Source organism: Luteimicrobium sp. NPDC057192 (genome assembly GCF_042670205.1).
In the GTDB taxonomy this organism is placed as follows: Bacteria; Actinomycetota; Actinomycetes; order Actinomycetales; family Cellulomonadaceae; genus Luteimicrobium.
In genome coordinates, this window is the sequence record NZ_JBHUWD010000006.1 from 1 (window position 1) to 56,312 (window position 56,312).

The window sequence follows — 56,312 nt, forward strand, 5'->3', positions numbered from 1 at the left end:
AGGTAGCACGGACTCCGCGCTACCTCGGGCGAGAAGCGCTACCTCGCGAGCGTCCGTGGTTGCTCGGGCTCGGGAGCGGGCGCCGCGGCGTCGCGCGTTGCTGCCGCACGGCGGCGCAGGAGTCCCGTCGTGATCGCGACGCCCAGGAGGAGGAGCGCGCCCCCGACGACCTGGCCTCCGTTCGGGACCTCGCCGAGCACGAGCCACGCGGTCGCGACCCCGACGACGGGGACGAGCATCGTGAACGGCACGACCGCCGACGCGGCGTAGCGCGCGAGGAGCGAGTTCCACACGCCGTAGCCGAGGAGCGTCGACAGGTACACGGTGTACGCGGTCGAGAGGGCCGCCGCGAGGGTGGGGTGCGCGAGCGCGTGCCCGACCGCGTCGGGGCCGTCGAGGACGAGCGAGAGCGCGAAGAGCGGGACGGGCACGACGACGGCCGACCACACGGTGAGCGAGAGGCCCGACGTCGGGCGGCTCAGGCCGGCGGCAGCGCTCGCCGCACCGATCCGCCGGGAGACGACGTTCCCCGCGGCCCAAGAAGCGGCGGCGGCGAGAGTGAGGGCGAAGGCCGCGAGCGGCGTCCGCGCCCCGACCGCGAGCCCGACGACGACGAGACCCACCGCGCCGACGAGCACACCGACGAGCTGGCTCCGGGTCGGGGTCTCGCGGAGCGCGAGCGACGCGAACAGGACGGTCAGCACGACCTGCGCCTGCAGCACGAGCGACGCGAGCCCCGCGGGCATCCCCGCCGCGAGCGCCGTGTAGAGGAACGCGAACTGCCCGAGGCTCATGCAGGCGCCGACGGCCGCGACGTCACGCCACCGCGCGGCCGGTCGCGGCACGAAGAAGACGGCGGGTACGACGACGAGCGCGAACCGGACGGCGGCGAACAGCGTGGGCGGGACGTCGCCCAGGCCCTCGTCGATCACGACGAAGTTGACGCCCCAGATGACGGCGACGAGCACGGCGAGGGCGGCGGCGCGGGGCGGCAGGGCGGTGGCGCGGACGGGAGCGAGGGGCACGTCACGAGTGTGCGGGCACACGACCATGAAGGTCCATCTCATGTTCGTGCTTGAATTCATGCAGCCGCGCTGAACGATGGAGGTGGCGGATGATCGACCTCGCGGGGATCGAGGCGCTCGTGGCTGTCGAGCGGACGGGCACGGTCGGTGCGGCCGCCGCCGACCTCGGCTACACGCCGTCGGCGGTGTCGCAGCAGGTCAAGCGGCTCGAGCGCACCCTCGGGGTGCCGCTGCTCGAGCGCGTGGGGCGGGGCGTCACGCTCACCGCGCACGGTCGCCGGCTCGTGGAGGACGGCGGCGAGCTGCTGCGGTCCGTCGAGCGGGTCGCGTCCCGCGTCCGGTCCGCGGGCTCCTCGCCCACGCCCACCGGCCAGGTCCGGGTCGTCGCCTTCTCGACGGCGGTGCGCGGCCTGCTCGCACCGCTCCTCCCCGCCCTCGCGGGGGAGGCGCCCGGCCTCGACGTCGTCGTCACCGAGTACGACCCCTGGGACGCCGTCGCCCAGGTCGCGGCCGGGAGCGCGGACCTCGGCGTGGTGCACGCCTGGCGGGGGATCGGGCTGCAGGTGCCGCACCACGTGCGGTACGAGGAGATCGGCGAGGACGTCGCGGACCTCCTCGTCCCCGCGGGCCACCGCCTCGCAGCGCGGGCGAGCGTCGGACCCGGCGACCTGCTCGACGAGCCGTGGGCTTCGACCTTCGAGGACTCGATCTGCTACGCCTGGTTCGTCCGGATGTTCGGCGACCAGCCGCGCCAGCCCCGGATCCGCTACTGGGCGTCGGAGTTCGCGTCGCACGTCGCGCTCGTCGAGGCGGGGGCGGCCGTGTCGCTCCTGCCCCGGCTCGGGCGGGGCGTCCTGCCGGACGGCGTCGTCGCCGTGCCCGTGGTCGACCCGGTGCCGCTGCGGACGGTCGGCCTCGTGTGGCGGGCGTCGATGGCGGAGGCGCCTCCCGTCGCGTTCCTGGGCGACCGGCTCCGGGCCGCCGTCCGCGCGGTCGGCTGACGGAGCCGCGACCTCAATCGTCGGCGAGGTGGGCGATGAGCTTGCGCGTCACCCGGTCGAGGTCGCCGCGGTCCTCGGCGCTGAGCGCCGCCACGACGTCCTGCTGCCCGGCGGTGTGCGTCGTGACGGCCTCGTCGACCAGGCGCTTGCCCTCCGGGGTGAGCTCGACGTCGAGGCTGCGCCGGTCGTGCGCGCTCGGCACGCGGACGATCAGGCCGCGCTTCTCGAGCCGGTCGAGGCGGCCGGTCATCGTGCCGGTCGTCATGAGGAGCGCGCGGGCGAGGCTGGTGGGGGAGAGCCGGTAGGGCTCTCCGGACCGCCGCAGGGCGAACATGACGTCGCCGTCGCCGCGGTTGACGCCGTAGTCGCCGGCGAGCCGGTCCGTCCGGGCGTTCACGAGCTCGGCGGCACGGACGAGCCGTGCGAGCAGCGCCATCGCGTCGCGGTCGATGTCGGGCCGTTGCTCTGCCCACTGCTGGACGAGTGCGTCGATCCGGTCGTTGTCATCCACGCCGCCAGTTTAGCTTGCGCGCGAGTTACTTGTGTTCTACCTTCGTTACAAGCAACTCGCGTGCAAGTAACTTGAGGAGGAGCAATGTCGACCACGCTGACGCTCAACGGGTCCGAGTCCCTGGTGGTCCGGGAGAGCACCCCGGACCGCTTCGAGGTCGAGGCCACGTACGGACCTTCGGGCTCGCGACCGCCGAAGCACGTGCACCCGCACCACGACGAGGAGTTCACGGTCCTCGCGGGCACGATCCGGGTCGGCTTCGCGGACCACGAGCAGAGCTTCACCGCCGGGGAGTCGTTCGTCGTCCCGCGGGGCACCCCGCACCACATGTGGAACGCCGGTGACGAGCCGGCCGTGCTGCGCTGGCTCAGCACCCCGGCGGGCCGTGTCGAGGAGTTCTTCACCGCGATGGACCGGCTGCAGCGCGCGGGTCGAACCGGCCTGGTGCCGCTCGCCGGCGTGCTGCACCGGTACCGCGACGTCATGCGGCCCACCTCGGTGCTGATCCGCGCCGCGGTCCGGCTCCTCGGCCCGCTCGGCGCCCGGCGCTGACCCGCCCGTCCCTCGAACCCCCCGCCGCAGGAGACCGCCATGTCCCGCAAGCGCCTCGCCACCACGCTCACCGTCCTGCTCGCCGTTGGCATCGGCTACGTCGGCGTCAGCTACCTGTTCTTCCCCGCCGCCACCGCGCCGCAGTTCGGGATGGCCGTGTGGCCCGAGGGGGACGCGGCGCAGTTCCTCGCCACGAAGGGTGCCCGCGACCTCGCGTCGGGGCTCGTCCCGCTCGCACTCCTGCTCACGGGGCAGCGCCGCGCCCTCGGTTGGGTGCTGACGCTGTGGACCGTGGTCCCGCTGGCCGACGCCGTCCTCATCCTGTCGACCGGCGGGTCCGTCGCCACCGCGCTGGGCGTGCACGGCCTGACGGCGGCCGCGCTGCTGGTCACGGGGGTGCTGCTCCTGACCGAGAAGCCGGCGCCGACCGTGGAGCCCCCGCTCGCCCGATCGCCGGTCGTCTCCGGCCGACGCTGAACCTGCCTGGGTCAGGGGTTGCAGCTCGCCGCGAGCGTCGCGAGCAGCCCGACGTCGGGGCGCCACGGCTCGAGGTTCCAGGTCGGCTTGTCGGGGACGCCGAGCGCATGGCAGAGCAGCTGGTCGTGCATCCCGGGCTTGTTCGCGTCGGGTTGCTCGACGACGAGCGCCGACCAGGTCGCCTCGGCCCCCGCGTGCGACGACGCCCGCGCCCAGGCGTTGGCGTCGACCGCGATCGACTTCCCGCCCTCGTTGACGCCCCAGGTCGCGCTGCGCGGGGTGCCCGTACCGACCCACAGCCGCACGGTGCCGCCCGACGCCGCCACGACGACCGTCCCCTGATCACCGCGCGCCGTGCCGCCGGCCGCCCGCGAGAGGCCGCCGAGCGTCGCACCGCCCGAGGTGACGAGCCCGAACGTCCCGTCGAGCTCGTCGCGCAAGGTCGCACCGGCGGGGTCGGTGGCGCGCACGACGACGTTGCCTCCCCGGGCGAGGTGCCGCACCGTCACCCGGGTCGAGCCCGACGCCGCCGGGCGGGCCGTCACGGTCGCACCCGCAGGGGCCTCGACGACGAGCGACCCGCGTCCGGCCGGTCCGCCGAGCGTCACCTCCGTCGTCGCGGGCCGTGGCGTCGGGGACGCGTCGGGGGCGGCGGTCGGGGTGTCGCCGCGGTGGGCGTCGGCGCTCGCGGAAGGCGACCCGGACGGGGGTGCCGTGCCCGCGGAGGTGGGGGACGTCGTCGGTCCTGTGCACCCGGCGAGCGCGAGCACCGCGCCGACGGCGGCCGCGGCGGGGAGGCGCCTCATGGCACCGGCAGCAGTCCGGCCATCCGGCGCGCGGTGTCGACCGAGGACACCCGGTCGAGCGCGTCGACCTCGGCCTGCGTGAACCAGCCGGCGTCGTCGCTCGACCCGTCGGCCTCGGGTGTCAGCGTGCCGCCCACGACGGCGGCCCGGTACAGGATCCGCAGCGCCTGCATCGCGCCGCCCGACGGGTCGACCAGGCGCTCGGGCGGGAACACCGCGGTGTCGATGCCCAGCAGCTCGCCCACCTCGACGTCGTAGCCCGTCTCCTCGCGCACCTCGCGGACGACGGTCTCCGTCGGGTGCTCGCCGAACTCCAGGCCGCCGCCGGGCAGCGTCCAGCCCGACCGGCCGCGTTCGTTCCAGTGGGAGAGGAGCTGCCGCCCGTCGGGATCGAGGACGACGGCGTAGGCGGCGACTCGGATGCGCATGGCGACCATCGTGTCAGCCGGGCCGCGCGGTGTCAGCAGTCGCAGTGCCCTTGCGCGAGCCCCGCGTCTCACATACTCTGAATCAAGTATATGGAGGTGAGTAATGGTCCGACGGCCGGTGTCGAACCCCTTGGCGCTCGCGGTGCTCGCGTGCCTGTGGGAGAAGCCCATGTACCCGTACGAGATCACGACCACGCTGCGCCAGCGCGGCAAGGACGACTCGATCCGCCTCAACTTCGGGTCGCTCTACTCGGTCATCAAGTCGCTCCAGAAGCACGGGCTGATCGTCGAGCAGCGCGCCGAGCGCGAGGGCAACCGCCCCGAGCGCACGGTCTACGAGATCACCGACGACGGCCGCACCGAGGCCCACGACTGGCTCCGCGAGATCCTCGCCGTCCCCGAGCGCGAGTACCCGACCCTCGAGGCGGGGCTGTCGCTCGTCGCCCTGCTCGAGCCCGCGGAGGCCACCGACCTGCTGCGGGCGCGCGTGGCCTCGCTCGACACGACCATCGCCTCGCGCCGGACCGTCCTGGGGCGGACGCGGGAGGCGGGGCTGCCGGAGATCTTCGCGGTCGAGGCCGACTACCACCTCGCGCTCCTCGAGGCCGAGCGGGACTGGGTCGAGCGGCTCGTCGAGCGGCTCGACGCCGGGACCGTCGGGGGCCAGGACATGTGGGCGCGCATGCACGCGCTGCTCGCCGCCGGGAAGCCGGTCGACGAGATCGAGGGCGAGCTGGTCGACGAGATCGGCGCCGCGAACCTCGCCGCGCTCGACGAGCTCGCCACCGGCCACGCGCCCCCACCCCAACCACCGGCACCGCGCTGATCCTCGCGATCCAGCCGCCGCCGGAAACAGCGGTGGCCCGGGTGCGCCAACACCCGGACCACCATCGCCCGAGTCGTCCACGAGGGACCGTCCGACCATCACGTCAAGACCTTCGAGCTGTCAGCCATGCTATCGGGGCTGCGGCTTCCGCCCTCGCCGGCGACTCCTCTCAGAAGGAGTCACGATGTCATCCGGAACGTCACCCGGAACCTCGACCCGCGCGGTCGACCTGCGCAAGACCTACCCCGGACGCCGCGGCGCGCCCGCCGTCACGGCCCTCGACGGGCTGTCCTTCGACGTCCCCGACGGCAGCGTCTTCGGGCTGCTCGGCCCCAACGGCGCCGGGAAGTCCACGACCGTCAAGATCCTCACGACGCTCAGCCGCGCCGACTCCGGCACCGCGACCGTCGCCGGGCTCGACGTCGCGCGCGAGCCCGACGCCGTCCGCCGCGCCGTCGGCTACGTCGCCCAGAAGCCCGTCACCGACCCCATGGACACGGGCCGCGAGAACCTCGTCCTCGCGGGCCGGCTCCAGGGCCTCGGGCGCCGCGACGCGCGCTCCCGCGCCGACGAGCTCCTCGAGCGGTTCGGGCTCACCGACGCCGCGAACCGGCTGGTCAAGACCTACTCGGGCGGGATGGCGCGCAAGCTCGACGTCGCGCTCGGCATCGTCCACCGGCCGCAGGTGCTGTTCCTCGACGAGCCCACGACCGGGCTCGACCCCGAGGCGCGCGCCGAGATGTGGGCCGAGATCGAGCGCATGACGGGCCACGAGCGGATGACCGTCCTCCTCACGACCCACTACCTCGACGAGGCCGACCGGCTGGCCGCGCGCGTCGCGATCGTGGACCGGGGGAGCGTCGTCGTCGAGGGCACGCCGTCCGAGCTCAAGGACGGGCTGCACGGCGACACGGTGGTCGTGGAGCTCGGCACGTCCGCCGCCGCGAGCGTCGCCGGCGACGGCGCCCCTCTGCTCGGGTCGCCCCGCGCGCGCCTCACCCAGGTCGTGGGCGAGGCCGGGCTGCGGGACGTCGTCGTCGACGGCGCCCAGGTGCGCGGGCGGGCCGAGGTCGGCTCGTCGGCACTGCCGGGCGTCCTCGCGGCGCTCGAGGGCGCCGGGATCCCCGTCGCGTCGGCGACCGTCGCCCGGCCCAGCCTCGACGACGTGTACCTCCGCTACACCGGGCGCACCTACGGCGCCGCGGACCGCTCCGGCTCCGTCGTGGCCGAGGAGGTGGCGGCATGAGCGCCGTCGGCCAGACCCGGGCGCCGTCCTTCCTCACGCACACCGGGCTGCTCGCCGCCCGGGCGCTGCGCGGCGGCCTGCGCATCCCGGTGTTCGTCGTCATGCAGCTCGTCCAGCCGATGATCTGGCTGCTGCTGTTCGGGGCGCTCTTCACGTCCGTCGTGGACATCCCCGGGTTCGGGGGCGGCTTCCAGGGCAGCTACCTCGAGTTCATCACCCCGGGCGTCGTCATGATGACGGCCATGTTCGGGGCCGCGTGGGCCGGCACGAGCTTCGTGCAGGACATGGACCGCGGCGTCATGGACCGTTTCCTCGCGTCACCCACCAGCCGCGGCGCGCTCGTCGCGTCGACCATGGTCTACCAGTCGGTCACCGCGGTCGTGCAGGGCGTCGTCGTCGTGCTCGTCGCGGTGGCGAGCGGGGCGCGGTTCGACGGCGGCGTGGGCGGGATGCTCGTCGTGGCTCTCGCCGTCGTGCTGCTCACGGCGCTGTTCTCGGCGCTGTCCAACGCGTTCGCGCTGCTCACGGGGAAGCAGGAGGCGCTGATCGGGATCTCGCAGCTCATCACGCTGCCGCTGATGTTCCTGTCGTCCGCGGTCATGGACCCCCACCTGTCGCCGCAGTGGGTGCAGACCGCAGCGCGGTACAACCCGTTCGACTGGGCCGTCGTCGCCGGGCGGGAGGCGCTCTCCGCCACGCCCGACCGGGGACTCGTGTGGAGCCGGCTCGGGTGGCTCGCGCTGGCCGCCGTCGTCGTGTGGTGGCTCGCGACACGGGCGTTCCGCGCGCTGCAGCGCGCGGCCTGACGCCGTCCCACCCGCCGAGCACGGGACCGGGTCCCGTGCTCGGCGGGTCGCGTCACCAGGTCCCGGGGACCTGCTTCACCGTGACGTTGAGGCGGTTGTAGAGGTTCGTCGTCGCGACCCACAGGATGATCGCGGCGAGCTGCTCCTCGGACCAGTGCTTCTCGGCCTCGGCCCAGATCGCGTCGTCGACGGCCTCGGGACGGTCGGAGAGACGCGTCATCGCCTCGGCGAGCTCGAGCGCCGCGCGCTGGGCGTCGGAGAACACCGTCGCCTCGCGCCACCCCGGCAGGACGGCGAGCTTCTCGAACCCCATGCCCGCCTTCTCGGCCGTGCGACGGCCGAAGTCGAGGCACCAGGCGCAGCCGTTGATCTGGCTGACGCGGAAGTGGAGAAGCTCGAGGGTCTCGTCGTCGACGCCCTTGCCGCGGGGGATCTGACCCAGCGTCGGCAGGACGCTCTGCGCGTCGGCGAAGTACGAGGCGGGGTTCTTCATGCGAGCGGTCATGGGGTGCTCCTCGGTTCGGACCCGGCTGTCACGTCGGGTCGGGCGTGTTCGTCACCCCTTCGACGCACCCCGGCGAAAGGATGTGACGATGACTTCACGCAGAACCGACGACGACTGGCTCGCCCAGCAGTTCGAGGCCCAGCGGACCCGGCTGCGGGCGGTCGCGACCCGCATGCTCGGTGACGGCGCCGAGGCCGAGGACGCCGTCCAGGAGGCGTGGTTCCGGCTCCAGCGCACGGGCGGCGACGCCATCGACAACCTCTCCGGGTGGCTCACGACCGTCGTCTCGCGCGTGTGCCTCGACCATCTCCGCTCCCGCACCGCGCGCCACGAGGACGCGTGGGCGCCCGTCGAGGAGGTCGCGGCCGAGCACCGGGACGAGTCCGCCGCCGAGCCCGAGGGCGCGGCGCTCGAGGCCGACGCGGTCGGCGCGGCGCTCCAGGTCGTCCTCGACACGCTCACCCCCGCGGAGCGGCTGGCGTTCGTCCTGCACGACCTGTTCGGCGTGCCGTTCGACCAGATCGGGCCCATCGTCGAGCGGACGCCCGAGGCGACCCGACAGCTCGCGTCGCGTGCCCGCCGGCGCGTCCGGGGGACGGTGTTCGCGTCCGACGAGGCCGCCGTCGGGCCGGACGGCGCCGAGCATGTCGAGCCGCCCGTGCTCTCGGCCGACCGGGCCCGCCAGCGCGAGGTCGTGGAGGCGTTCCTCGCGGCGTCGCGCGAGGGCCGGTTCGAGGACCTCCTGCAGGTGCTCGACCCCGACGTCGTCCTGCGCGCCGACCCGGCGGCCGTCGAGTCGACGGCGCGCGTGGTGGCGCAGGGGCTGCCCGCGCCCGTGCTCGCCCCCGAGGAGCACGGGGCGTTCGCGGTGGCGACGGCGTTCGTCGGGCGGGCGCTCGCGGCGCGGGTCGCGCTCGTCGACGGCGCGGTGGGCGCCGCGTTCGTGCTCGGCGGGCAGGTGCGGTCGGCGTACGCGATGCGGGTGCGGGACGGACGCGTGGTCGCCGTCGACGTGTACGGGGACCCCGAGACGCTGGCCAGGACGGACGTGGTGCTGCTCGAGACGGCCTGACCCGGGCGCCCGGCGGCCGAGGCCCGGCTCAGGGCGCCGTGACGTAGTCGCCGTGCCGGAGGTCCTCGAGCAGCGTCGGGTGGTGCGGCGCCCACCCGAGCGTCCGCCGGGTGAGCTCGCTCGACGCCGGGACGTCGGCGCCGTAGACGGTCGCCATGAAGGGGTTGCCGAAGTGGTCGCCGGCGTCCTCGGGGTCCACCGGCTCGGCCGGGACGCCGAGCTTCTCGCCGATCGTCTCGGCGATGCTCCGGAACGGGACGTCCGTCTCGGCGACGCCGTGCCAGGTGCTGCCGGCGGGCGCCTCCTCGAGGGCGAGGCGGTAGAGGGCGGCGGCGTCGAGCCGGTGCACGGCCGGCCAGCGGTTCGTCCCGTCCCCGACGTACGCCGAGACGCCGGTCCGTCGGGCGGTCGCGATCAGCATCGGGACGAAGCCGTGGTCGTGGGGGCCGTGGACCGTCGGAGCGAGGCGGACGACGACGGCTCGCACGCCTCGCGGGGCGAGGTCGAGGCACGCCCGCTCGCCGGCGTGCCGCAGGCCGGCGACGGCGTCGGGCCGTCCGGGGTCGGTCTCGACGCCGACCCGGCCGGCGGGCAGCACGAGGGTGCCGGAGGTCACGACGAGGGGCCGGTCGGTGCCGACGAGGGGCTCGCCGAGGGCCTCGATCGCGGCGACGTCGCGTCGGGTCATGGCCTGCGGGTCGCTGAAGTCGCCGCCGAAGGCGAGGTGGACGACCCCGTCGGACCGGGCGGCGCCCGCGGCCAGCGCGTCGAGGTCGTCGAGCGACCCGGGCCACGGTGTCGCGCCCAGCGCTGACAGCCGGGCTGCGGCCGCGTCAGAGCGCGCGAGCCCCGTGACGCGGTGGCCGGCGCCGACGAGCTCGGAGACGATCGCGGGGCCGGTCTGCCCGGTCCCGCCGGTGACGAAGACGTGCATGCGTGCTCCTCGGTGCGGATCGGATCGACGTAGTGTCACTCAGTGACACTACACGTCATGTCACTGAGTGACGCCAACGGGTCGCGGCGAGTACGCTGCCGGGATGCCCCGAAGCGGCGCCGAAGCGCGTGACAGGCTCGAGCGCGCGGCGCTCGAGCTCTACGACGAACGGGGCTACGACCAGACCACCGCCGCCGACATCGCCGCTCGCGCCGGCGTCACGGCGCGCACGTTCTTCCGGCACTTCGCGGACAAGCGCGAGGTCCTCTTCCACGTCGAGGCCGGACTGCAGGAGGAGATGGCGCGAGCCCTCGCGGCCGTTCCGGACGACGTCCCGCCGCTCGCCGCGATGCTCCAGGCCTTCCGCTCGATGGCCCCCGGCATGGAGGCGAACCGGCGGCTCGCCGAGGCCCGGCACCGGGTGATCGCGGCCACCCCCGCGCTGCGCGAGCGCGAGCTCGCCAAGGCCGCCGCGATGGCGGCCACGGTCGCTGCAGGGCTCCGCGCACGCGGGCTGTCCGAGTGGCACGCGACCCTGTTCGCCCAGGTCGGCACCGCCGCGCTCGGGCACGCCGTGCACGCCTGGACGGCCGACCCGTCGGCCGACTACGACGACCTCGTCGTCCGCACGTTCGCCGCGCTGCGCGAGCTCGCGGACCCCGAGCCGGACGGGCGCCCCGCGTCAGTCGCGGGACCAGGCCAGCGACGCCGCAGCGATCACCACGAAGACCATCGCCGCGACCACGAGACCTGACACCGCCACGAGCACGCCGGTCGCCGCGAACAGCACGACCTTGGCGGCGATGCGCGGTGTGCGGGCCAGGCGGCGGGACGCGCGCGGCGCGAGCCACCGGCCCCACGGCAGGGCCGCCGCGAGGACGAGCACGACGGCGAGCAGCACGGACACGGCCGCGCCGCCGCCGAGCCGGGCGCCCGCCACCGCGAGGAGCGTGAGCATCGCGAGCTCGACCGCGAAGGCCAGCACGCCGGCGCCGGTGACCCGCACGGCGGTGTCGGGAGCGGGCGACGGCGGAGCGGCGGGCTCGGGCATGCGGCGAGCGTAACGAGCGCGTCCGGTCCGCTGCGGCGCCGCGCCGGTCGCGATACGTTCGCGACGACGGACCGGACCCGCCGGGGCGTCGGAGCGGAGGGTGCCGGTGGACCAGGAGGCGTGGACGCTCGTCCTGTTCGCGCTGTGCGCGGCGCTCGCACCGTTGCTCGCGCGCGGGGTCCGGCGGTTCGCGCCCGTCCCCGTCGTGGTGTTCGAGATCCTGCTCGGGTTGCTCGTCGGGCCCGCGCTGCTCGGTTGGGCGACACCGAGCGCCTTCACGGACCGGCTCTCGGACTTCGGGCTCGCGATGCTCTTCTTCCTCGCCGGGCACGAGATCGACGTCGCCGGGATCCGGGGACGGCCGCTGCGCCGCGCGGTCGGGGGCTGGGGCGTGTCGCTCGTGGTCGGCGTCGGGCTCGGCGTCCTCCTCGCGTCGACCGCAGCGGCCGGGGTGTTCGTCGGGATCGCGCTCACGTCGACCGCGCTCGGCACGATCCTCCCCGTCATCAGCGACGCCGGGGAACTCGGGACCCCCTTCGGGCGGGCCGTGAGCGCCGTCGGAGCCGTCGGCGAGTTCGGTCCGCTCATCGCGATCTCGATCTTCCTCAGCGGGCGGCAGCCGGGGACCGCGACCGTGGTGCTGCTGCTCTTCGTCGTCCTGGCGGCGGGTGCCCTCGTCCTCGCGGTCCGGACGCCGCACGGTCGCGTGCACCGCGCGATCGAGGCGACGCTGCACACGAGCGGGCAGTTCGCGGTCCGGCTCGTCATGCTCGTGGTGGCCGTCCTGGTGGCGATCAGCATCTGGCTCGGGCTCGACATGCTGCTGGGCGCGTTCGTCGCCGGGCTCGTCCTCAAGGCCCTCATGCGGGACGCCGCGGACCCGCTCGTCGAGCAGGTCGACGCGAAGATCGAGGCCGTGGGCTACGGCTTCCTCGTGCCCATCTTCTTCGTGTCGACGGGGGTCACGTTCGACCTCGACGCGCTCGTCAGCTCCGGCTTCGCGCTCGCGGGGCTGCCCGTGTTCCTCGCGCTGTTCCTGGTCGTCCGCGGCATCCCGGGGGCGTTCGCGGCCCCGGCGGAGGCGACGCGGCGCGACCGCGTCTCCCTCGCGTTCTTCTCCGGCACCGCGCTGCCGATCATCGTCGCCGTCACGAACATCGGGCGGGACGCCGGCGACCTGTCGAGCGCGACCGCGACCTCGCTCGTCGGCGCGGGGCTGCTGTCGGTTCTCGTGTTCCCGCTCGTCGCGCTCGCGCTCCGCGGCACGCGGCGCGACGTCGAGGAGGGCGCCGACGAGACCACGGAGGTCCCGGAGGAGGCCTGACCGGGCGATCGTTCCACCGAACCGACGCGGATCGTCGCCCGGACGGTGTCGAGACGACGATCTGGGTCGGTTCGGCGCCTCACGCGAGGATCACGTGCAGCCGCCGGGGGCCGTGGACGCCCTCGACCCGCTCGAGCTCGATGTCGCTCGTCGCGCTGGGCCCGCTGATCCACGTCTGCGGGCGCTCGGGGTGCTCGGCGAGGAGCCGGACCGCCTCGGGGACGAGCTGCACGACCTGGTCCGTGCGGACGACGCAGACGTGCAGGTCGGGCACGAGCGAGACCGCGCGCCGGCCCTGGTCGGGTGCGCCGTCGAGCACGATCGTCCCGGTCTCCGCGATCGCGACGCGGCACGCGGTGACGACGCCGAGCGACCCGTCGAGGTCGGCGGGCGACAGCGGGGCGTCGCGGGAGTCCGTGCGGACGGCGACCCCCTCGGGCAGGGCGGCGAGCCAGGCCGGGGCGAGACCGTCGGGCACGACGAGCGCTGCGCCGTCGGGCGCGTCCGCCCGGGCCGTGGTCACGATCTCCGCGACGACGCGCGCGATCGCGGCCGCCCGCGCGTCACCGTCGCCGCTGCCGGCGTCACCGTCGGTGGACGGAGCGTTACCGTCGGCGGACGGAGCGTCACCGTCGGCGGACGGAGCGTCACCGTCGGCGGACGGAGCGTCACCGTCGGCGGACGGAGCGTCACCGTCGGCGGACGGAGCGTCACCGCCGGTGGACGGAACGTCACCGTCGGCGCGGTGGACGGTCGCCTGGTAGTCGACGAGCCGGTCCTCGAGGAGCGCGACGACCTCGGCACCGCCGGCCACCAGCCCGCCCGACGCGCGGTACGCCCGCGGCACGGCGACGTCGCCCGCGGGGGCGCCGTCGCCGGACGCGGGGGCGACGCCGGGCTCGGGGCGCCCGTCGCGCTCGGGGAGCCCCGCGGGCGTGCCGGACCGTTCGCCGGGTGGCGGTACCTCCCCGGTGGGCGGTGCCGCGAGCGCGGCCCGGACCCGGGCGAGGACCTCGTCGCGCGCGCTCATCGGTTCTCCTTCCACCAGCGCCGGAACGGCTGCTTCGGTGGGGCGGGGAGGTCGCGGGCGCCGGTCCACAGCGAGCCGGGGAACGGCAGGGACCGGATCTGCCCGTCGCGCGCGGCGACGCGCCCTGCCCCGGACGCGCGCTCGGCGGCCCCCATCCGGCGCCCGTCGGACATCACCCAGGACGCGGCCCGCATCGCGGCGCCCCAGCCGGTGGGCCGGTGGCGGGCGTGGTCCTCGTCGACGTCGCGGGCGCGCAGGTGCACGAGGAGGGTCGGGATGTCGATCTTCACGGGGCACACCTCGTAGCACGCGCCGCAGAGCGTCGACGCGTAGGGGAGGGTCGCGTTGGGGTCGTCGTGCGACTGCACGCCCGTGAGCTGCGGGGTGAGGATCGCGCCGATCGGGCCGGGGTAGACGGACTGGTAGGCGTGCCCGCCGACCCGCTCGTACACCGGGCAGACGTTGAGGCACGCGGAGCAGCGGATGCAGCGCAGGGCGTCGCGGCCGACGTCGTCGGCGAGGGCGCGGGTGCGCCCGTTGTCGAGGAGGACGAGGTGGAACTCCTGAGGTCCGTCGCCGGGCGTGACGCCCGTCCACAGCGACGTGTAGGGGTTCATCCGCTCGCCGGTCGAGGACCGGGGGAGGAGCTGCAGGAAGACCTCGAGGTCCTCGAAGGACGGCACGAGCTTCTCGATCCCCATGACCGTGACGAGGGTCTGCGGGAGCGTGAGGCACATGCGCCCGTTGCCCTCCGACTCGACGACGGCGAGCGTCCCCGTGTCCGCGACGGCGAAGTTCGCGCCGCTCACGGCGACCCGCGCGGACAGGAACTTGCGGCGCAGGTGGAGGCGCGCGGCCTCGGCGAGCGCGGCCGGGTCGTCGGTGAGGTGCGCGGGCGCGTCGCCCATGCGCTCGAGGAAGATCTCCCGGATCTCGGCCCGGTTGCGGTGAATCGCGGGAACGAGGATGTGGGAGGGCTGGTCGTCGGCGAGCTGCACGATCAGCTCGGCCAGGTCGGTCTCGAACGCCGCGATCCCCTGGGACGCGAGGTGCTCGTCGAGCCCGATCTCCTGCGTCGCCATGGACTTGACCTTGACGACCTCGTCGGCGCCGGTGGCCTTCACGAGGTCGGTGACGATCGCGTTCGCCTCCGCCGCGTCCCGCGCCCAGTGCACGACGCCCCCGCGCGCCGTCACGTTCTCCTCGAGCCGCTCGAGGAGCTCGGGCAGGTGCGCGAGCATGGTCGCCTTGAGGGCGGCGCCCGCGTCGCGCAGCTCCTCCCAGTCGGGCACCTCGCCGACGACGCGCGCCCGCTTGGCCCGGATCGTCGACGTCGCGTGGCCGAGGTTGCGCCGGAGCTGGGCGTCGTCGAGCGCCGCGCGGGCCGCCGTCGGGAACGGGTCGCCCCAGCGCAGCGGCTCGCGCGGGTGCGGGACGCCGAGGAAGACGGGGTTCGTGGACGCGGGGCCCGTCGCGGTGCTCATGCGGCGCTCCCCTCGGCCGCGTGCGCGCCCGGGCCGCCGACCTCGACGGGCTCGTCGAGCGTGGAGGCGAGGATCTCCGCGAGGTGCATGATCCGGACGCCCGCGCGCAGCCGCGAGAGGCCACCGCCGATGTGCATGAGGCACGAGTAGTCGCCCGCCGTGAGCACCTCCGCCTCGGTCTCCTTCACCGCGGTCACCTTGTCCGCGAGCATCGCCGTCGACGTCGGGGCGTTCTTCAGTGCGAACGTCCCGCCGAACCCGCAGCAGCTCTCGGCGTCCCGAAGCTCGACGAGGTCGATGCCGTCGACCGCGCGCAGGAGGCGCAGCGGCTTGTCGCCCACGTGGATCATGCGCAGCGAGTGGCACGTGGGGTGGTAGGTGACCCGGTGCGGGAAGTGCGCGCCGACGTCGGTCACGCCGAGCACGTCGACGAGCAGCTCGGAGAGCTCGTACGTGTGCCGCGAGACGGCGTCGGCGCGGCGGGCGAGGTCCTCGTCCCCGGCCCGGCGGCACACCATCGCCTGCTGGTGCCGGACGGCGCCCGTGCACGACCCCGAGGGCAGCACGACGGCGTCGAACTCGCCGTCCAGCACGGGCTCGAACGCGCGGACGTGGTTGCGCACGACCGGGTACGCGGCGTCGAGGTAGCCGGTGTTGACGTGCATCTGCCCGCAGCACGCCTGACCCGGCGGGAACACCACCTCGTGGCCGAGGCGCTCGAGCAGGCGGACCGTGGCCTGCGGCGCCTGGGGGAAGAGGGCGTCACCGATACAGGTGGCGGCGAGGGCGATGCGCATGGTCGGGCTCCTCGGGGGCGAGTCGCGCGGTTCGTCCCCAGTCTGGCGCCCCCGGCGGGCGTCGTCCCGTCAGGACGCGACCGGGAAGGCCGCGACGCGCCGTCGGACGGCCTCGACGCCCGGGACGGGGGCGCGGCCGAGGAGCTCCCCGAGCGTCGACGTGGGTTCGCTCGACCACGGGCCGCGGAGGTCCCGGTAGAGGTCGAGGAGCTGCCGGGCGGCGGCCGGAGGGAACCCGGCTCCGGCGGCGACCTCGCGGTAGGCGTCCTCGGGGACGGTGCGCAGCGGGGTCCCGGCGAGCTCGGCCAGGTCGTCCCAGGTGACGACGTCGGGCCCGGTGAGCTCGTGGACCGCGCCGTCGTGCCCGTCCGACGTGAGGACGACGGCGGCCGCCTCCGCGAGGTCGGTGAGCGCGGCGGGCGTGGCGCGGGCGCCGTCCGCGGGGGCGACGAGCTCGCCGGCCCGGCGGGCCCAGACGACGTCGCGCGCGAGGGCGTCGGCGAGGCCGGTGGACGCGCGCAGGATCGTCCAGTCGGGCCCGGCGGCGCGCAGCCGGGCCTCGAGCCCGACGTAGTCCTGGACGAGCGGCACGGTCGCGCGGTCGAGGTCGGCCCAGGTGGTGAGCACGACGCGATCGACCCCGGCGCGGGCGGCGGCGTCGATCGCGGCGGCGACGCGGGGCGCGCGGCGGCTCGTGTCGGCGCCGAAGAAGGTCGCGTTGACGAGCAGCGTGGAGACGCCCACGAGCGAGCGCTCGAGGGTCGCGGGGTCGTCGAAGTCGCCGGGACGCACGGCGACGCCGTCGGGCAGGGACGCGAGGGACGGGTCGCGGACGGTCGCGACGACGGGCTCGTCGGTGCGGGCGGTGAGCGCGGTGACGACGGCGCGGCCGAGCTCGCCGTTGCCGCCGGTGACGGCGATGGTCATGGGTTCCTCCTGCCATACTGATGCGGGGCGGGTGCCCCGCTTACGAAGATACGGGGCGCGCGCCCCGGTTAGCAAGAGGAGTCGCCATGCCCGGACCTGCCGGCCGTGCACCGCGCGCGGACGCCGTCCGCAACCGCGCGAAGATCCTCGCCGCGGCGGACGAGGCGTTCGCCGCGGCCGGTACCGACGTCCCGCTCGACGACGTCGCCGCCCGTGCGGGTGTCGGCGCGGGCACGGTGCACCGCCACTTCCCGACCAAGGAGGCGCTCGTCTCCGCCGTCGTCGCCGGGAGGCTGGGGCGGCTCGCCGACGCGGCGGACGCGCTCGTCGCCGGACTCGGCGCCGACGCCTCGCCCGGAGCGCCGGGCGAGGCGTTCTCCGGGTTCCTCGTCGAGCTCATCGAGCACGCCCGCCACAACGTCGCGCTCAGCGAGGCGCTCGGCGGGACCCTCGGCGTCGAGGGGGACGAGCAGGCCCGCCGGCTCAGCGCGGCGCTCGCCGACCTGCTCGCGGCGGCCCAGCGCGACGGCGCCGTGCGGGCCGACCTGACGGTCGCCGAGCTGCACGCGGTCGTGGGCGGGGCGCTCGCGATGGAGCGCCACCTGCCCGCCGGGCGCACGGGGCTCGGGCTGGAGGTCGTCGTCCGCGGGCTGCGGCCGTCGCCGTGACGCAGCGAGGCGGGGTGGTGGCCGCAGCCACCACCCCGCCCTCGTGTTCTCCCGGTCGGGACCGTCAGTCGTTGCGCGCGGTCTCCGGGCCGGTGACGCGGCGCAGCAGCGGGAACGTCGACGCGATCACCCCGAGCCCGACGACCAGCCCGATCCCCACCGACGCCCAGTAGGCGCCGCCGACCGCCGTCAGGTCGTAGTCGAGCTGCGCGGCCAGGAAGAGCTGCGCCGTCCCGAAACCCGCCGCGACCGCGACCACGGCCCCCGCGAGCAGCGGGACCGCCGTCTCGAGCGTGATCACCCGCCGCAGCATGCCGAGCGGGACGCCGGTCAGCCGCAGGAGGCTGAACGGGCGCTTGCGTTCGTTCACCGACCCGGCCGCGCTGACGGCGAGGCTGCACCCGCCGACGACGAGGCTGATGGCGACGATCACCTCGGCGAGCCGCTGGTACTGGGCCAGCTCGCTCGTCGAGCTCGACTGCTCCTCGTGCACCGTGTAGGGCGTCATCCCGCCGGGGTACACGGCCTCGACGATCGTGCGCGACCGCTCGATCGCCGCCGTCGAGCCGTCGGTCTGGACGCCCACGCCGAGCGTGTCGAGCCCGCCGAGGGACGCCGGGTCGACGTCGGCCGTCGGCCAGACCACCCCGGTCCGGTCGTCGGTCGGGTCGAATGCGACGAGCGCGACGTCGGCCCCTGGGGAGCACGTGCCCCAGGTGGGGAGAGTGGCGAGCTCGTCGCAGGAGACGTAGCCCGGGTGGCCCCACAGGCCGTCGGGGATGCCGAGGTCCTCGGGCTGGGCGTCCGGTCCGGTGTGGACGACGGCGACGCCCGACACGCCCGGCACCGCGCTCAGGTCGGAGACGAGCGAGCCCGGCACGGTGACGGTCGAGCCTGCCTCGCGCCGGCCCTCGAGGTTCTTGACGAGCACGTTCCCGGCCTGTGTCGAGACGGCCGCCGGGCCGCGCTCGGCGACGAAGCTGGTGATCGTCCCGGTCGCCACCGTCCCGACGAACAGCGCGAGGATCAGGCCGCTGACGCTGCGGAACGCGGCGCGCGGGTCGTCGCCGAGACGCCGCCCCGCGAGCAGGACGGTCGGCCTGCCGGTCCGGACGGCGAGCAGGCGGGATCCGGCGCGCGTGAGCCATGGACCGGCCACCACGAGCCCGACCATGACGACCGCGATGCCGCCGAGGTAGCTCGTGAGCTGGGCTCCGGTCGTGCTCGGCGGCCCGGCGACCGCGAGCCAGGCCAGCCACAGGAGCCCCGCCGCGAACGGGACGAGGCGCCACGGGCTCGGGTCCTTCGGTGCGGTCCGACGGCTGACCCCGAGCGGTGAGACCACGACGCGGCGCATCGCGAACCGGGACGCGACCGCGGCGGCGACCGGCACGAGGACGAGCACGAGGACGACGTCGAGGGGGCTCAGCCTGTAGTCGGCGGCCTGGAACCTCGATCCGGTGAGCGGGATCTGCAGGACGAGCGGGCGCAGTGCCAGGAACACCCCGAAGCCCACGACCGTGCCCGCCGCCGCGGCCACGACCGACTCCATCGCGGCCACGGTCCGGACCTGGCGGGGCGTGGCCCCGACGAGTCGCATGGCCGCGAGCCGCTGCTCGCGCCGGGCCGCGGAGAGCCGGGTGGCCGCGCCGATGAACACGAGGATCGGGATCACGAGGGCCACCCCGACGACGCCGAAGACCAGCGCGACGGCGTTCTTGTTCATCCCGAGCCCGACGGCGCAGGTCTCGCCGGCGCACGCGTCCGGGGACACCGTCGCGATGCTCGTGACCTGGACCGCGTGCCCGGACTGGGACAGCTCCGCGGGCGTCCGGCCGACGATGATCACGAGCGTGGCGGGGGAGGGAAGGGCCTCGTCGCCGATGGTCCCGGCGTTCGTCGGCGAGCCGTAGCGCGCGGCGAGCTCGTCGTCGGGCGTCTCGGCGAGCAGCTTCTGCATCGCGGGTGACGCCACGTACTGCCCGGGCCCGGGGAGGGCGTCGACTCCCGGCGGGAGCGGCGAGTCCGGACCGGTCGTGGCGACGTCGACGCGGCCGATCGTCTTGCCCTCGAACGTGTCCGCGGAGAGCTGCCACCACAGCGGGTCCACCGCCGCCTTGCCGTCGTCGGGAGCTCCCGCCGGGTCGGCGGGGGCGGGCGGGGGTGCGGGCACGTCGCCGTCTGCGCCGCCCGGGTCCTGCCCGGCGGCGACCGTCGTCGGGTCGAAGCCCGTCTCGAGCCAGGCGTACCGCTGGTTCTGCGCGGTCACGGCGGTGAGGCCCGCGACCATGGTGAGCAGGAGCCCGACCCCCAGCGCGATGGCCGCGGCGATCACCCCGAGCCGGACGATCGCCTCACGCCCGCCCGCGACGGAGAGCCGGAGGCCGAGGCGGATCACGGCCGACCCGCCGTGACCGCGGCGACGGGGGCGGGCGACGTGACCTTGCCGTCGCGGACGAGGACCAGCCGGTCCGCGTACGCGGCGACGCGCGCCTCGTGCGTCACGAGGACGACGGTCGTGCCCTGCTCGCGCGCCGCCGCCTGCAGCAGGTCCATGACGCGCTCGCCCGTGAGCGAGTCGAGCGCGCCCGTGGGCTCGTCGGCGAAGAGGACCGGGGGCCGGGCGACGAGCCCGCGTGCGAGCGCGACGCGCTGCGCCTGCCCGCCGGACAGCTCGCCGGACCGCCTCTTCTCGAGGCCGTCGAGCTCGAGCCGGGCGAACCAGGAGCGGGCGGCCTCGAGCGCCTGCGCCCGTCCGACGCCGGACAGCAGCAGCGGGAGCGCGACGTTCTCCTCGGCGGTGAGCTCGGGGACGAGCTGGCCGAACTGGAAGACGAAGCCGAACCGGTCGCGGCGCAGCGCGGAGCGGCCGGTCTCGCCGAGCGTGTCGACCCTCGTGCGGCCGTGCGCCCGGTCGTCGCCGCCCCCGTCGAACCAGACCTCGCCCGCGTCGGGCACGAGGATGCCGGCGAGGCAGTGGAGCAGCGTCGTCTTGCCGGAGCCGCTCGGGCCCATGACGGCGACGAGCTCGCCGCGCGCGACCTCGAGGTCGGCGCCGCGCAGGGCGGGGGTGGGGCCGAACGAGAGCTCGAGGCCACGGGCCTCGAGGACGGGGCCGGGCCCGGCCGGCTGTTGGTCGGTGGTCGTCATGAGTGGATCTCCCGGGTGAGCTGGTCGAGGCGGGCGACGGTGACGTCGATCCAGCGCAGGTCGGCCTCGAGGTGGAAGAGGGCGTTGTCGGCGAGGAGCGTGTCGAGAAGTGCAGCAGAGCCGCCGGTGCTCTTGATCGCGGTGAGCTCGCGCATGCGCTGCAGGTGGGCGACCTTCTGGGTGTCGAGGTAGTCGTGGGCGTCGCGCCCGAGGAGGATCGCGAGCACCACCTTGCTGAACAGCACGGACTGGAGGTGGGGCTCCGGCGCGACGGGCTCCTGGAGCCACGTCTCGACGTCGGACGCACCCTCCTCGGTGATGACGTAGCGCTTGCGCTCCGGGCCCGCGCCGGCCTCGGTCTCGCTGACCACGACCTTCCCGTCCCGGGTGAGCCGCGCCAGCGTGGAGTACACCTGCCCGAACGGCAGGGGCTTGTCGTGGCCGAACCACGTGTCGTAGGCGCGCTTGAGGTCGTAGCCGTGGGACGGCTCACGCTCGAGGAGGCCGAGAAGGGTCAGCGGGACGCTCATGCGAGCGACTATACACGCGAGGTATACCCCGAGTGAATAGTGCGTCTGACCGGCAGCGACACCACGAATCGAGCGGGGTCGTGCGCATCGAGGCGGACGTCGCCCCCGGCGAGCCGCGCGACCCTCCGCGCGAGCGGGAGCCCGAGCCCGGCGCCCGGGCTGTCCGGCCCACGCCGGCCCGGCTCGAAGATCTCGTCCGCGAGCTCCGGGTCGACGCCGGGGCCGTCGTCCTCGACGACGACCTCGACGACGTCCCCGGCCACCCGAGCCGCCACCCGCACGCGCGAGCGCGCGTAGCGGAGCGCGTTCGCGACGACGGGCGCGACGGCCTGCGAGGCGACCTCGAGGGGGACCGCGACGAACACCCCGGGGGCCGGGTCGACGGTGACCGCGACGTGCTCGGGCGGGGCGGCGACCGCCACCGCCGCGCCGACGACGTCGTCCACGGGCGTGGAGGCGTCGACGACCCGCTCGCCGCGGCTCACCGCGAGGAGGGTGGTGACCACCCCCGTGAGCGTGTCGACCGACGCCATGATCGCGTCGAGCCGCTCCGTGGACGTGCCCCGCGCCGCCGCGTCCATGGCGGCGAGCTCCGCCTCGGCGCGGATCACCGTGAGGGGGGTGCGGATCTCGTGCGCGAGCTCGGCGGTGAGCCGCTGCTCGGCGCGGATCGCCTGGGCCGCGCGGTCGAGGAGCCCGTCGAGGACGCTCCCGAGCTCGGTGATCTCGTCGTGCGGGGGGCCGAGCCCGAAGCGCCGGTCGAGGTCGGCGGCGCTCCATGCCGCGGCGTCGCGTGCCATCCCGGTCACGGGTCCGAGCGCCCGCCGCGTCGACCACGCCGTCAGGACCGTCACGGCGGCGACCACGACGACGCCCACGAGCGCCGTCAGGAGCGCTGCGAGGTGCTTGGTCGACTCGTACCCGCCGATCGGCAGCGCGACCACGAGGACGTCGTCGGTGCCGCTCACGTCCTCGGCCTGGAGGAGCCAGTCGTGCCACTCGGCGGGCTCGGCGCCCGGGTCGCGCGCGACCTCGGCAGCCTCCTCGTCGAGCTCGCCGCCCGACGGGCCCTCCACGGCCGTGCCGTCGGGCGCGAACACCCAGACGGTCGCGTCGCGCGCGGCGCTCGTGTCGAGCGTGACGTCCGACCCGTCGACCACGAGCCCCGCGGACACCGTCGCGGTGCGGTCCGCGAGCGCCGAGCGCGCGTCGGCGGCGACGACGCGGTCGAGCACGAGCCACACCACGCCCGTGAGCACGACGGCCCCGAGCAGCGTGACCGCGGCCGTCGCCGCTGCGATCCGCGTGCGGAGGCTGCGGGCGCCGGGCGCGGCGGCGAGCTTCATCGCAGCACGTAGCCCACGCCGCGGACGGTCTCGAGCGCGACGGGGGCCCCGACGGCCTCGAGCTTGGTCCGGACTCTCCGGACGAACGAGTCGAGCGTGTTCTCCGCGACCTGGGCGCCCATGGGCCAGCCGGCGGCCACGAGCTCGTGCCGGCGGACCACCTCGCCCCGCCGGCCCGCGAGCGCCGCGAGGACCCGGTACTCGGTGGGCGTGAGCTGGGCGGACGCGCCGCCCCACCGGACGGCGAACGCGGCCGGGTCGAGGCTGAGCCCGCTGGGTGGGACGGGCGGCCTGCCGCGGTGGGCGAGCGCGGCCACCCGGACCTGGAGCTCGGCGACGGCGAACGGCTTGGTCAGGTAGTCGTCGCCGCCCGCGCCGAAGCCCGAGACGAGGTCGGTGAGCGCGTCGCGGGCCGTGAGGAACAGGACGGGCGCCTGCTGCCCGGCGCCGCGCAGGGCCTGGCAGACGTCGCGGCCGTCGCCGTCGGGCAGGCCGATGTCGAGCACGAGCACCTCGACGCCCGACCCGGGGCCGAACGCGCGCACGGCCTCGGTGCCCCGGTAGGCGAGGCGGACCTCGTGCCCGGCGTGCTCGAGCGCGTCGCGCACGACGCCCCGGATCCTCGGGTCGTCCTCGCAGACGCCGATCACGGCCACGCGGCCATCGTAGGGTCGGCGCGTCGGGGCCGGCCCGCGGGGACGCCGCGCGCCGCCGGCGTGGTCAGGTGGGCGTCAGGTCGGCGCCTCTACGGTCGCCCGGTGCGAGGCTCCCTCTCCCTGCGTGCGTTCGTCCTCCCGGCCGTCGTGCTCGTCCCGTTCGTCGTGCTGCTCGTGGCGGTGCTCGCCGTGGGCGGCGACCCGCTCGGCGTGGACACGTGGTGGGCGGGCGTCGTGGCGGGATGGCACGCCCCGGGCGTGACGCCGGGTGCGCGGCTCGTGAGCGACCTCGGGGGCGGCGTCGTCGGCGGGGTCGAGATCCCGGCCGCGCTCGCCGCGCTGGTGTGGTGGCTGCGGTCGCGGCTGGCGGCGCTCGTCTTCGTCGCGGGCGGCGTGCTGTCGCTCGTGGCCACGCAGGTCACCAAGCACCTCGTCGACCGGCCGCGGCCCCCGACGGCGGGCATGCCGGGCTCGTTCGACTCGTTCCCGTCCGGGCACGTCGCGAACGCCGCGACCCTCGCCCTGCTGCTCGTCCTCCTGCTGGGCGTCCGGTGGCTGCGGCCGCTCGCCGTCGCCTGGCCTGCGGTGATGGTGCTCAGCCGCACGGTCGTGGGCGTGCACTGGTTGAGCGACACGCTCGCGGCGGCGTCGCTCGGCGCGGCGGTCGCGCTCGCGACCGTCGTCCTCGCGAGACGATTCGTGCCGCAGGCGTTGCCGGCGCGGCCGCCGTGGCCGCGGCCCGGCCGGACGGACGAGTCAGGTTCGTGGCAGGTCGCGCGTGCGAGCGTGCGTCCGTGACGTCCCCGCGCCCCACCGGACCCCGCGCCGGATCCCGCCCCGTCCCCCTCTCCACCCCCCGAGAGGCCGCCGTCACAGCGGGGGCGGGATCCGGTGGCGGACACCGGGCGGTCGCGCCGGTGCGCCCGGCCCTGGCGTCGGCGCTCGTCCGCGTCCCGCAGGTCACGGCCGGCTTCTGGGTCCTCAAGGCGCTCTCGACCGCGCTCGGGGAGTCGACGTCCGACTGGTCCGTCCAGACCCTCGGCCCCGTGCCCGCCGTCCTCGCGGGGCTGGTCCTGTTCGTCGTGGCGCTCACCGTGCAGCTGCGCGCCCGCCGCTACGTGCCGGCGCGGTACTGGTTCGCGGTCGTCGCGGTCGGCGTGTTCGGGACCATGTGCGCGGACGTCGTCCACGTCGGGTTCGGCGTGCCGTACCCGGTGTCGTCGGCGGCGTACCTGGCGCTGCTGGCCGTCGTGCTCGTCGCCTGGAAGCGGGTCGAGGGCACGCTCGACGTGCACGAGATCAGGACGACGCGGCGTGAGCTCTTCTACTGGGCGACCGTCGTCGCGACGTTCGCGGCGGGCACGGCGGTCGGCGACCTGGTCGCCACCACGACCGCCCTCGGGTACGCCGGGGCGGTCCTGCTGTTCGCGGTGCTCCTCACGGTCCCGGCGTTCGGGTACCGGGTGTGGGGCTGGAACGCGGTCGGCGCGTTCTGGACGGCCTACGTGCTGACCCGCCCGCTCGGGGCGTCCGCCGCCGACCTGTTCGGCAAGCCGACGGCTGACGGCGGGCTCGGCGTCGGGCAGGGCGTGGTCACGGCCGTGCTGGCTGCCGCGATCGTCGCAGGGGTCGGACTGCACGCGCTCGCGCTCTCGCGAGCGCCGTCGCCGGCGGAAACCACGGCGTAACTCCGCCGAGACACGCGCTGCCTAGCCTTCCCACGACCGGCGCGCCCGTCCCCGGACCTCCTCCGGGGCGGGCTCCGCGCGCCGGCGGTGAGGAGGAACGGATGCGTCTCCACAGCAGGCACGCCGCCTGGGCGGCACCGGCGGTCGTGCTCGGTCTGACCGGGGCGGCACTGGCCGCGGCGCCGGCGTCCGCGGCCCCGGAGGGCCGTCCGGGCACGGCGAGCGCGGGGACCTACCTCGCGCCGTACTACACCGAGGCCGACCTCACGGGCGACGACCGCGTCACCGACGCCGACGTCGCCCTGCTCGAGAAGGCGCTCGGCACCCGGAAGGGCGCGGCGGGCTGGTCGGCGGTCGCTGCCGCGGACCTCGACGGGGACGGCGCCATCACCGTGGCGGACGTCGCCGCCCTCGCGCAGCGCGAGCTCTACGACGACGGCACGTTCGACCTGGTCGAGGCGAGCGCCGTCGACATCCAGGCGGCCCTCGCCGCTGGCGTCGTGACGTCCGTGCAGCTCACGAAGGACTACCTGGACCGGATCGCGGCCTACGACCACACGCCCGCGGGCGGCACCGACCACGGCCTCAACTCGATCCTCACGACGGCCCCGGACGCCCTGGCCCAGGCTGCCGCGAGCGACGCGCGCCGCGCCGCCGGGACGTCGCGCGGCATGCTCGACGGCATCCCCGTCGTCCTCAAGGACAACTACGACACCGTCGACATGCCGACGACCGCGGGCTGCGAGTGCCTGCGCGCCAACCAGACCGCGGACGACGCGTTCATGGTCACGGGCCTGCGCGACGCGGGCGCCGTGGTGCTCGGGAAGGCGAGCCTCGACGAGTTCGCGACGGGCTTCAGCTCCGAGTACTCGCTCGGCACGCGCAAGGCGGACGGCACGATGGGCGCCGCGATCAAGGTCTACAGCCCGTACAACCTGACGAAGACCGCGGGTGGCTCGAGCGGCGGCACAGGCGCGTCGATCGCCGCGAACCTGGCCACGATCGGCTTCGGCACCGACACCGGCGGCTCGATCCGGGACCCCTCCAGCTACAACCAGCTCGTCGGCGTCCGGCCGACCGTCGGCCTCACGAGCCGCGACGGCATCGTCCCGCTCGCGCTCACGCAGGACACGGGCGGCCCGCTCGCCCGCTCCGTCTCGGACGCCGCGATCGCGCTCGACGCGGTCGTCGGGGCCGACGCGAACGACGCCGCCACCGCGGCGCAGGCCGGCAAGGTCCCCGCGTCATACACGTCGTACCTCGACCCGAACGCGCTGAAGGGTGCGCGGTTCGGCTACCTGCCGTCGACCGTTGGCACCAACGCGACCGTGAAGCGCCTGTTCGACCGGGCCGTCGCGGACCTCGAGGCGCAGGGTGCGACCGTCGTCGACCTGTCCGCGGACCCGGCCACGCCCACGGCGGCCGCCGACGTCGCGACCATCGGCGGCATCTCCAGCGGCAGCACCAACGAGTTCAAGGCCAACCTCGACGTCTACCTCACGCAGCACGCCGGCGCCGGGGTGCCCTACAAGACGCTCGCCGACCTCGTCGCCGACAACCTCGTCGACCCGTACTACTCGGCCCAGTACAAGAGCCGCAACAACGTCACCGACGCCCAGTACCAGGCGTGGACGACGCAGCACACCGCGGACATCCGGAAGAGCAACCAGACCCTCACCGCGGACCTCGACGCGGCGCACGTCGACGCCCTCGTCTACCCGACGACCGGCCAGTACACGACCCAGGGCACCAACCTGCGGCTCAGCCCCAACACGGGCATGCCGGCGGTCACCCTGCCGATGGGGCAGTCCGACGCGGCGCTCGACGGGACCGCCGCGGTCGCGGGCGCGGGGGTCAACCTCGAGCTCCTCGGCCGGAAGTTCGACGAGGGCCCGCTCCTCGGCCTCGCGTACGCGTACGAGCAGGCGACCCACCACCGGACGACGCCCGCGACGTACGGGGCGCTCGCGGGCGACGTCGTGACGGGCCCCGGCACGGACGGCGACGCCCCCGGGGACGCGAGCGTCGCGCTCACCACGAGCGCGTCGTCGAAGGTCCGGACGGGGGAGACCTTCACGGTCACCGTCTCCCAGGACGCCGCCGACCTGTACGCCTACCGGGCATCGGTCGCCTACGACGACAAGGACCTGCGCCTCGTGAAGGTCGAGTCCGGCACGACCGGCACCGACGACGTCGCGCGGGCGGCCGGATCGGTCACGGTCACGCACACCAAGCGCGGCTCGTCGCCGTCCGCCGAGGGCGCCACGGACCTCGTCACGCTGACGTTCCAGGCGGTCCACGCGGGCCGCGCGTCGATCGCGCTGACCGGTCTGACGACGGTCACGAGCGAGGCCGTCGCGGCGCCCGTCCGGGTCGCCGGCCAGGAGCTGTCCCTGTCGACGGCGGGATCGCCCGTGCGCGACTGACCGAGCGCCACGCGGCCGAGCGAGGCCGCGGCAGAGCGGACACGGCGACCCGCCCGGGCTCCCCGGGCGGGTCGCCGCTGTCGGCGGGGTCCCGTAGCGTCCCGAAGATGAGCGACGACGCCTGGACCATCGACGACCACCTGCGCGGCAAGCCCGCCGCGTCCCTCGCCCTCTTCGACGCGTTCGTGGAGCTCGTGGCGGCCTGCGGGCCGTACACGGTCTCGGTCAGCAAGAGCTCGATCACCTTCAAGGGCACCCGCCGTGGCTTCGCGGGCGCCAAGCCCGACGCCCGCGGGCTCAAGGGCTACCTCGACCTCCAGCGCCCGGTCGAGGACCCGCGCATCAGCTCCGTGTCCCCGTACGAGTCGCGGCTCTTCGTCCACCAGTTCCGTGTCGCGGAGCCGGCGGAGCTCGACGAGACCTTCGCCGGCTGGGTCGGCGAGGCGTACGCCGTCGGGCGTGGAGATCACGTCTTCGGTCCCCGGTAGACTCGGAGCTGCGCCGTCGCGCACCCCACCACTCCACCTGAGGGACCCGATGACCGCCGCCCCCGTGACCCCTTCCTCCGACGCGCCCGCTCGCCCTCCCGTGACGGACACGGTCGAGCGCGCCGCTGCGACGCCCGACGAGGTGCAGCCGTACGCCGAGCTCGGCCTCAAGCCGGACGAGTACCAGCGCATCCGCGACATCCTGGGGCGCCGGCCCACGGCCGCCGAGCTCGCGATGTACTCCGTCATGTGGTCGGAGCACTGCTCCTACAAGTCGTCCAAGGTGCACCTGTCGAAGTTCGGCAAGGCCACGACCGACGAGATGAAGGAGCACCTCCTCGTCGGGATCGGCGAGAACGCGGGCGTCGTCGACATCGGCGACGGCTGGGCCGTGACCTTCAAGGTCGAGTCGCACAACCACCCGAGCTTCGTGGAGCCGTACCAGGGCGCCGCGACCGGCGTCGGCGGCATCGTCCGCGACATCATCTCGATGGGCGCGCGGCCCGTGGCGGTCATGGACCAGCTCCGGTTCGGTGACGTCGCCCACCCGGACACCGCGCGCGTCGTGCACGGCGTCGTCTCCGGCGTCGGCGGCTACGGCAACTCGCTCGGCCTGCCGAACATCGGTGGCGAGCTCGTGTTCGACGCGTCGTACCAGGGCAACCCGCTCGTCAACGCGCTCTGCGTGGGCGTGCTGCGCCACGAGGACATCCACCTCGCCAACGCGACCGGCGTCGGCAACAAGGTCGTGCTCTTCGGCGCCCGCACGGGCGGCGACGGGATCGGCGGCGCGTCGATCCTCGCGTCCGAGACGTTCGAGGACGGCGTCCCCGCGAAGCGCCCGAGCGTCCAGGTCGGCGACCCGTTCATGGAGAAGGTCCTCATCGAGTGCTGCCTGGAGCTGTTCCAGGCGGGCGTCGTCGAGGGCATCCAGGACCTCGGCGCCGCGGGCATCTCGTGCGCCACCTCCGAGCTCGCGTCCAACGGCGACGGCGGCATGCACGTCTGGCTCGACGACGTCCTCCTGCGCGACCCCACGCTGACCGCGGGCGAGATCCTCATGTCGGAGTCGCAGGAGCGCATGATGGCGGTCGTCACGCCCGACAAGCTCGACGCGTTCCTCGCGATCACGGGCAAGTGGGACGTCGAGTCGTCGGTCGTCGGCGAGGTCAACGACTCCGGCCGCCTCACGATCGACCACCACGGCGAGCGCATCGTCGACGTCGACCCGCGCACCGTCGCCCACGAGGGCCCGGTCTACGAGCGCCCGTACGCGCGCCCGGCCTGGCAGGACGGGCTCGCCGCCGACACGCTCTCCTCGGAGAGCGCGAAGCAGCACTACCCGCGCCCCGCGTCGGGCGACGACCTGCGCCGCGCCGCGCTCAAGCTCCTGGCGAGCCCCAACCTGGCGTCCAAGGCCTGGGTGACCCACCAGTACGACCGGTTCGTCCAGGGCAACACGGCGCTCGCCCAGCCCGACGACGCCGGCGTGGTCCGCGTGGACGAGGAGACCGGGCTCGGGGTCGCGATCGCAACCGACGCGAACGGCCGCTACGCCAAGCTCGACCCGCGCACGGGCGCGAAGCTCGCGCTCGCCGAGGCGTACCGGAACGTCGCGGCGTCGGGCGCGCGCCCGCTCGCGGTGACCGACTGCCTCAACTTCGGCTCGCCCGAGGACCCGGACTCCATGTGGCAGCTCGTCGAGGCCATCGAGGGCCTCGCCGACGCGTGCCGCGAGCTCGGCGTCCCCGTCACCGGCGGCAACGTCTCGCTCTACAACGGCACGGGCGAGCCCGGCCAGATCGACTCGTCGATCCACCCGACCCCCGTCGTCGGCGTGCTGGGCGTGCTCGACGACGTCGCCCGCGTGACGCCGTCCGGCTGGCGCACCCCCGGCGAGACGATCTACCTGCTCGGCACGACGCGCGCCGAGCTCGACGGGTCCGCGTGGGCCGACGTCGCCTACGCGCACCTGGGCGGCGTGCCGCCGCAGGTCGACCTGGCCGCCGAGAAGGCGCTCGCGGGCGTCCTCGTCCAGGGCGCGCGCGACGAGTTCGTCGAGGCCGCGCACGACCTGTCCGAGGGAGGGCTCGTCCAGGGGCTGCTCGAGGCGAGCCTGCGCTTCGGCGTCGGCGCGCGCGTCTCGCTGGACGCGCTGCGCGAGCGCGACGGCGTGACCTCGTTCGAGGCGCTCTTCTCCGAGTCCACCGGCCGTGCGCTCGTCGCGGTGCCGCGCGGCGAGGAGCAGCGGCTCGTCGACGCGTGCACGGCGCGGGGCGTCGCGCTCCTCAAGCTGGGCGTCGTCGGCTCGGCCGAGCCCGAGTCGGGCGCCGGGGACGCGGAGGAGTCGCTCGTCGTCGGCGGGCTCTTCACCGTGCCGCTGAGCGAGGCCCGCGAGGCGTTCGAGGGCACCCTGCCCGCCATCTTCGGCTGAGTCCGACCCGCGGCGAGGAGGCCGGCATGGGGTTGTTCGGGAGGCGGCGCGCCGCCGATCCGTCGTCGTGGGACGAGCTGTGGGAGGCGCTCGCGCCGCTCGGCGGGCGGCTGACCCCCGACGCCGTCGCGCGCTGGGAGGACGCCGTCGTGACGTCGCCGCCCGCGTTCCTCGAGGCGGCGTCCGAGCAGCTCGGGCACGCCTACCGGCTGCTCGGGACCGAGGCCCACGCCCGCGAGATCGGTCCGGGGGCCTTCGCAGGCGCCGACCGTCCGTTCGCGCGGCTGCGGTTCGGCCGGGTCGTCGACGCGGTCGTCGCGAGCGGGGCCGACGCCGTCGCCCGGGTGGCCGCCGACCCGGCGGCGATCCGCTCGTACACGACCGGCGTCCCGCTCGCCGACCCCGTCCTGGCGTTCACGACGGACGCCGTCCCGCTCGGGGTCCGGCTCCTGCGCGTGCGCGACCGCGCGCGTTTCGAGCGGGGCGCCGAGCTCCGCGCGCCACGCCCGCCGCGCCGCGCCGAGCTGTCGCCGACCGACCTCGACAAGGACGCGCTCAAGGCGTGGCCGAGCCTCGCGGGCCGCAAGCCCGAGCGGGCCTGGGCCGGGATCACCGACCCGGAGGAGCCGTGGCTCGACGTCGACGCGTCGAACCTCGACCCCGTCCCGGACGCCCTCACCGACCCGACGGACGCGGGCGCGGTGCGCGGGATCCTCGACGCGCCCGGGAGCTGGTTCTCGGCCGGCAGCGCTGCGGCGGAACGGCTCTTCGTCGCGCTCGGCCCCGACGTCCTCGGCGCCGAGGCGCGCGCCGCGTCGGTCGGGCTGGTCGCCCTCGAGCTGCAGCGCCCCGACACTGCCGACGAGCAGCAGGCCGAGCCGGAGCAGTGGGCGGAGATGCTCACGGTGCCGGTCACGCTCGACGCCGCCGAGACCCGCGCGTCGGGCGCCCAGGAGCGCGTCGACGTGCTCGTCCGTGCGTGCGCGCGCCGCCTGCTCGACGTGCCGCTCGTCGCGACACCGCAGAACCTGCCGACCCTCACCCGCCTCGCCGGCACCTGAGGCGTCACCGCGCGGATCCGGTCGATCGTCGACGAGATCTTCCTGCCCCTCGCGCGGCACCACGGAGGTTCGGCGGAGGTGGTGGGCGGGCTCTGAGATCGGGTTGGCGCGGGGCGTGGGCGGCCCCGTGCGGGGCCTAGGCTCCCGCCATGGATCTGGTCCCCGCAGCGCCCGACGACGCTCGCCGCACCTCCGACACCGACCGCGCCTCCGACGCCGACCATGCTCGCCGCGCCCGCCGCGGGTCCACTGCGTCGCTCGCGGTCGCCGTCGTGCTCGCGCTGCTCCTGGCTCCCGCCGTCGCCGTGACCCTCGCGCGCGGCGTCGGCTACGACCGCCGGACCCCGTTCGCGCAGCTCGTGAGCGTCGCGCCGTGGTTCGGCGCGTGGGCGTTGCTCGTGGGGCTCACCGGGCTGGTCGTGGCGCTGGCCGTGGTGCGGCGGGCGGGCGCGGCCCGGCGGACGCTGCTCGTCGTGTCGGCGGTGGCCGGCGTGGTGGTCGCGGTGCAGGCCGTGTGGTGGGCGCCGTTGGCCACGGGGAGCACCGATGCCGGGAGCGCGGGCGCGACGCCAGAGCTGCGGGTCATGACGGTCAACGCGTTCGTGGGACGTGCCGACGCGGACGCGATGGTCCGGACGGTGCGCGAGGAGGGGGTCCAGGTCCTCGCCGTCGAGGAGCTGAGCGACGGTCTCCTGGCGCGGCTGCACGCCGCGGGCCTCGACGACGCCCTGCCGTACCGGGTGACCGGGTCCGTGGGGCCGGGGAACCGGGGGACGGGTCTCTGGTCGGCCTTGCCGCTCACGGATGCGGACGCGGGGGAGTCCACGTGGTTCGCGATGCCGTCGGCGACCCTGGCGGCGGGCTCGGGGGTGCCCGTCCGCGTCACCGCGGTGCACACCGTGCCGCCCTCGGTGGGCTCGACGTCGATCTGGGCGTCCGACCTGCGGGTGGTGCGCGACCGGCTCGCGGGCGACCCCACGGCGCAGGTCGCGCTCGGCGACTTCAACGCGACCCGCGACCACTCCGGGTTCCGCGACGTGCTGGGCGACCGGTTCGCGGACGCCGCCGACCGGGGCGGCCACGCCACGCTGACCTGGCCGACGAACCGCGTGTTCCCGCCGCTCGTCGGTATCGACCACGTGCTCGTGGACCGGTCCGACACGGTCACCGAGGTCCGGACCGTCCGCGTGCCCGGGTCGGACCACGCGGCGCTCCTCGCCACGGTCGGCCTGGTTCCCGCCAGCAGGTGACGCACGTCACAAACGGCTCCTAGACTCGAGGGAGGGCCAGACCGAAGGCGGTCGCGATGAGCACCATGCACGACCTCTGGCGGCGCGTGACGGGTCGCCGCCGGCACGACGACGCGCGCGGCCGCGACGCGGACGCCGGCCGGGTCGAGGTCGCCGCGGTCGAGGTCGACCCGCTCGTCACGCTCGACGTCCAGCTCCGTCTCGCGCTCGCCGCCGCGGAGGTGCGGCGGATCGAGGCGGACCCCGCCCTGTACGCGCGAGCGCACCACTGGCGCGCCGCCGTGCTCGCGTACGACTCGCTGCTGCGCGAGGCGTGCCGGCTCGCCGGGGTCGACGACGAGGACGTCGTGGAGCCGCCCGCGCCGCTCGACGCCGCGGCGCCCCGTGCGCAGGAGGCGCGCCTCCACGAAGAGCTCGAGCTCTCGTCGCGCGGCTGGAGCTGGTAGCCGCGCCGTTCTGGACAGCACTGTCCAAAACGCCTAGCGTGGGCGCATGCCCAGGAGACGAGAGTTCGACGAGGACGCCGTCGTGGACGCCGCCATCGCGGAGTTCACCGAGCACGGCTACGCGGGGACCGACGCGGTGGGGCTGTGCGAGCGCGCCGGCATCGCCCGGTCCAGCTTCTACAGCACCTTCACCAGCAAGGACGCCCTCTTCGAACGGGCCCTCGCCCGCTACACCGGTCGGGGGACGGAGGAGCGGGAGACGCTCGTCGCCAGCCGGGAGCCCTCGCCGGTCGTGCTGCGCCGCCGCTTCACGGACGCCCTCGGCGACCAGTGCGCGCGCGACGACCGCCCCGGCTGCCTCTCCGTGAACACCACGGTCGAGCTCGGTCGCAGCCTTGACGGCGTCACTGCGCTGCTCGACGCCGACCGCGGTGCCTGGATCGACGCCTACGCGCGGATCCTCGCCCGCGGACGGGACGAAGGCCACGTGCGGCCGGACGTCGACCCCGAGACGTTCGGCCCGCTCGTCCACACGACGCTCGCCGGGCTGCGGGTCGCGGCCCGCGTCGCCACCCCCGACGAGGTGCGCGCGCAGCTCGACGCCTTCCTCGACGCCCTCAGCACCGACGCCGGCCGCGCGGCCCTCGCTGCGGCCCCGGCCTGCGTCGCGGCGCCGGAGCCCGCCACGGCCGCGGGCGCGGAGGTCCAGGCGTGAGCGCGGCGGCCGCAGTTCCCGGGCGCGTCCGCGTCCCCGGAGTCGTGCTGCTGCTCGCGGCGGTCACGTTCTGCCTCGGGACCAGCGAGTTCATGATCGCCGGCCTGCTCGAGCAGATCGCCGACGACCTCGACGTCAGCATCCCGCAGGCGGGCCTGCTCATCACAGCGTTCGCCGGAGGGATGGTCGTCGGCGCGCCCGCGATGGCGGTCCTGACGCTGCGTCTGCCGACCCGCTCGACGCTCGTCCTCATGACCGTCGTGTTCGCGGGCGCCCACGTGCTCGGCGCGCTCGCCCCGGGGTACGGCGCGCTGCTCGCCTCGCGCGTCGTCGCGGCCGTCGCGTGCGGCGGCTACTGGGCCGTCGCGGCCGTGCACGCGCACCGCGCGAGCCCGCCCGAGGCCGTCGGGCGGTCGCTCGCCTCGCTCGTCGGCGGCCTGACGATCGCCAACCTCGTCGGCGTGCCCGGCGGTGCGTGGCTGGGGGAGCAGTACGGCTGGCGCGCCGCGTTCTGGGTGATCGCCGTCGTGACGGCGCTCGCGGCCGTCCTCGTCGCCGTCACGGTGCGCGACCGGCGCCCGGCCGAGGGCGTGGCCGAGCCGACGGCGCCGACCCGGACTCGGGACCTCCTCGCCCGCGAGCTCGGCGTCTTCCGTACTGGGCGGATCTGGCTCGCGCTCGCGACGACGGCCCTCTTCCAGGCGTCCGTGTTCGCCGCGTTCTCGTACTTCTCGCCGCTGCTCACGAAGGTCGCGGGTCTCGACCCCGACGCGGTGCCGCTCGCGCTCGTCGGGTTCGGGGTCGGCGCGTTCGTCGGCGTCACCGCGGGCGGACGGATCGCGGACCGGAACCTGTTCGGCAACCTGCTGGGCTCGCTCGTCGCGACCGCGGGGAGCCTGCTGCTGCTCGCGGCGGTGGCGTCGGTGCCGTGGGCGGCGATCGGGGCGGTCCTGCTCGTCGGGATGTCGGCGTTCTCGATCGCGGGCGCGCTCAACGCCCGCGTCTTCCAGATCGCCGCCGACGCGCCCACCCTCGCGGCCAGCATGAACACGGCGGCGTTCAACATCGGGAACGCCGCCGGGCCCGCGCTCGGGGGCGCGGTGATCGCCCTCGGTCTCGGCTACCGGGCGCCCCTGCTCGTCGGCGTCGTGCTCGCGGTGGGCGCCCTCGCGACGACGCTCGTCGTCATCCGGCGCGAGGGGATACGGGTGCGCCGCGCCGCACCGTCGGTCGCGTCCGTGGTGCAGGTCCCGGCCGAGGCGTGCTGCGCCGACTGAGCGGCCCGCCGGGCTGGCTCGTCCCCCCGGGGGCGCCGGCGGCGGCGCGGCGCATGCTGTGCCTGGGGCCACGCCGGGAGGCACTCGGCCGCCGGCGGCCGTCGTGCCCGGTGAGGGGACGGCCGGGGCGCTAGCCTCGTGCCGTGACCGACGACGCCGCGCGCCCCCCCTTTCCCCGTAGCCCTCGTGACGACGGCCGGCCCTCCGGCAGCGGGCACGTCGCCCTCGAGATCGCCGTCCAGGACGTCGCCGGGGTGCGCACCGCCCGGGCAGCCGGCGCCCAGCGCGTCGAGCTGTGCGTGGCGCTCGGTGCGACGGGCGGGCTCACGCCCAGCGTCGGGCTCGTGGACGTGGCGCTCGCCGTCGCGGAGGACTTCACCGACCACGAGCCGATCGAGGTCCACCCCCTGATCCGGCCGCGCGCGGGCGGCTTCGCCTACGACCGGACCGAGCTCGACGTCATGGTCGCCGACGTCCGGGCCGTCGTGGACGCGGGGGCGCACGGCGTCGTCGTCGGGGCGCTGACGGCGGACGGCCGGGTCGACGTCGAGGCGGTGCGCGCGCTCGTCGCGGCCGCGGAGGGTCGAGAGGTCACGTTCCACCGCGCGCTCGACGCCGTCCCCGACGTCCTCCGGGCGCTCGACACGCTCGCCGCCCTGGGGGTGGCGCGCGTCCTGACGTCGGGCGGCGAGGCGCGCAGCATCGACGGTCTCGAGCAGCTGCGCCGGTGCGTGCAGCACGTCCACGACGGCTCGCTGCCGCTGCAGGTGCAGGCGGGCGGGGGCGTGCGCGTCGCGGACGTCGCGGCGCTCGTCGGTGCGGGGGTCGATGCGGTGCACCTGTCCGCGAAGACGCTCGTCCAGGATGCCGCCGGACCGGGTGGTGCGAGCGAGTACGAGGTGACGGACGCGGGACTGGTGCTCGCGGCGCGCGACGCCCTCGACGCCGCTCTCGCGACCGACTGAGCGCCGCTTCGAACCGGCCCGGACGGGCTCTCGCGTTGCCGCGCTGTATCAGTTAGGTAACTTTCCTGATCTATCGGGGTCGACACAGCGAAGCCTTTGTTAGTGTCCCTGCACACCTCACGGTCGAGGCGCGGGCGCAGGGGCGCACGGGCGTCGCCGTCCTCCAGGGAAAGGACCAACGATGATCCGAAGCACGAGGCACAAGAGCGTCGTCGCCGCGGTCGCGCTGGCGTCGGGCGTCAGCCTGCTGCTCGCGGGGTGCGGCGGTGGCAGCAAGGGTGCGGAGACGTCCACCAAGGCCGGCACCGAGAAGCCGACAGGGGTCGCGAGCTCGACCCGGGTGCTCAACGTCTGGGCGGGGTCGATGACGCCCATCGTGTCGAACTTCAACCCGTTCTCGCCGAACGTCCTGCACGCCGCGATGGGCCCGATCTACGAGCCCCTCTTCGCGTTCAACAAGGCGGGCTCGGGCGACCCGACGCCGCTGCTCGGCGAGTCGTACGAGTTCAGCGCGGACGGCACGTCGCTGACCATCAAGGTGAAGTCGGGCGTCACGTGGAGCGACGGCGAGCCCTTCACCGCGAAGGACGTCGCCTACACGTACAACTACGCGTTCTCGAAGCCCGCGTACATCACGTCGGCCGAGGCCACCGACGACACCACCGTCGTCCTGAAGTTCGACAGCCCCCAGTTCACCAACGAGTTCTCCCTGCTGGGCACGACGTTCATCATCCCGGAGCACATCTGGAAGGACGTCAAGGACCCGGCGAAGTTCACCAACGACGACCCCATCGGCACGGGCCCGTACATCCTCAAGAAGGGCTCCGTGTCCTCGCAGGCGTACACCGTCGTCGCGAACCCCCACTTCCGCGACGCCGCCCAGGGCAAGCCCGCGGTCAAGACCGTGCGCTACGTCGGGCTCGACGGCAACCAGAACGCCGAGGACCTCGTCAAGCAGGGCAAGATCGACTGGACCGGCATGTTCGTGCCCGACGTCGACGCGGTCACCGCGCTCGGCATCGGCTACATCAACACGCCGCAGGACCCGACGACCATCTACACCTGCTCCAACGCCGACCAGGGCTGCACCGGCGCGCAGACCGACAAGGCCGTGCGCCAGGCGCTCAACGTCGCGATCGACCGCAAGCAGATCAACGACAAGGCCTTCAAGGGGCTCGGCGCCGTCGTCTCGCCGACGTTCGCGCTGCTCGGCCGCGACGACACGTGGATCACGAACGACGCCTGGAAGGAGTCGCCGCAGTCGGCCGACGCCGCGGCCGCCGCGAAGATCCTCGAGGACGCCGGCTACACCAAGGGCGCGGACGGCTTCTACGCCAAGGACGGCAAGACGGTCAGCCTGACCCTCAAGTCCCCGAGCGGCTGGACCGACTACAACCAGGCCGCCGAGCTCATCGCCTCCGAGGCCAAGGCCGCGGGCATCAAGATCACCGCGAGCACGATCTCCGAGCAGGAGTACTTCGACGCCCGCGGGTCGGGCAAGTACGAGCTCCTCATGGGCGGCGTCGTCGGCACCTCGGTCGCCGACCCGTTCCAGATCTACAAGGACTGGTTCGCCGGCTTCTCGACGACCAAGGTCGGCACGCCGCTCAAGGCGAGCACGTGGAACTTCTCGCGCTACTCCAACAGCGACGTCGACGCCGCGGTCAAGGCCGCCGCGTCCACGAACGACGAGGCGAAGCGCAAGGAGCAGTACGCGGTCATCCAGAAGAACATCGTGGACGACCTGCCGTACATCCCGGTGATCATCAACGCGACCCAGACGTTCTTCAACCAGAAGGACTTCTCCGGCTGGCCCACGAAGGACGACCTGTGCATGTTCCCGCCGTCGTGGGGCTCGGTCTCCTCGGGCGTGATCCTCGCGAACCTCGTCCCGCTCAGCTGACCTGACCAGGGCCTACCGAGGATGAGCTCGACGACGACGGGAAGAACCGAACCATGAAGTACTACGGGCGGCGGGTGGCGTTCTACGCGATCACCCTCTGGGCCGCTGTCTCCCTGAACTTCTTCATCCCGCGGATGCTGCCGGGCGACCCCGCGCAGATCCTGCTGGGGAAGCTCGCCCGCAACGGCGACGTGACCCCGGCGGTGCAGAAGAACGTCGAGCTCATCCTCGGCGGCTCCGACGAGCCGCTCTGGAACCAGTACTGGGCGTACCTGGACAACATCGTCCACGGCGACCTCGGCATCTCGGTGTCGAAGTATCCGGAGCCGGTGTGGGACCTCATCAAGGACGCCCTGCCGTGGACGCTGTGCCTCGTCGGTGCGGCGACCATCATCGCGTTCGCGATCGGCATCGTCGGCGGCGCGTGGATCGGCTGGAAGCGCGGCAGCGCGTGGGACCACGTGATCCCCTTCACGGCCCTCCTGCAGTCGGTGCCGTACTTCTGGCTCGCGATCCTTCTCGTCTACTTCCTCGGCATGAAGCTCGGCCTCGCACCGATCTCGTGGGGGTGGGACGTGCAGAAGTACGACCATCCCGAGTGGACGTGGGCGTCGATGGTCGACGTGTTCCAGCACGCGGTGCTGCCCGCGCTGACGATCATCCTGAGCGCGGTCGGCGGCTGGCTCGTCGGGATGCGCAACATGATGGTCTCGACCCTGGCGGAGGACTACATCGTGACCGCGGAGGCCAAGGGCCTGCGCCCCCGCCGGGTGCTGTGGGTGTACGCGGTGCGCAACGCGGCCCTCCCGTCGTTCGCCGGGTTCGCGGTCGCGCTGGCGTTCGTCGTGTCCGGGTCGCTCGTCATGGAGCAGGTCTTCAGCTACCCCGGCATCGGCAAGCTCATGATCACCGCCGTCAGCAACGCGGACTACGCCCTCATGCAGGGGGTCTTCCTGCTCACGACGGTCGCCGTGCTCGTCGTGAACTTCCTCATGGACCTCATCTACGGCTACATCGACCCGAGGACGCGTCACCATGGCTGAGCACGAGACGACGGGCGAGGACGTCCGCGAAGCACACCTGGTCACCGGCGCCGCGACCACGGTCGACGCGGCCGACGTCGTCGTCGACGGGCTGGCGCCCGACCTCGCGCCCGGGGTCGGCGACGCCGAGGACGTCGGCGACGGCTCGCTCGTCGCGGCCGTGACGGGCGAGCCCGCAACGGTCGAGCGGCCCCGCGCGCGCCGGCGCGACCTCATGCCGTCGTGGTCGCCCAAGCTCGTCGTGGGGCTCGTCATCACCGGCCTGATCGTGCTGTTCGCGATCATCGTGCCGTTCTTCACGCTCGACCCCAACAGCACCGACTACGACGGGCTCCTCGAGCCGGGCGAGCAGGGCCACCTGCTCGGGACGAGCGCGATCGGCAACGACATCTGGGCGCAGCTCGCGCACGGTGCGCGCGGCTCGCTGCTCATCGGTGTCACGGTCGGCGTGATCGCGCTAGTGCTCTCGGTGATCTTCGGCATCTTCGCCGGCTACCTGGGCGGCTGGACCGACGAGACGCTGTCGCTCATCACGAACATCATGCTCGTCATCCCGGCGCTGCCCCTGACGATCGTCCTCGCGGCCTACTCCTCGAGCCGGTCGATGTGGCTGGTGGCGGGGGTGCTGGGCCTGACCGCATGGACGGGGTCGGCGATCGTGCTGCGGACGCAGGCGAGGTCGCTGCGGATGCGCGACTACGTGCTCACGGCGCGGGTCGCGGGCGAGAGGTCGCGCCGGATCATCGCGGTCGAGATCCTGCCCAACCTGCTTCCCCTCGTGGCGGCGCAGTTCCTCTTCGGGGTCATCTTCGCGATCCTCGGCGAGGCGGGCCTGTCGTACCTCGGCCTCGGCCCGACGGACGCCGTCACCTGGGGCACCATGCTCTACCAGGCGCAGCAGGGCTCGGCGCTCACGCTCGGAGCGTGGTGGTGGTTCGTCCCGCCCGGCCTGCTCATCGCGCTCCTCGGCTGCGGGCTCTCGCTCGTGAACTTCGCCATCGACGAGATCATCAACCCCAAGCTGCGCAACGTGCCCAAGGCGACGCGGCGGGTCCGCAAGGCCCGCAAGCGCGAGGACCGCCCCGCAGCAGCGACCGAGGAGGCCCGCGCATGAGCGCGACCGCGACCCGGGCGGCCGGACCCCTGAGCCTGCCGTCCCACGACGCGTACCTGGAGGGCCTGACGCCGGTCCTCACCGCGACCGACGTGTCGATCGACTACCTGGTTGAGCCGCCCGTCCACGCCGTCAAGAACGTGTCCCTGACCCTGCACCGCGGCGAGATCCTCGGCCTGGCGGGGGAGTCGGGCTGCGGCAAGTCGACCTTCGCGTACGGGCTGAACCGGCTGCTCAAGCCGCCGGCCGACCTCGCGAGCGGCTCGGTCACGTTCCATGACGAGTCCGGGACGGACATCGACGTCCTCGGGCTGTCGGGCGAGAGCCTGCGGGTGTTCCGCTGGGACAAGATCTCGATGGTCTTCCAGGGGGCGATGAACTCGCTCAACCCCGTGATCAGCGTCAAGCGGCAGCTCTTCGACGTCTTCACGACCCACCGCCCCGAGATGTCGAAGAAGCAGATGCGCGCCGAGGCGCAGGAGCTCCTGCGCATGGTCGGCGTGGACCCGAACCGCCTCGACAGCTTCGCCCACGAGCTCTCGGGCGGCATGCGACAGCGCGTCATGATCGCCATGGCGCTCGCGCTGCGCCCCCAGGTGATGATCATGGACGAGCCGACGACGGCGCTCGACGTCGTCGTCCAGCGCGGCATCCTCCGCGAGATCATGCGGCTGCGCGAGCAGTTCGGGTTCGCGGTCGTCTTCATCACGCACGACCTGCCCCTGCTGCTCGAGATCTCCGACCGGATCGCCGTCATGCTCCAGGGCGAGATCGTCGAGCTGGGCACCGCGGCCGACCTCTACGAGCGCCCGCAGCACGAGTACACGCGCCGCCTGCTGTCGTCGTTCCCGAGCCTCACGGGCGACCGGGGCTCGTTCATCCGCACGGGCGAGACCGGAGGGGTGGCCTGACATGACGCACACCGAGAAGAGCGCGTCGCGCTCCGGCGCGCTCGAGGTCAGGGACCTCGTCAAGGACTTCCGGGTCCGCTCCGGGATGCGCAGCTCGAAGTTCCGGGCCGTCGACCACGTGTCGTTCACGCTCGAGCCCGGGAAGACGGTGGCGCTCGTCGGAGAGTCCGGCTCCGGCAAGTCGACGGTCGCGCGCATGATCGCCAAGCTCGAGAAGCCGACGTCGGGCGAGATCCTGCTCGACGGCGAGCGCAGCGCGAACCGTGGCGTCGCCCTCATGCGGTACCGGAACGACGTGCAGATGGTCTTCCAGGACCCGTTCGCGTCGCTCAACCCGTTCCACACGGTCGGGCACCACCTCGAGAGGCCCATCAAGATCCACCACCGCGCCGAGGGCAGGGACGCGATCGAGGCCGAGATCGAGCGGCTCCTCGACCGCGTCAACCTCAACCCGCCGCGCGAGCTGGCCGCGCGCCGGCCCCACGAGCTGTCCGGCGGGCAGCGGCAACGCGTCGCGAGCGCACGCGCCCTCGCGCCGGGCGCGCGGTTCCTCGTCGCCGACGAGCCCGTGTCCATGCTCGACGTGTCGATCCGCCTCGGGCTGCTCAACATGTTCGCGCGGCTCCAGCGCGAGGAGAACCTCGGCGTCCTCTACATCACGCACGACCTCGCGACCGCCCGGCACTTCTCCGACGAGATCCTCGTCATGTACCGGGGGCAGGTCGTCGAGCGGGGGCCGTCGGACCAGGTGATCCTCGACCCGCAGCACGACTACACGAAGACGCTGCTCGCGGCCGCGCCCAACCCCGAGAACCACGGGAAGCTGCGCGAGGAGGTCCGCGCGGAGCTCGCCCGCGAGGGACTTTGAGTCTCCCCGGGCTCGTCCGCGTCGCGCGCTCGTCCGCGGCGCGCGGACGACCGGGGTCGGGGCGAGCGCGGCGGGCGAGCGCGACGGGGGGACGACGAGGACCGGGACGAGCGAGCCGGGCGCGATGGGGGTGGCCCCTCAGGACCGTCGCGCGCCTCTGCGGCGGGCCGTGACGAGCACCGCGAGGGTCGCGGCGCAGAGCGCGGCGAGCAGGACGAGTCCCCGGGCCGGCGCGTCGACGACGAACGCCCCGGCCAGCGCGACGCCGACGCTCGCCCCGAGCTGCCGGGTCGCGCTGAAGAGCCCGCTCGCCCGTCCGGCCGCGCCGGGCGGCGCGAGGCCGATGACGAGCGCGACGAGCGAGGGCAGGGCGAACGACGTCCCGAACCCGAGCGCCCCGAGCGCGCCGAGCAGGACGGCGAACCCGCCTGACCGGTCCAGTCCCTCGTCCTGGACGGCGGCCGCGAGCGCGAGGCCGCCCGCCACGAGAAGACCCATGCCGAGGAGGAGCGGCGGCCACGGCCCGTGGCGCACGACGAGCCTGCCCGTGAGCAGGGGGTTCACCGCGAACGGGACGGTCATGGGAAGGAAGGCGAGTCCGGTCTCGAGCGGGGTGAGCGTCGTCTGGCGGGTGAGGACGAGCGGGACCACGAACAGCACGCCCGCGAGCGTCGCGTTCACGACGGCTCCCGAGACGAGCGCGGGCGCGAGCCCGGGGCCGCGGACGAGGAGCGGCGCGTCGGACCGGGCGTCGAGCCGGACGAGCGCGAGGACCGCGACGCCCGTGCCGGCGAGCGAGCACGCGCCGTGAACGACCTCGCCCGCACCGGACGCGATCACCGCGTCGGTGCCGAGGGCCAGTGCCGCCACGGCGGCGAGCTGGGCGCCCCAGGCGGCCGGTCGGCGGACACGCGGCTGCGGTCCGGCCGCGGGCTCGCGCCGTCCCGCGTCGTGCGGAGAGCGCCGTGCCGGGCGGCCTCCGACGAGCGCGCACGTGAGCGCCGCGAGGGGAGCATTGACCAGGAACACCGCGCGCCAGCCGCCCGCCGCGACGAGGAAGCCACCCACGACGGGCCCCGCCGCGACGGCTGCCCCGCTGACGGCGGCCCACACGGACACGGCGCGCGCCCGGCGGGCGGGGTCGGGGTAGAGGTCGGCGATCATCGCCATCGACGCGGGCACGCACACGGCCGCCGCGACGCCCAGGACGGCACGGAGCGTGACCAGCGCGGCGAGGCTCGGCGCGGCGGCGCACGCGAGCGAGCCGAGCCCGAACGCGACGACCCCGACCGTGAAGACGCGCCGCGCACCGAAGCGGTCGGCAGCGGCGCCCGCGGAGAGCAGCGCCGCCGCGAACGTCACCGTGTACGCCGTGACGACCCACTGGAGGCCCGCCGTCGACGGGTGCAGCGAGCGGGCGAGGTCCGGCTCCGCGACGGCCAGCACCGTCATGTCGAGCAGGACCATGAAGTACCCGAGCGCGACGCCGACCAGACGCCGCGCGGCGCCGGCCGCTGTGGGCGCAGGGTGGGCTGGGAGAGCACTCGCGGGAGCGCTGGTGGGGACGTCGTCGAGGCGCATGGGGGCGGCTCCGATGGTGGGCGAGCGGACGGTCGGCCCTAGGCTCGACCCGCGTGGCCGCAGGCTCCACCGGCAGCCCCGAACGCGTCGTTCGGTCAGGCCGAACGAGGGGGGCGAGCGGGAGGTGCCGGGCCTCGGGACGGGTGTCCGACGGCCGGACCGCCCGGGGCCACGAGCATGATGGGCTCCGGAGGCACGAGGGTCCCGGGGCGGACGACGCATCGAGGCCGAGAATCGGGCGGGAGGCACGCGTGGAGCTGCGGCAGCTGAGGACGTTCGAGGCGGTGCTGCGGCACGGCACGGTCACCGACGCGGCGGTCGCGCTCGGACTCGCGCCGTCGTCGGTCTCGGAGCAGGTGCGTGCGCTCGAGCGGTCCCTCGGCGTCGCGCTCTTCGCGCGCCGGCCGGACGGCATGCACCCGACCGGGGCCGGGGAGCGCCTGAGCGCGTGGTCACGCCGGATCCTGGGCGACGTCGAGGCTGCGCGGCGGGACGTCGCCACGACGCCGCCCGCCGTCCGGCTCGGCGCGCTCGAGACGATCGCCGCGACGTACGTCCCGCGGGTCGCGCGGCGGATCGCGGCGACGAGGCCCGGGCTGGACGTCGCGCTGACGTCGTCGGTCTCGCGCGCGGCACTGTTCGACGGCGTCCTCGGGGGCACGCTCGACGCGGCGCTCGTCCTCGACACCGACGGTCCGCTGGGCGAGCTCGGGTACCCGGTGCCGGCGGAAGCCCTCGAGCACGTGGACGTCGAACCGGTGCCGCTCGCCCTCGTGTCGGCCCCCGGACATCCCCTCGCCGGCGCTCCCGCTCTCCGGCCCGAGGACGTACGCGGCGAACGGCTCCTCGTGAACGTCCCCGGGTGCTCGTTCCGGTACGCGGGCGAGCGCCTGCTGGGCGAGCACGTCGACCGGGTCGAGGCGGGCGGCGTGCCCGTGCTCCGCGCCTGGGCGGCCCAGGGGCTCGGGCTCGCGCTCCTGCCGGAGTTCGCGGTCGCCGACGAGGTCACGGCCGGACGCCTCGTCCGGCTCGACCTCGACGTGCCTGCCCTCGTGCTGCGGCTCGTGTTCCGCACCGGCTCCGACGCCGACGGCGACCTGCGGGCGCTCCTCTACGCGGTGGTCGCCCCCGACACGCTCTAGCCTCGGTGGTGTGCCAGCCCAGTACCTGAGGATCGCCGGCGCGGACGCCGCGACCTCGAACGCCGTCCGCCGCTCGCTCGTCGAGCTCAGACGTCAGATGCAGATCCCGGACGACTTCCCGCCCGACGTCGTCGCCGAGGCGACGCAGGCCGCCGCACGCGACCTGATCGCCGACCCGGACCGCGTCGACCTGCGTGCGCTGCCGTTCTGCACCATCGACCCGCCGGGCTCGATGGACCTCGACCAGGCGATGGTGATCGAGCGGTCCGACGGAGCGGACGCCGGAGGGTTCGTCGTGCACTACGCGATCGCCGACGTGGCGTCGTTCGTCATGCCGGGCGGCCCGGTGGACACGGAGTCGCACGCGCGCGGCACCACCCTGTACGGGCCCGACGAGCGCACCCCGCTCCACCCGGCCGTGCTGTCCGAAGGTGCGGCGAGCCTCCTGCCCGACGCCGACCGGCCCGCCGTCGTGTGGCGGATCGTCCTGGACGCGCGCGGCGAGATCGTCGAGGGGACCGCTGACGCGCCCGGCGTCACGGTGCGCCGCGGTGTCGTGCGTTCCGTCGCCCGGCTCGGCTACGAGGAGGCGCAGGCCGCGCTCGACGGGGCTGCGGCGTCGTCGGGAGGGGCGCCGTCGGGAGGCGCGCCGTCGGGCGGGCCGGTGGGCGCGACGTGGCCCGTGGGCGTCCGCGAGACGATCGCGCTGCTCCGCGAGGTCGGGACGCTGCGGCAGGAGCGTGAGCGTGAGCGCGGGGGAGTCTCCCTCGACGTGCCCGAGCAGGTCGCCGTCACCCACGACGACGGCACCATCACGATCGAGCTGCGCTCCACCCTGCCCGTCGAGGGCTGGAACGCCCAGATCTCCCTGCTCACCGGCATCGCGGCGGCTCGGCTCATGCGGGCCGGCGGCGTCGGGATCCTGCGCACCCTGCCGCCCGCCGACCCCCGCGACGTCGCCCGGCTGCGCCGCACCGCGCGCGCCCTCGGCATCGACTGGCCGGAGGACGAGCCGTACGGCGAGCTGCTCCGCCGCCTCGACTCCGCGCAGCCGCACCACGCCGCGTTCCTCACCGAGGCGACGAGCCTGTTCCGCGGGGCGTCGTACCTGGCGTTCGGGGGCAAGGACCTCCCGGGGATCGACGCCGTCCCGGCCGACGACGGCGCCGCGCACGCCGCGATCGCCGCCGAGTACGCGCACGTCACCGCGCCGCTGCGGCGGCTCGTCGACCGGTACGGGACCGAGGCGTGCCTCGCCACCACGGCCGGTGCCGCCGTCCCCGCCTGGGTGCTCGACGGGCTCGCGGGCCTGCCGAAGCTCATGTCGCGGGCCGGGCAGAAGGCCGGGTCGTTCGAGCGCGCGTGCCTCGACACCCTCGAGGCGGCGCTCGTCGTCGACCGGGTGGGGGAGATGTTCGACGGCGTCGTCGTGGACGTCGACGACCGCCCCGCCAAGCCCGCCGAGGGCACGCCGCCCGGTGGGGGCCCGCGGCGGGCCGAAGACGCGCAGCCGGACGCGCACCCGCAGCCCGGCAACGGGTCTCCGAGCGCTGAAGCATCGGCCGAGGCCGAGGCCGAGGCCGAGGCTGAGGCCGGGGCCGGGGCCGGGGCCGGGGCCGGGGCCGGGGCCGGGGCCGGGGCCAGAGCCGGAGCCGCGACCGGCGCACCGGGCGTCCGCGGCCGGCGGGGGCAGGTCGTGGTGGCCCGACCCGCGCTCCGCGCTCCGGTCACGGGCGCGGCCCTGCCGCTCGGCGACCCCGTTCGTGTCCGCCTCGTCGAAGCGTCGATCGAGGCGCGCCGGGTGGCGTTCGTCCTCGACCCCGCCGACGGCGACGGTGCCTCCGCCGACGGTGACGCGCCCGGGACGACGGGGGACCTGTCGTGACGCCGCGCCGCCGCACCGCGCCCGACGCCGGCCGGGCCGCGATCGCGTCCTGGCGCGCAGCGCTCGCCGACGGCACCGAGCCGGTGCGGGCCGACGTCGCGACGGCGGTCCGCTTCACGCTCGAGGAGCTCGCCGACGTCGCACCCGGCCACGCCGTCGAGGTGCGCGTGCCCCCGTGGGGTGCGGTCCAGGCGATCGAGGGCCCCCGCCATACGCGGGGAACCCCGCCGAACGTCGTCGAGACCGACCCGGCCACCTGGTTCGGCCTGGTCACCGGCTCGCTCGGCTGGGACGAGGCGTCCGCCGACGGTCGTGTCCGCGCCTCGGGGGAGCGGGCCGCCGAGGTCGCCCGGTGGCTCCCGCTCCAGGCTGCTCGCCCGCGATAGCGCTCGAGCTGCTGCTCGCACGGGACGGAGTGCTTCAGGCAACGGCCGAGGCGCTCAACCCGACGCTCACAACCCGAGGCTCACAACCCGAGGCTCACGACCCGAGGCTCACGACCCGAGGCTCACGACCCGAGGCGCACAACCGACGCTCAGAACGGTGGCGGCCCCTCGGCGTCGGGTGGGGCCGGGAGGTCGAGGGCCGGTCGGCTGCGGTGTCGGCGTCCGGTGGGAGAGGTCCAGGTGAGGGTGCCGTCGGTGCCGGTCTGGTGGACGTCCCATCGGGTGCCGTGCTTGAGGCGGTGGTGGGTGCGGCACAGGTGGGCGAGGTTGGTGGCGTCGGTCGTGCCACCGCTCACGTAGGCGGTCGTGTGGTCGACGTCGCAGCGGTCGGCGGCGCGGGAGCAGCCGGGGAACCGGCACGTCTGGTCGCGCAGGCGCAGGTAGGCGCGCAGGTCTGCAGGTACGACGTAGGTGTCGCGTCCGATGGCGAGCACCGCACCGGTGTGGGGGTGGGTCAGGACGCGCCGGAACGAGGGCGCGTGGGCGGCCAGGACGGTGGCGGTGTGGTCGTCGATGGGCCCGTACCCGTCGAGGTGCGCGACGTCGGGCGGACGTTCGACGACCGGGTGATCGGGTCCATCTCTCCCGGCGGCTGCGTCGTCTTGGTCGGTGGGGTCGGTGAGATCGGTGGGGTCGTCGTCCGTGCTCGCGAGGGCGCGCAGGAGAGTCACGACCGCGACGGTCACGGTGACGTGCGGGACGATGCCGCGCGCGAGGCGGGCGATCGTGGCGCGGGTCGCTGCGATGCGTGGGGGAGAGTCGTCCGGTTCGATCAGGGTGGTTCTGAGGTGCTCGAGCCGGTCCCGGGCCTCGGCCCGCCACCGGTCGTCGCGGGATGAGGCCCCTGTGCGCCGGTCGCTCGTCTTCGCGTGGGGCCTGTCACCTGGGCCGTCGACGTCCGCGGGCACGGCACCGCCGGCCGCGGGTGGTGCGGGATCGGTGACGTCGACGTCGAGCGCAGCGGGGTCGAGGGTCGCAGCGGTGACGAGGGTGTGGTCGAGGGTGCCGTCGTCGAGGAGGAGGGCGGCCAGGACGTCGGCGCGCAGCTGGTCGGTGGTGCGGGACTCGTCGGGCTCTCGGAGCGTGTCCACGGCCCGGTCGAGGCGGTCCCAGGCGGCGCACGCGGTGGCGGCGGGCAGGTAGGCGGTGAGGAACGCCATGCCGTCGCGGGCGGGCTCGATCCGGACCGACCGGTGGGTGGCGGCCCGCTGGTGCCGGGCGCCCACGGGTTCAGCGAGGCGGCGTTCCCGCACCCGCTGGACGTGCCGTCCGAACCTCCCGGGTGGCATGGTCGTGGCGCAGGGCAGGGTCTCCGTCTCGATCGTGTGCCGGTCGGCGGGGTCGAGGTCGGCTGTGTGCTCGACCAGGGCCTGGGCGTGCCGGTAGGACACCGTCCCGGCCCGCATCCCGGCGACCGTCGCCGGCAGCCCACCGACCAGGACCTGCGCTTCGTCGAACAACCGTGCCGCGGTGCGTTCGTGGACCGACAGGGTGGTCGCGACGTCGGCGACCAGCGCGCGGTGCGCGAGCTCGACCCCGTCCGAGTTCGACCAGACGTCTGCGGCGAGCTCCGGGGCGAGGATCGCTTGTGGGTCGGCGGCGACCATGCGCCGCGCGGCTTCCAGCAGCTCGGTGCGCCACGCGGTCGCCGACCGGATCAACCCTTCCACGTCACCCAGCGCACCGACGATCTCGGCCACCGTGGCTCCGGCTTGCGCGTCCGGGAGGACCGCCTGCTCGGGCGGCGCGACGAGGTCCGCACCCGTCCGCACCGCCGTCGTCGTCATGCCCTCAGTCAACACCGAGCCACCGACACTCGCTCGAACAGGTGTTCGAGTATCCCGCGCTTGCCTGCCCGCCCTCTCGTGCGGCCGCCCCCACCGGGCTCGCGAGCGCGACGCGTCGGCGCACTCGCCACCGCTCGCGGAGCGTCCGGCGGGGCGACCGACCTGCCTCCCGGGTGCGGAACCGGCCGTCGTCGGGCAGCGTGTGGCGCGGGGTGACGCCGCGTTCACAGCCCGTTCATCACGGCGACACGAGCGTGCCCTGTGATGACGACGACGTCCGGTACCACCACGACCGCACGTCGCCGTGCGGTTCGGGCGCCGCCCGAGCACGCGAGACAGCTCGACACACCGAGGAGTCAACGTGGACGGTCAGCACAGCTGGAGGAGGGTCGCCGCGCTGAGCGCGACGGCGGCCCTCGTGGTCACGGGCGGGGGAGCGGCCGCGTGGGCTGCCACGGGCGGGGGTGACGGCCCGACGGCGCAGGCTGCGGCCGCCTCGCACGTCGTGATCTCGGAGGCGTACCTGTCGGGCGGCAGCGCGAACGCGCCGTACACGACGAAGTTCGTCGAGCTCTTCAACCCGACGAGCAAGGCCGTGAGCGTGGACGGGTGGTCGGTCCAGTACCGGCCGGCCACGGGGACGGGCGCGTCGACGTCGACGGTCGCCCTCGCCGGCAGCATCGCGGCGGGCGGCCACTACCTGGTCGCGGGCGGGTCCAACGGCGCGACGGGCGCGGCCCTCCCGACGCCGGACGCGTCCGGCGCCGCGCTCAACCCGTCCGGTTCGGCCGGGACGATCGCCCTCGCCTCGACGACCGACAAGCTCACCCTCCCGGCGGGTTCGGTGACGGGGGACGTCGCGACCGCGGCGCACGTCGTGGACCTGGTCGGCTACGGCACGTCCAACACCTTCGAGGGGCACCCGGTCACCGGGCTGCCGGGCAACTCGACGCCGAGCTCGCTGCAGCGCGCCGGCGACGGCGCCACCGACACCGACGACAACGCCGCCGACCTGACCGTCGGCTCGACGGTCACCCCGCAGAACACGGGCGACGACACGACCCCGACCGACCCGCCCACGGACCCGCCGACCGGCGGCACGACCGCGACGATCGCCGAGGTCCAGGGCACCACGGACACGAGCCCGTACGTCGGCAAGACGGTCACGACGCGCGGCGTCGTGACGGCGGCCTACCCGACGGGCGGCTACAACGGTCTCTACATCCAGACGCCGGGCACGGGCGGCGACGTCGACCTCGCGACGCACCACGCGTCCGACGGCCTGTTCGTCTACTCGACCAAGGCGGCCGGCGACCTGAAGCCGGGGCAGTACGTCGAGGTCACGGGCACCGTCTCGGAGTACTCGGGGCTGACCGAGCTGTCCGCGACGACGTGGTCCGTCCTGCCCGACGCCGTCCCCGCGGTCAAGCCCGCGACGGTCGCCTTCCCGCAGACCGACGTCCAGCGCGAGAGCCTCGAGGGCATGCTCGTCGCCCCGGCCGGGCACTACGTCGTCGCCGACAACTACGACACGAACTACTACGGGTCGTTCCTGCTCGCGGCGGGCGACAAGCCGTTCGTCCAGCCGACGCAGGCCGGCCGCCCGGGCAGCGCCGAGGCGCAGGCCGCGGTGACCGACCGCGCCGCGCGCGGGGTCGTCCTCGACGACGGCGCGACGACCAACTACTCGAGCGCCGCGAACACGAGCAAGCCGCTCCCGTACCTCACAGGCGGCAAGCCGGCCCGCGTGGGGGCACAGGTCACGTTCACGACGCCCGTGATCCTCGACTACCGGTACGACGCCTGGGCCTTCGAGCCGCTCGCCCAGCTCACGCCGGACGTCGCGGACGCCGTCCAGCCGGTGATGTTCGAGAACACCCGCACGGACGCCCCGAAGGTCGCGGGCACCCTGCACGTGTCGAGCTTCAACGTCCTCAACTACTTCACGACGACGGGCGACCAGCTCTCCGGCTGCCAGCCGTACACGGACCGCGAGGGCAACCCGATCACGGTGAAGACGGGCTGCAACGCCCGCGGGGCGTGGGACGCGGCGAACCTGCAACGTCAGCAGACCAAGATCGTCAACGCGATCAACGGCCTGGGCGCGGACGTCGTGTCGCTCGAGGAGATCGAGAACTCGCTGACGACGGACGGCGAGAACCGCGACGCGTCGCTCGCGAAGCTCACCGACGCGCTCAACGCGGCGGCAGGCGCCGGGACGTGGAAGTACGTGCCGTCCCCGGCGAACCTCCCGGCGGACGAGGACGTCATCCGCGTCGCGTTCATCTACAAGCCCGAGGTCGTCAAGCCGGTCGGGGCCTCGCAGCTCCTCGTCGGGTCCGCGGCGTTCGACGGCGTCGCCCGCCAGCCGCTCGCCCAGACGTGGCGTCCGGTCGGCGGCGGGGCCAAGGCGGACGTCGTCGTGGTCTCGAACCACTTCAAGTCGAAGGGCACGTTCGACGGCGACCACCCCGGGCCCGGCGACACGGACTCGGGCGACGGCCAGGGCGCGTACAACGCGACCCGGGTGAAGGAGGCGCAGGCCACGCTCGACTTCGCGCACGCGTACGCCGAGGCGGCGAAGACCGACAAGATCCTGCTCGTCGGCGACTTCAACGCGTACGGCCAGGAGGACCCGGTCAAGGCCATCACGGACGCGGGCTACACGGACCTCGGCGCCACGACCGGCAAGCAGACGTACCTGTTCGACGGGTACGTCGGGTCGATCGACCACGCGTTCGCCTCGTCGTCGCTCGCGGGCGTCGCGAAGGCCGACATCTGGAACATCAACTCGGTCGAGCCGATCGCGAACGAGTACAGCCGGTACAACTACAACGTGTCGAACCTCTACGACACGACGCCCTTCCGGTCGTCCGACCACGACCCGATCCTCGTGGGCCTCGACCTGCCGGTGAAGTCCTCCCACGCGGACGTCAAGCTCAAGGCCCTCACCGCGAAGGCGTTCTGCTCGGCCGGGAAGGTCTACCTGTCGACGTCGGTCGTGGCGGGCGAGCCGAAGCATCCGCTCGACGTCCGCCTCACCACGTCCTACGGCGACCGGAAGTTCACCAAGGTCGCGCCACTGACGTCGGTCTCGCAGGTCTTCGCGACCGGCAAGGCCTCGATCCCGGCCGGCAACCTGACGGTGGCGGGCTACTACTGGGACGGGGCCGGGCACTACCAGGTCGACACCAAGGCCTACCCGGCCAAGGACTGCGGCTGACGCCGAGGGGAGCAGCAGGCGCCTGACCAGCGCAGGACCGGAGGTCCCAGGCGGGGCCGGTAGGGTCGGTCGACGTGAGCACCACGCCCGACCCTGCCGGCCCCGCCGCGCGTCCCGACGACGCCCGCACCACCCCCGCGGACGACGTCGCCCCGCCCGTGGGCCCCGGCTCCGAGCGTGCCGAGCCCGAGCCCGAGCCCGAGCGCGCCGAGCCCGAGCGCGAGGCCGATCCCGAGGAGCCCGTCGAGGTCGAGCTGCCCGCGGACGCGAAGGTCGAGGCGACCGACGTCGACGTCACGGAGCTCGTCGAGGGGCGCGCCCGTCGTGCCCCGCGGTACCAGAACTTCCTCAAGGCGGGCGCGCTGCTGGGCGCGGTCCTGGGTCTGGTCGTCGGCGGCCTCATGCTCTCGCGCTGGGGCGGGGCGTCGATCGACAAGCCGGGCGTCCTGTTCTCTCTCGTCGTGCTCGGAGGGATCTGCCTGGGCCTCGCGGTCTCGGGCCTCCTCGCGCTCCTCGCCGACCGCCGCAGCCTCGGCCGCCGACGCGGCTGAGGCTCCCGCGCGACACGCCGAAGTCTTCTGGCTGTCACAGTCTTGACACAGCCCCGTCATGCGGATCAGGTGGGATCACCACGCCACCTGTGCCGCTGACGTCGTGACCCTCGCGTCGCGTGCCCGGGTGGAGACCCACCGGTCACCGACAAGGAGGCATCTGTGAACAGCAGCACGACCACCCCGCCTGCCCTCACCCCTCGACGACGTCCGCGACCCGGGCGCCGTCGTCTCGTCTCGAGCGTGACGGCCGCGGCGCTCGCCGTCGGCGGAGGCGCCGTCCTGACGGCCGCGGCACCGGCGCTCGCGGCCGGGGACGCCACCACCACGCTCGACCTCCTCGCGATCAACGACTTCCACGGCCGCATCGACGCGAACACCGTGAGCTTCGCCGGGACCGTCGAGCAGCTCAAGGCGCAGAACCCCGACGGCACGCTCTTCCTGTCGGCCGGAGACAACGTGAGCGCCTCGCTCTTCGCCTCGGCGGTCCAGGACGACGCCCCGACCATCGACGTCCTGAACGCGCTCGGGCTCCAGGTCTCGTCCGTCGGGAACCACGAGTTCGACAAGGGCTACTCGGACCTCACGGGCCGCATCGACGACCGGGCGGACTGGCCGTACCTCGGCGCGAACGTCTACGAGCACGGCACGACGACGCCCGCACTGCCCGCGTACGACGTGGTCGACGTCGACGGGGTCAAGGTCGGCGTGATCGGCGCGGTCACGCAGGAGACCCCGACGCTCGTGTCGCCGTCCGGCGTCGCGACCCTCGACTTCGGCGACCCGGTCGCCGCCATCGACAAGACGGCCGACGAGCTGACGGACGGCGACCCGTCCAACGGCGAGGCCGACGTCGTCGTCGCCACGATCCACGAGGGCGCCAGCGAGGGCACGCCCGACGGCGCCACGCTCGAGCAGGAGGTCGCCGCCGGCGGCGCGTTCGCCGACATCGTCACGAAGACGAGCCCCAAGGTCGCGGCCATCTTCACGGGCCACACGCACAAGCAGTACGCGTGGGACGCGCCCGTCCCCGGTCACGCCGGCACGACGCGGCCGATCATCCAGACCGGCGACTACGGCGAGAACGTCGGGCACGTGTCGCTGACGCTCGACGCGTCGACGCACGCCGTCGAGTCGTACACGGTCCAGAACGTCGCGCGCACGACGACGCCCGCCGCGGACCTCATCGCCCGGTACCCGGCGGTCGCGAAGGTCGACGGGATCGTCAAGGACGCGCTCGCCTACGCCGACGAGGTCGGCAAGCAGCCCGTCGGCACGGTGACCTCGGACATCACGACCGCGTACACGGGCGGGACGTACGTGAAGGGGAAGTACACGCAGCCGGACCCGGCGAACCCGATCACGGGCCGTGACGATCGCGCGTCGGAGTCTGCGCTCGGCAACACGGTCGCGAACGCGCTCCGCGACACCCTCGCCGACCCCTCGCGCGGCGGCGCCGAGATCGGCGTCGTGAACCCCGGGGGCCTGCGGTCGGAGCTCTTCAAGGACACCGACGGCGTCATCACGTACGCGGAGGCGAACAGCGTCCTGCCGTTCGTCAACAACCTCTGGACCGTCACGCTCACGGGCGCGCAGTTCACGACGCTCCTCGAGCAGCAGTGGCAGACCGACGCGGGCGGCAACCGCCCGTCCCGGCCGTACCTCAACCTGGGTCTGTCCGACAACGTCACCTACACGGTCGACACGCTCGACCCGAACGCGACGCCCGGCCACCACGTGCTGAGCGTCTACGTCGACGGCAAGCCGATCGACCCGAAGGGCGAGTACCGCATCGGCACGTTCTCGTTCCTCACGTCGGGCGGCGACAACTTCCGCGAGTTCCTCGAGGGCACCGACGCGAAGGACTCCGGCCTGATCGACCGCGACGGCTGGATCGACTACCTCGGCAAGAACCAGCCGCTCGCGCCGTCGTTCGCGCGCTCGCACGTCGTCGTCGACGAGGCGCCGACAGCGACGCTCCCCGGCGACGACGCGACCGTGTCCGTGTCGAAGCTCGACCTCACCTCGCTGGGCGCCCCGCTCAACACCAAGGTCACGGCGTACCTGCGCGCGTCGGGCGCGGCCTTCGACCCGGCGAACCCGGGCGGCTCGGCCGGCAAGGCCCCGGTCACGGCCGGCGCGGCGACGGTCACCGTGAAGGTGCCGAAGAAGACGACGCCGGGTGCCTACGACGTCGTGCTCGTCGCCAAGGAGTCGGGCACCGTGGTGCGGGTGCCGCTCACGGTGAAGCGCCCCGGCCCCGACGTCGTCACGCAGGCGCCGACGGCCGTCGCGTTCTGCTCGGCCGGACAGGTCTATCTGAGTACCTCGGTCGTCAACGGGGAGGCGGACCACAAGATCGACGTCCGGCTCACCACCGCGTTCGGTGACAAGAAGTTCAGCGGCGTGGCACCGTTCACGTCCGTCTCGAACGTCTTCGCGACCGGGCAGTCGTCCGTCGCGAAGGGCAGCGTGACGATCGCCGCCTACTACTGGGACGGCGTCGGGCACTACGCGACCTCGGCCAAGGCCTACGGCGCGAAGACCTGCAAGTAGCCGCGCGGGCATGCGTCCTGCTGCTCCGGGCTGCCGGAGACACCAGGACGCGTGCCCCGCGGCCCGCGGGTCAGCGGAGCACGTCGGGTGCCGACAGCTCCGCGAGGTGGGCGTCGGTCCACCCGGCCGCCGCCCGGCAGTCCGCCGGGACCCCGGCGGCATTGAGCGCGGCGAGCGTCGGGTCGGTGGCCGCGCCGTCCTCGATGCCGGAGGCTGTCTCGCGCTGCCACCGGGCGGCTGCTGCGACGACCTCGCGCGCGCCGAGGTCGGATCCGTAGCCGTCGAGGAGCGACCTCAGGCCGCGCCGGGCCGCCGTCACGTCCGCCCGGGGGCCGAGGTCGAGCCACTGCCAGGCGGCGTGACCGAGGTCGGCCACCCGGGTGCCCGGAGCCGCGAGGTCCCAGTCCACGAAGGCGTACGGCAGCAGGGTCGTCGGACGGTAGACGGTGTTGGCGGGGCTGAGGTCGTTGTGGCACATCGTCTCGGCGTCCCCCACCAGCTCGGTGCCGGCCGTGAGGTCGTGCAGCTCCCGGACGAGTCTGCCGAGCGCACGGAGCGCGTCGCTCGTGCGGGCCCACGCCGGCACCGGCCCGCGCGGCGGCACGGCGCCCGCCAGGAACGTCAGCTCCTCGGGCGGTCCGGCGGCGACGAGGCGAGGCGCCCCGCCCCAGCCCCGCGCGCCCAGCAGCTCGAGCGTCGGGTGCGCATACGGCGACGGGGGCCGGTGGTGCGCCCGGACGACGTGGTCTCCGACCCGCCGGACCTCGGTCCGGGTCCCACCGCCCAGGGGATCGCTCATCGCCTCGATCCTACGGAGCCGGCGGCCCCCGAACACCCCCGAGTTCTTCACAACCGCTGTGTCACACTTGATACGTGGCCCCCCGCGGAGATGGACGTCTCAACCACGATCTGATGCCAGGCGAGAAGGGCCCGCAGGATGCTTGCGGGGTCTTCGGTGTCTGGGCACCCGGCGAAGAGGTCGCCAAGCTCGCCTACTTCGGGCTCTACGCGCTGCAGCACCGCGGCCAGGAGTCCGCCGGCATCGCGACGAGCAACGGTGACCAGATCCTCGTGTACAAGGACATGGGCCTCGTGTCCCAGGTCTTCGACGAGACGGCGCTGAACGCGTTGACCGGGCACATCGCCGTCGGTCACTGCCGCTACTCGACCACGGGCGGCGTGACGTGGGAGAACGCCCAGCCGACCCTCGGCCCGACGGCGTCGGGCACGGTGGCGCTGGGGCACAACGGCAACCTGACGAACACCGCGGAGCTGGTGAACCTCGTCGCCGAGCGGTACGGCGCGCAGCGCCGCGGCGAGCTCGCACGGGGCAACACCACGGACACCGCGCTGGTCACGGCCCTCCTCGCGGGCGACCAGGACCACACGCTCGAGGCCAC

General features: G+C 74.4%; 52 protein-coding genes (1 of these 52 running past the window's edge). 33 read left to right on the plus strand and 19 right to left on the minus strand.

The annotated features are described in order from the left end of the window. Positions 1–38 precede the first annotated feature (38 nt). Positions 39–1,025: an EamA family transporter gene (locus ACFT5B_RS04630; RefSeq protein WP_386796809.1), complete on the minus strand. Its 987-nt coding sequence runs from the start codon at positions 1,023–1,025 to the stop codon at positions 39–41. Positions 1,026–1,114: 89 nt separating this feature from the next. Between ACFT5B_RS04630 and ACFT5B_RS04635 the strand changes: the two genes are divergently transcribed. After that, complete coding sequence (locus tag ACFT5B_RS04635; protein ID WP_386796810.1) at positions 1,115–2,026, plus strand: LysR family transcriptional regulator; 912 nt, start codon at positions 1,115–1,117, stop codon at positions 2,024–2,026. A gap of 13 nt (positions 2,027–2,039) precedes the next feature. Here ACFT5B_RS04635 and ACFT5B_RS04640 read toward each other — a convergent pair whose 3' ends face one another. Then, positions 2,040–2,537, minus strand: coding sequence for a MarR family winged helix-turn-helix transcriptional regulator (locus tag ACFT5B_RS04640; protein WP_386796811.1), 498 nt, complete (start codon positions 2,535–2,537; stop codon positions 2,040–2,042). Between the two features lie 84 nt (positions 2,538–2,621). Between ACFT5B_RS04640 and ACFT5B_RS04645 the strand changes: the two genes are divergently transcribed. Then, complete coding sequence (locus tag ACFT5B_RS04645; protein WP_386796812.1) at positions 2,622–3,089, plus strand: cupin domain-containing protein; 468 nt, start codon at positions 2,622–2,624, stop codon at positions 3,087–3,089. Between the two features lie 39 nt (positions 3,090–3,128). Further along, on the plus strand, positions 3,129–3,566 hold the full coding sequence (locus ACFT5B_RS04650; RefSeq protein ID WP_386796813.1) for a DUF4267 domain-containing protein: 438 nt from the start codon (positions 3,129–3,131) through the stop codon (positions 3,564–3,566). A gap of 11 nt (positions 3,567–3,577) precedes the next feature. On the opposite strand, the gene ACFT5B_RS04655 is transcribed toward ACFT5B_RS04650, so the two are convergent. Together ACFT5B_RS04655 and ACFT5B_RS04660 are read right to left on the minus strand one after the other, a co-directional pair. Continuing rightward, positions 3,578–4,372 (minus strand): DUF2599 domain-containing protein, encoded by a 795-nt coding sequence (locus ACFT5B_RS04655; protein ID WP_386796814.1) that lies wholly within the window; start codon positions 4,370–4,372, stop codon positions 3,578–3,580. After that, positions 4,369–4,800 (minus strand): NUDIX hydrolase, encoded by a 432-nt coding sequence (locus tag ACFT5B_RS04660; RefSeq protein ID WP_386796815.1) that lies wholly within the window; start codon positions 4,798–4,800, stop codon positions 4,369–4,371. The genes ACFT5B_RS04655 and ACFT5B_RS04660 overlap by 4 nt, the downstream gene beginning before the upstream one ends. Positions 4,801–4,918: 118 nt before the next feature. Here ACFT5B_RS04660 and ACFT5B_RS04665 point away from each other — a divergent pair, with 118 nt between their 5' ends. From ACFT5B_RS04665 to ACFT5B_RS04675, 3 genes are all read left to right on the plus strand, one after another. Beyond that, on the plus strand, positions 4,919–5,626 hold the full coding sequence (locus tag ACFT5B_RS04665; RefSeq protein WP_386796816.1) for a PadR family transcriptional regulator: 708 nt from the start codon (positions 4,919–4,921) through the stop codon (positions 5,624–5,626). Positions 5,627–5,810: 184 nt separating this feature from the next. Then, entirely contained in the window at positions 5,811–6,872 is a 1,062-nt protein-coding gene (locus tag ACFT5B_RS04670) for an ATP-binding cassette domain-containing protein (RefSeq protein ID WP_386796817.1), read from the plus strand. Then, positions 6,869–7,678 (plus strand): ABC transporter permease, encoded by an 810-nt coding sequence (locus tag ACFT5B_RS04675; protein ID WP_386796818.1) that lies wholly within the window; start codon positions 6,869–6,871, stop codon positions 7,676–7,678. The genes ACFT5B_RS04670 and ACFT5B_RS04675 overlap by 4 nt, the downstream gene beginning before the upstream one ends. Before the next feature lie 52 nt (positions 7,679–7,730). On the opposite strand, the gene ACFT5B_RS04680 is transcribed toward ACFT5B_RS04675, so the two are convergent. Beyond that, positions 7,731–8,183: a carboxymuconolactone decarboxylase family protein gene (locus tag ACFT5B_RS04680; RefSeq protein WP_386796819.1), complete on the minus strand. Its 453-nt coding sequence runs from the start codon at positions 8,181–8,183 to the stop codon at positions 7,731–7,733. Between the two features lie 88 nt (positions 8,184–8,271). On the opposite strand from ACFT5B_RS04680, the gene ACFT5B_RS04685 reads away from it, so the two are divergent. Continuing rightward, on the plus strand, positions 8,272–9,255 hold the full coding sequence (locus tag ACFT5B_RS04685) for a sigma-70 family RNA polymerase sigma factor (protein WP_386796820.1): 984 nt from the start codon (positions 8,272–8,274) through the stop codon (positions 9,253–9,255). 28 nt (positions 9,256–9,283) lie between these two features. On the opposite strand, the gene ACFT5B_RS04690 is transcribed toward ACFT5B_RS04685, so the two are convergent. Beyond that, positions 9,284–10,189 (minus strand): SDR family oxidoreductase, encoded by a 906-nt coding sequence (locus tag ACFT5B_RS04690; RefSeq protein ID WP_386796821.1) that lies wholly within the window; start codon positions 10,187–10,189, stop codon positions 9,284–9,286. A 103-nt stretch (positions 10,190–10,292) separates the two neighbouring features. Here ACFT5B_RS04690 and ACFT5B_RS04695 point away from each other — a divergent pair, with 103 nt between their 5' ends. Continuing rightward, entirely contained in the window at positions 10,293–10,943 is a 651-nt protein-coding gene (locus tag ACFT5B_RS04695; RefSeq protein WP_386796822.1) for a TetR/AcrR family transcriptional regulator, read from the plus strand. Here ACFT5B_RS04695 and ACFT5B_RS04700 read toward each other — a convergent pair. Beyond that, positions 10,872–11,240, minus strand: a complete 369-nt coding sequence (locus tag ACFT5B_RS04700; protein ID WP_386796823.1) for a DUF2568 domain-containing protein — start codon at positions 11,238–11,240, stop codon at positions 10,872–10,874. The genes ACFT5B_RS04695 and ACFT5B_RS04700 overlap by 72 nt on opposite strands. Before the next feature lie 106 nt (positions 11,241–11,346). Here ACFT5B_RS04700 and ACFT5B_RS04705 point away from each other — a divergent pair, with 106 nt between their 5' ends. Further along, positions 11,347–12,564 carry a cation:proton antiporter gene (locus ACFT5B_RS04705; protein WP_386796824.1) on the plus strand — a complete coding sequence of 406 codons (1,218 nt, stop codon included), beginning with the start codon at positions 11,347–11,349 and terminating at the stop codon, positions 12,562–12,564. A 79-nt stretch (positions 12,565–12,643) separates the two neighbouring features. Here the strand turns inward: ACFT5B_RS04705 and ACFT5B_RS04710 are convergent, their stop codons facing one another. The 4 genes from ACFT5B_RS04710 to ACFT5B_RS04725 form a co-directional block, all read right to left on the minus strand. After that, positions 12,644–13,594, minus strand: a complete 951-nt coding sequence (locus tag ACFT5B_RS04710; RefSeq protein ID WP_386796825.1) for an LUD domain-containing protein — start codon at positions 13,592–13,594, stop codon at positions 12,644–12,646. Then, positions 13,591–15,078 carry a LutB/LldF family L-lactate oxidation iron-sulfur protein gene (locus ACFT5B_RS04715; RefSeq protein WP_386796826.1) on the minus strand — a complete coding sequence of 496 codons (1,488 nt, stop codon included), beginning with the start codon at positions 15,076–15,078 and terminating at the stop codon, positions 13,591–13,593. Before ACFT5B_RS04715 ends, ACFT5B_RS04710 begins: the two co-directional genes overlap by 4 nt. Further along, complete coding sequence (locus ACFT5B_RS04720; protein WP_386796827.1) at positions 15,075–15,875, minus strand: (Fe-S)-binding protein; 801 nt, start codon at positions 15,873–15,875, stop codon at positions 15,075–15,077. The genes ACFT5B_RS04715 and ACFT5B_RS04720 overlap by 4 nt, the downstream gene beginning before the upstream one ends. A gap of 69 nt (positions 15,876–15,944) precedes the next feature. After that, complete coding sequence (locus tag ACFT5B_RS04725; RefSeq protein WP_386796828.1) at positions 15,945–16,802, minus strand: NAD(P)H-binding protein; 858 nt, start codon at positions 16,800–16,802, stop codon at positions 15,945–15,947. 86 nt (positions 16,803–16,888) lie between these two features. On the opposite strand from ACFT5B_RS04725, the gene ACFT5B_RS04730 reads away from it, so the two are divergent. Then, positions 16,889–17,470, plus strand: a complete 582-nt coding sequence (locus tag ACFT5B_RS04730; RefSeq protein WP_386796829.1) for a TetR/AcrR family transcriptional regulator — start codon at positions 16,889–16,891, stop codon at positions 17,468–17,470. A gap of 64 nt (positions 17,471–17,534) precedes the next feature. Here ACFT5B_RS04730 and ACFT5B_RS04735 read toward each other — a convergent pair whose 3' ends face one another. From ACFT5B_RS04735 to ACFT5B_RS04755, 5 genes are read right to left on the minus strand one after another with little or no spacing between them, the layout of a single operon-like run. Continuing rightward, on the minus strand, positions 17,535–19,868 hold the full coding sequence (locus tag ACFT5B_RS04735) for an FtsX-like permease family protein (protein ID WP_386796830.1): 2,334 nt from the start codon (positions 19,866–19,868) through the stop codon (positions 17,535–17,537). Next, positions 19,865–20,620, minus strand: a complete 756-nt coding sequence (locus ACFT5B_RS04740; protein WP_386796831.1) for an ABC transporter ATP-binding protein — start codon at positions 20,618–20,620, stop codon at positions 19,865–19,867. The genes ACFT5B_RS04735 and ACFT5B_RS04740 overlap by 4 nt, the downstream gene beginning before the upstream one ends. Beyond that, entirely contained in the window at positions 20,617–21,150 is a 534-nt protein-coding gene (locus ACFT5B_RS04745; protein WP_386796832.1) for a PadR family transcriptional regulator, read from the minus strand. The genes ACFT5B_RS04740 and ACFT5B_RS04745 overlap by 4 nt, the downstream gene beginning before the upstream one ends. Positions 21,151–21,158: 8 nt before the next feature. Further along, positions 21,159–22,496, minus strand: a complete 1,338-nt coding sequence (locus tag ACFT5B_RS04750) for a sensor histidine kinase (protein ID WP_386796833.1) — start codon at positions 22,494–22,496, stop codon at positions 21,159–21,161. Beyond that, a complete protein-coding gene (locus tag ACFT5B_RS04755) occupies positions 22,493–23,152 on the minus strand; it encodes a response regulator transcription factor (protein ID WP_386796834.1) in 660 nt (219 codons plus the stop codon). Before ACFT5B_RS04755 ends, ACFT5B_RS04750 begins: the two co-directional genes overlap by 4 nt. Positions 23,153–23,254: 102 nt before the next feature. Here ACFT5B_RS04755 and ACFT5B_RS04760 point away from each other — a divergent pair, with 102 nt between their 5' ends. From ACFT5B_RS04760 to ACFT5B_RS04835, 16 genes are all read left to right on the plus strand, one after another. After that, positions 23,255–23,950 carry a phosphatase PAP2 family protein gene (locus ACFT5B_RS04760; protein WP_386796835.1) on the plus strand — a complete coding sequence of 232 codons (696 nt, stop codon included), beginning with the start codon at positions 23,255–23,257 and terminating at the stop codon, positions 23,948–23,950. 119 nt (positions 23,951–24,069) lie between these two features. Further along, positions 24,070–24,840 carry a hypothetical protein gene (locus ACFT5B_RS04765; protein WP_386796836.1) on the plus strand — a complete coding sequence of 257 codons (771 nt, stop codon included), beginning with the start codon at positions 24,070–24,072 and terminating at the stop codon, positions 24,838–24,840. A 101-nt stretch (positions 24,841–24,941) separates the two neighbouring features. Continuing rightward, positions 24,942–27,266: an amidase family protein gene (locus ACFT5B_RS04770; protein ID WP_386796837.1), complete on the plus strand. Its 2,325-nt coding sequence runs from the start codon at positions 24,942–24,944 to the stop codon at positions 27,264–27,266. 107 nt (positions 27,267–27,373) lie between these two features. Then, positions 27,374–27,754 (plus strand): DUF5655 domain-containing protein, encoded by a 381-nt coding sequence (locus tag ACFT5B_RS04775; protein ID WP_386796838.1) that lies wholly within the window; start codon positions 27,374–27,376, stop codon positions 27,752–27,754. 49 nt (positions 27,755–27,803) lie between these two features. Beyond that, positions 27,804–30,188 (plus strand): phosphoribosylformylglycinamidine synthase subunit PurL, encoded by a 2,385-nt coding sequence (gene purL, locus ACFT5B_RS04780; protein ID WP_386796839.1) that lies wholly within the window; start codon positions 27,804–27,806, stop codon positions 30,186–30,188. Between the two features lie 26 nt (positions 30,189–30,214). Beyond that, positions 30,215–31,249, plus strand: a complete 1,035-nt coding sequence (locus tag ACFT5B_RS04785) for a hypothetical protein (RefSeq protein WP_386796840.1) — start codon at positions 30,215–30,217, stop codon at positions 31,247–31,249. A 149-nt stretch (positions 31,250–31,398) separates the two neighbouring features. Further along, positions 31,399–32,499, plus strand: a complete 1,101-nt coding sequence (locus tag ACFT5B_RS04790) for an endonuclease/exonuclease/phosphatase family protein (RefSeq protein ID WP_386796841.1) — start codon at positions 31,399–31,401, stop codon at positions 32,497–32,499. A gap of 56 nt (positions 32,500–32,555) precedes the next feature. Beyond that, positions 32,556–32,945: a hypothetical protein gene (locus tag ACFT5B_RS04795; protein WP_386796842.1), complete on the plus strand. Its 390-nt coding sequence runs from the start codon at positions 32,556–32,558 to the stop codon at positions 32,943–32,945. Positions 32,946–32,991: 46 nt separating this feature from the next. After that, entirely contained in the window at positions 32,992–33,660 is a 669-nt protein-coding gene (locus ACFT5B_RS04800) for a TetR/AcrR family transcriptional regulator (protein WP_386796843.1), read from the plus strand. Beyond that, entirely contained in the window at positions 33,657–34,937 is a 1,281-nt protein-coding gene (locus ACFT5B_RS04805) for a Cmx/CmrA family chloramphenicol efflux MFS transporter (RefSeq protein ID WP_386796844.1), read from the plus strand. The genes ACFT5B_RS04800 and ACFT5B_RS04805 overlap by 4 nt, the downstream gene beginning before the upstream one ends. A 230-nt stretch (positions 34,938–35,167) precedes the next feature. After that, positions 35,168–35,902: a copper homeostasis protein CutC gene (locus ACFT5B_RS04810; RefSeq protein ID WP_386796947.1), complete on the plus strand. Its 735-nt coding sequence runs from the start codon at positions 35,168–35,170 to the stop codon at positions 35,900–35,902. Between the two features lie 181 nt (positions 35,903–36,083). Continuing rightward, entirely contained in the window at positions 36,084–37,805 is a 1,722-nt protein-coding gene (locus ACFT5B_RS04815; RefSeq protein ID WP_386796845.1) for an ABC transporter substrate-binding protein, read from the plus strand. A gap of 53 nt (positions 37,806–37,858) precedes the next feature. Next, positions 37,859–38,848: an ABC transporter permease gene (locus ACFT5B_RS04820; RefSeq protein WP_386796846.1), complete on the plus strand. Its 990-nt coding sequence runs from the start codon at positions 37,859–37,861 to the stop codon at positions 38,846–38,848. Continuing rightward, positions 38,841–39,962: an ABC transporter permease gene (locus ACFT5B_RS04825; RefSeq protein WP_386796847.1), complete on the plus strand. Its 1,122-nt coding sequence runs from the start codon at positions 38,841–38,843 to the stop codon at positions 39,960–39,962. The genes ACFT5B_RS04820 and ACFT5B_RS04825 overlap by 8 nt, the downstream gene beginning before the upstream one ends. Beyond that, positions 39,959–40,873, plus strand: coding sequence for an ABC transporter ATP-binding protein (locus ACFT5B_RS04830; protein WP_386796848.1), 915 nt, complete (start codon positions 39,959–39,961; stop codon positions 40,871–40,873). Before ACFT5B_RS04825 ends, ACFT5B_RS04830 begins: the two co-directional genes overlap by 4 nt. A 1-nt stretch (position 40,874) precedes the next feature. Beyond that, a complete protein-coding gene (locus ACFT5B_RS04835) occupies positions 40,875–41,741 on the plus strand; it encodes an ABC transporter ATP-binding protein (protein ID WP_386796849.1) in 867 nt (288 codons plus the stop codon). Between the two features lie 138 nt (positions 41,742–41,879). On the opposite strand, the gene ACFT5B_RS04840 is transcribed toward ACFT5B_RS04835, so the two are convergent. Continuing rightward, on the minus strand, positions 41,880–43,322 hold the full coding sequence (locus ACFT5B_RS04840) for an MFS transporter (RefSeq protein WP_386796850.1): 1,443 nt from the start codon (positions 43,320–43,322) through the stop codon (positions 41,880–41,882). A gap of 251 nt (positions 43,323–43,573) precedes the next feature. On the opposite strand from ACFT5B_RS04840, the gene ACFT5B_RS04845 reads away from it, so the two are divergent. Genes ACFT5B_RS04845 through ACFT5B_RS04855 form a run of 3 tightly spaced genes read left to right on the plus strand, consistent with a single transcriptional unit; the run spans position 43,574 to position 46,735 of the window. Further along, positions 43,574–44,464 carry a LysR family transcriptional regulator gene (locus tag ACFT5B_RS04845; RefSeq protein ID WP_386796851.1) on the plus strand — a complete coding sequence of 297 codons (891 nt, stop codon included), beginning with the start codon at positions 43,574–43,576 and terminating at the stop codon, positions 44,462–44,464. Between the two features lie 10 nt (positions 44,465–44,474). Then, positions 44,475–46,349, plus strand: a complete 1,875-nt coding sequence (locus tag ACFT5B_RS04850; RefSeq protein WP_386796852.1) for an RNB domain-containing ribonuclease — start codon at positions 44,475–44,477, stop codon at positions 46,347–46,349. After that, positions 46,346–46,735, plus strand: coding sequence for a sterol carrier family protein (locus ACFT5B_RS04855; protein ID WP_386796853.1), 390 nt, complete (start codon positions 46,346–46,348; stop codon positions 46,733–46,735). Before ACFT5B_RS04850 ends, ACFT5B_RS04855 begins: the two co-directional genes overlap by 4 nt. A 149-nt stretch (positions 46,736–46,884) precedes the next feature. Here the strand turns inward: ACFT5B_RS04855 and ACFT5B_RS04860 are convergent, their stop codons facing one another. Next, complete coding sequence (locus tag ACFT5B_RS04860) at positions 46,885–48,582, minus strand: DUF222 domain-containing protein (RefSeq protein WP_386796854.1); 1,698 nt, start codon at positions 48,580–48,582, stop codon at positions 46,885–46,887. A gap of 361 nt (positions 48,583–48,943) precedes the next feature. On the opposite strand from ACFT5B_RS04860, the gene ACFT5B_RS04865 reads away from it, so the two are divergent. The 3 genes from ACFT5B_RS04865 to ACFT5B_RS04875 all read left to right on the plus strand — a co-directional run bounded on the left by ACFT5B_RS04865 (position 48,944) and on the right by ACFT5B_RS04875 (position 54,912). Then, entirely contained in the window at positions 48,944–51,805 is a 2,862-nt protein-coding gene (locus tag ACFT5B_RS04865) for an ExeM/NucH family extracellular endonuclease (RefSeq protein WP_386796855.1), read from the plus strand. A gap of 74 nt (positions 51,806–51,879) precedes the next feature. Further along, the gene (locus ACFT5B_RS04870) at positions 51,880–52,356 is read left to right on the plus strand and encodes a hypothetical protein (protein ID WP_386796856.1); all 477 of its coding nucleotides are present in this window, start codon (positions 51,880–51,882) and stop codon (positions 52,354–52,356) included. Between the two features lie 162 nt (positions 52,357–52,518). Further along, positions 52,519–54,912 (plus strand): 5'-nucleotidase C-terminal domain-containing protein, encoded by a 2,394-nt coding sequence (locus tag ACFT5B_RS04875; RefSeq protein ID WP_386796857.1) that lies wholly within the window; start codon positions 52,519–52,521, stop codon positions 54,910–54,912. Between the two features lie 70 nt (positions 54,913–54,982). Here ACFT5B_RS04875 and ACFT5B_RS04880 read toward each other — a convergent pair whose 3' ends face one another. Next, positions 54,983–55,711, minus strand: a complete 729-nt coding sequence (locus tag ACFT5B_RS04880) for a phosphotransferase (protein WP_386796858.1) — start codon at positions 55,709–55,711, stop codon at positions 54,983–54,985. Between the two features lie 74 nt (positions 55,712–55,785). Between ACFT5B_RS04880 and purF the strand changes: the two genes are divergently transcribed. Further along, positions 55,786–56,312: the beginning of an amidophosphoribosyltransferase gene (gene purF, locus ACFT5B_RS04885; RefSeq protein ID WP_386796859.1), read on the plus strand. It continues 1,021 nt past the right edge of the window; 527 of the gene's 1,548 nt are visible here — the first part of the coding sequence; the start codon lies at positions 55,786–55,788; the stop codon falls past the right edge of the window.

Coding starts and splice junctions, on each gene's coding strand:
- ACFT5B_RS04635 (WP_386796810.1), top strand. CDS start 1,115: ATGATCGACCTCGCGGGGATCGAGGCGCTCGTGGCTGTCGAGCGGACG.
- ACFT5B_RS04645 (WP_386796812.1), top strand. CDS start 2,622: ATGTCGACCACGCTGACGCTCAACGGGTCCGAGTCCCTGGTGGTCCGG.
- ACFT5B_RS04650 (WP_386796813.1), top strand. CDS start 3,129: ATGTCCCGCAAGCGCCTCGCCACCACGCTCACCGTCCTGCTCGCCGTT.
- ACFT5B_RS04655 (WP_386796814.1), bottom strand. CDS start 4,372: ATGAGGCGCCTCCCCGCCGCGGCCGCCGTCGGCGCGGTGCTCGCGCTC.
- ACFT5B_RS04660 (WP_386796815.1), bottom strand. CDS start 4,800: ATGCGCATCCGAGTCGCCGCCTACGCCGTCGTCCTCGATCCCGACGGG.
- ACFT5B_RS04670 (WP_386796817.1), top strand. CDS start 5,811: ATGTCATCCGGAACGTCACCCGGAACCTCGACCCGCGCGGTCGACCTG.
- ACFT5B_RS04675 (WP_386796818.1), top strand. CDS start 6,869: ATGAGCGCCGTCGGCCAGACCCGGGCGCCGTCCTTCCTCACGCACACC.
- ACFT5B_RS04680 (WP_386796819.1), bottom strand. CDS start 8,183: ATGACCGCTCGCATGAAGAACCCCGCCTCGTACTTCGCCGACGCGCAG.
- ACFT5B_RS04685 (WP_386796820.1), top strand. CDS start 8,272: ATGACTTCACGCAGAACCGACGACGACTGGCTCGCCCAGCAGTTCGAG.
- ACFT5B_RS04690 (WP_386796821.1), bottom strand. CDS start 10,189: ATGCACGTCTTCGTCACCGGCGGGACCGGGCAGACCGGCCCCGCGATC.
- ACFT5B_RS04695 (WP_386796822.1), top strand. CDS start 10,293: ATGCCCCGAAGCGGCGCCGAAGCGCGTGACAGGCTCGAGCGCGCGGCG.
- ACFT5B_RS04700 (WP_386796823.1), bottom strand. CDS start 11,240: ATGCCCGAGCCCGCCGCTCCGCCGTCGCCCGCTCCCGACACCGCCGTG.
- ACFT5B_RS04710 (WP_386796825.1), bottom strand. CDS start 13,594: ATGAGCGCGCGCGACGAGGTCCTCGCCCGGGTCCGGGCCGCGCTCGCG.
- ACFT5B_RS04715 (WP_386796826.1), bottom strand. CDS start 15,078: ATGAGCACCGCGACGGGCCCCGCGTCCACGAACCCCGTCTTCCTCGGC.
- ACFT5B_RS04720 (WP_386796827.1), bottom strand. CDS start 15,875: ATGCGCATCGCCCTCGCCGCCACCTGTATCGGTGACGCCCTCTTCCCC.
- ACFT5B_RS04725 (WP_386796828.1), bottom strand. CDS start 16,802: ATGACCATCGCCGTCACCGGCGGCAACGGCGAGCTCGGCCGCGCCGTC.
- ACFT5B_RS04730 (WP_386796829.1), top strand. CDS start 16,889: ATGCCCGGACCTGCCGGCCGTGCACCGCGCGCGGACGCCGTCCGCAAC.
- ACFT5B_RS04740 (WP_386796831.1), bottom strand. CDS start 20,620: ATGACGACCACCGACCAACAGCCGGCCGGGCCCGGCCCCGTCCTCGAG.
- ACFT5B_RS04745 (WP_386796832.1), bottom strand. CDS start 21,150: ATGAGCGTCCCGCTGACCCTTCTCGGCCTCCTCGAGCGTGAGCCGTCC.
- ACFT5B_RS04750 (WP_386796833.1), bottom strand. CDS start 22,496: ATGAAGCTCGCCGCCGCGCCCGGCGCCCGCAGCCTCCGCACGCGGATC.
- ACFT5B_RS04770 (WP_386796837.1), top strand. CDS start 24,942: ATGCGTCTCCACAGCAGGCACGCCGCCTGGGCGGCACCGGCGGTCGTG.
- ACFT5B_RS04775 (WP_386796838.1), top strand. CDS start 27,374: ATGAGCGACGACGCCTGGACCATCGACGACCACCTGCGCGGCAAGCCC.
- purL (WP_386796839.1), top strand. CDS start 27,804: ATGACCGCCGCCCCCGTGACCCCTTCCTCCGACGCGCCCGCTCGCCCT.
- ACFT5B_RS04785 (WP_386796840.1), top strand. CDS start 30,215: ATGGGGTTGTTCGGGAGGCGGCGCGCCGCCGATCCGTCGTCGTGGGAC.
- ACFT5B_RS04790 (WP_386796841.1), top strand. CDS start 31,399: ATGGATCTGGTCCCCGCAGCGCCCGACGACGCTCGCCGCACCTCCGAC.
- ACFT5B_RS04795 (WP_386796842.1), top strand. CDS start 32,556: ATGAGCACCATGCACGACCTCTGGCGGCGCGTGACGGGTCGCCGCCGG.
- ACFT5B_RS04800 (WP_386796843.1), top strand. CDS start 32,992: ATGCCCAGGAGACGAGAGTTCGACGAGGACGCCGTCGTGGACGCCGCC.
- ACFT5B_RS04815 (WP_386796845.1), top strand. CDS start 36,084: ATGATCCGAAGCACGAGGCACAAGAGCGTCGTCGCCGCGGTCGCGCTG.
- ACFT5B_RS04820 (WP_386796846.1), top strand. CDS start 37,859: ATGAAGTACTACGGGCGGCGGGTGGCGTTCTACGCGATCACCCTCTGG.
- ACFT5B_RS04825 (WP_386796847.1), top strand. CDS start 38,841: ATGGCTGAGCACGAGACGACGGGCGAGGACGTCCGCGAAGCACACCTG.
- ACFT5B_RS04830 (WP_386796848.1), top strand. CDS start 39,959: ATGAGCGCGACCGCGACCCGGGCGGCCGGACCCCTGAGCCTGCCGTCC.
- ACFT5B_RS04835 (WP_386796849.1), top strand. CDS start 40,875: ATGACGCACACCGAGAAGAGCGCGTCGCGCTCCGGCGCGCTCGAGGTC.
- ACFT5B_RS04840 (WP_386796850.1), bottom strand. CDS start 43,322: ATGCGCCTCGACGACGTCCCCACCAGCGCTCCCGCGAGTGCTCTCCCA.
- ACFT5B_RS04860 (WP_386796854.1), bottom strand. CDS start 48,582: ATGACGACGACGGCGGTGCGGACGGGTGCGGACCTCGTCGCGCCGCCC.
- ACFT5B_RS04880 (WP_386796858.1), bottom strand. CDS start 55,711: ATGAGCGATCCCCTGGGCGGTGGGACCCGGACCGAGGTCCGGCGGGTC.